Here is a 56,606-nt window from a genome sequence, read left to right on the forward strand (position 1 = left end):
TGGAAGTAGTCGGCGAGTCGCTCGGGCGTGAGCCGGACCGGGGTCTCCTCGGTCGGTTCGCCCAGGCCCAGTACCTCGGCGACGTCGCGGCCGCTGTCGAAGGTGGCGGCGAGGTCGGCGATGCCGTTGAGGGTGTGCCCCCGCTCCAGCAGGCCCGTGATGGTGCGCAGCCGGGCCAGATGGTGGTCGTCGTACCAGGCGATGCGGCCTTCGCGGCGGGGTGGCTGGATCAGGCCGCGCTCCCGGTAGAAGCGCAGGGTGCGCACGGTGATGCCGGCCTCCCCGGCCAGCTCCTCCATGCGGTACTCACGGTGCTCGCGTCCTTCAGCCACACCCGCACCCTATGTTGTACCGCCGGTAACTTTCCTCGGTCCGACCCCTACCCATCAGTACGAGGCTGCTCTACCCTCCCAACCATGCCAGTGATTGCTGGCAGAGTCGTGGCACGTACCGCGGGGAGGCGGCAGCATGGCCCAGCACGAGCACATACGAGTGGCGGTGATCGGATCCGGATTCGGGGGCCTCGGGGCCGCGGTCCGGCTCCGCCGCGAAGGCATCACCGACTTCCTGGTCCTCGAACGGGCCGGCGCCGTGGGCGGCACCTGGCGGGACAACAGCTACCCGGGTTGTGCCTGCGACGTACCGTCCCACCTGTACTCCTTCTCGTTCGCCCCCAACCCGGACTGGCCGCGCACCTTCTCCGGACAGCAGCACATACGGGCCTACCTGGAGCACGTGGCCGACACCTTCGGACTGCGCCCGCACATCAGGCTCGATCACGAAGTCACGGTCATGCGCTGGGACAACGACGAGCTGTACTGGGTGATCGAGACGGCGAACGGCTCCACGATCACCGCCGACGCGGTCGTGTCCGCCACCGGCCCCCTCTCCGACCCGAAGCTGCCGGACATCCCGGGGCTCGCCGACTTCCCCGGCAAGGTCTTCCACTCCGCCCGGTGGGACCACGACTACGACCTGAGCGGGAAGCGCGTCGCCGTGATCGGCACCGGCGCCTCCGCGATCCAGATCGTCCCCGAGATCCAGCCGAAGGCCGGCCGGCTCACCCTCTTCCAGCGGACCCCGCCCTGGGTGATGCCGCGCATGGACCGGGCCATCAGCGGTGCCGAGAAGCGGCTGCACCGCGCGCTCCCCTTCACGGCCACCGCGCGTCGCGGACTCCTGTGGGGCATAAGGGAGTTGCAGGTGAGCGCCTTCACCAAGCACCCCGACCAGCTCGGGCTCGTCGAGACGATAGCCAAGTCGAACATGGCCAGGGCCATCAAGGACCCCGCGCTGCGGGCCAAGCTGACCCCCTCGTACCGCATCGGCTGCAAGCGCATCCTGCTCTCCAACGCCTACTATCCGGCGCTCGCGCAGCCGAACGTGGACGTGGTCGCCTCCGGCCTGTCCGAGGTGCGGGGTTCCACCCTGGTCGGTTCGGACGGTACGGAGACCGAGGCCGACGTGATCATCCTCGGCACGGGCTTCCACGTGACGGACATGCCGATCGCCACCCGGGTCGTCGGCGCGGACGGCATCACCCTCGCCGAGTCCTGGAAGGGCGAGATGCAGGCGCTGCGGGGCGCTACCGCGGCCGGCTTCCCCAACTGGATGACGATCATCGGCCCCAACACGGGTCTCGGGAACTCCTCCATGATCCTCATGATCGAGTCCCAGCTGAACTACATGGCCGACTTCCTGCGCCAGCTGGACGTCCTGGGCGGGCGCGTCGCGCTCGACGCGCGGCCCTCCGCCGTCGGTGCCTGGAACCAGCGGGTCCAGGACCGGATGAAGCGGACCGTCTGGAACACCGGCGGCTGCACCAGCTGGTACCTCGACGCCAACGGGCGCAACACCACCGTCTGGCCGGGGACGACGGCCGAATTCCGGCGGGCCACACGCTCGGTCGACCTGGGTGAGTACGACGTCATCCGTCCCCCCGTCACCCGCTCGGCGGCACGGACCGTGGCCGGGGAGGCCGCACGATGAGCCGGCTGACGCGTCTCACGAACACCCCGCCCGTGCCCGCGCGTGAGCTGGACGTCGTCTCCGCCGACGGCTCGCGCATCCACGTCGAGCTGCACGGTCCCGAGGACGCGCCCGCCGTCGTCCTGGCCCACGGCTGGACCTGCAGCACCCGTTTCTGGGACGCCCAGGTGCGTGACCTGGCGGTGGACCACCGGGTCGTCGTCTACGACCAGCGGGGTCATGGGCGTACGCCCGAGGCCGGACCGGACGGCTACAGCACGCGTGCGCTGGCCGACGACCTCGAAGCGGTCCTGAAGGCCACGCTCGGGCCGGGGCGGAAGGCGGTGCTCGGCGGGCACTCCATGGGCGGGATGACGCTGATGGCCGCCGGGGGCCGCGACGCCGTGCGGGAGCACGGGGCGGCCGTACTGCTGTGCAGCACCGGCAGTTCACGGCTGACGGCCGAGTCGCTGGTCCTGCCGCTGCGGGCCGGAGCCTTCCGCACCCGGATGACCACGGCGGTCCTCGGCGCGCGGGCGCCCCTCGGGCCGGTCACCGCGATGTCGAAGGTGATCCTCAAGTACGCCACGATGGGGCGCGGTTCTGCCCCGGAACGGGTGGACGCCTGTGCCAGGATCGTCCATGCGTGTCCCCGCAGGGCACGTGTCGCCTGGGGGCACGTGCTCGCGGAGCTCGACCTCGAGGCGCGTCTGCCGGAGCTGCGGCTGCCGACCGCGGTGATCGCGGGCGCCGAGGACCGGCTGACGCCGCCCGTGCACGCGAGGGCCATAGAGGCGGCGTTGCCGGACAGCCTCGGGCTCACCGTGCTGGCGGGTACCGGCCACATGACGCCGGTCGAGGCACCCGAGGTGGTCACGGCGAAGCTCCGCGAGCTGGTGGCCCTGTACGTCACTGTGGAAGGTGCGGGAAGCGCGGCGGCAGCCGTGCGTGAGGAGGAGGTCGCATGAGCGGCAGGCGGAGTCTCGAAGGACAGGTCGTCGTCGTCACGGGCGCGGCGCGCGGGGTGGGCGAACTGCTGGCGCGGAAGCTCTCCGCGCGAGGCGCCACGCTGGCACTGGTCGGCCTGGAGCCGGACGAGCTGAAGAAGGTCTCGGAACGGCTGCACTCGGACAGCGACCACTGGTACGCCGACGTCACCGACCACGAGGCGATGAGCCGGGTCGCCGAGGAGGTCAAGGCACGCTTCGGCAAGATCGACGTCGTCGTCGCGAACGCGGGTGTCGCCACCGGCGGTCCGCTCGTGGACTCCGACCCGGTGGCGTGGCGGCGGGTCATCGAGGTGAACCTGATAGGTGGCGCGGTGACGGCACGGGCGTTCCTGCCGGTGCTGATGGAGAGCCGTGGCTACTTCCTCCAGATAGCGTCGCTGGCCGCGATCACCCCGGCGCCGATGATGAGCGCGTACTGCGCGTCCAAGTCGGGTGTGGAGGCGTTCGCGCACTGCCTGCGGGGCGAGGTCGGCCACCGGGGCGTGAAGGTCGGTGTCGGCTACCTGTCATGGACCGACACGGACATGGTGCGCGGCGCCGACGAGGACGACGTCATGCGGGAGTTGCGGCAGCGGCTGCCGTGGCCGGCGAACCGCACCTACCCCCTGGGCCCGGCGGTCGACCGGATCGTGGCCGGGATCGAACGGCGCTCCCCGCACGTGTACGCCCAGTGGTGGCTGCGGGGGATGCAGTCGGTCCGGGGGTACCTGCCCGCGGTGGTCGGGACCGTCGGGCAGCGGGAGATGAAGCGGTTCGGGTCCCGCCTCGAGGGGGTGGGCAAGGGGCTCGTGGGGGCCGGCGGCGAGGCGGACCAGAAGGCGCGAGTCCACCGCGGGTGATCGAAATGCGGTGAATGTCTGGGTGTGTAAGTCTGAGCGAGGCCCCACCGGGGCTGGCCCCACGCACCCACATAGGAGTGAACAGCATGGGTATCGCAGACCAGTTCAAGGACAAGGCGCAGGAGCTCGCCGACCAGGCCAAGCGGCAGAAGGCGGGCGGCAAGCGGGACGAGGCGCGTGAGCGTTCCTCCGACCGTCCGGGCCGCGCCTCGGACCAGGCGCGGGACCGTCGGCCCGGCGCGCGGGACCGGGCGCAGGACGCGGCGGACAGGACGCGTGAGCGTTCCGAGCGCTGACGGCCGACGCGTCTGACGTCTGCGGTCTGTTGGGGCGTACCCGGGGTGCCGGGTACGCCCCTCCCGCATGCGGGATGCGGGATGCGGCGTGCGGGGTACGCGGAGCGGGGTTTTCGGGGCTCTGCCCCGGACCCCGCTCCTCAAGCTCCCCCAGGCTTCGTCCGGGAGGACCTCCGAGGGGCTTGCGGTGGCCGAGCGCGGAGCCGTGGAGGGGGTGGGTGCTGCTGTGCCGGGGAGTGCCCCTGGGAGCTGCGGCCCCCGGCCGGAGGACGCCCCCTCGGCCGGGAGCGCCCCGGTGTCACCTCGGGGGGAGTGGAGGCCTGCGCAGGTTCGGGGCCGTGTCGTAGGCGGGGGGTGCGGCCGCCGGGTGGGCCGCCAGGAGGTCCAGAGCCACCCTGACAGCGTCGTCCAGCACCGCGTGGCGTCCCTCCGCCCAGTCCAGCGGGGTGCGCAGCGCCTCCAGGTCGGGCTCGACGCCGTGGTTCTCGACGGACCAGCCGTACGTGTCGAACCAGGCCGCGTTCATCGGCACCGTGATCACCGTGCCGTCCCCGAGCCGGTGCCGCCCCGTCATCCCGACCACGCCGCCCCAGGTGCGCTGGCCCACCACCGGACCCAGCTTCAGCAGCCGGAACGCGGCCGTGATCATGTCCCCGTCGGAGGACGTGGCCTCGTCGGCGAGGGCCACGACCGGCCCCCGGGGCGCGTTGGAGGCGTAACTGACCGCCTGGGCGTGGCGGGTGAGGTCCCAGCCGAGGATCGTGCGGGTGAGCTTCTCGACGACCAGCTCGCTGATGTGGCCGCCCGCGTTGCCCCGTACGTCCACGATCAGTGCGGGACGCGACACCTCCAGCCGCAGATCGCGGTTGAACTGGGCCCAGCCGGAGCCGCCCATGTCGGGGATGTGCAGGTAGCCGCACTTACCGTGGCTCAACTCCCTTACGACATCACGGCGTTTGGCCACCCAGTCCTGGTAGCGCAGTGGACGTTCGTCGACCAGCGGGACGATCGCGATGCGGCGGGACCGGCCGCCGCGCTCGCCCCCGGGAGGGCGGAACGTCAGCTCCACCGTGGTGCCGCCCGCCGCGGTCAGCAGCGGGTACGGCCCGGCCACCGGGTCGACGGGCCGGCCGTCGACGTGGGTGAGGACGGCCCCCTCCCGGATGCCCGTGCCGGCGAGCGGTGAACGGGCCTTGGAGTCGGAGGATTCGCCCGGCAGGATGCGCCGCACCGTCCATTCGCCGTCCCGGCACACGAGGTTGGCGCCCAGCATGCCGATCGCCCGCTGGTAGTGCGGAGGGCCCTCGTTGCGGCGGGCGGGGGAGACGTACGCGTGGGAGGTGCCCAGCTCACCGAGGACCTCGCGCAGGAGATCGGCGAACTCGTCGGGGGACGCGACCCGTTCGACGAGCGGACGGTACTGCTCCAGTACGCCGTCCCAGTCGATGCCGCACATGTCCGGTTCCCAGAAGTAGGAACGGATGATGCGCCCCGCCTCGCCGTACGCCTGGCGCCACTCGGCCGCCGGGTCGACGTCGTGCAGGATGCGGCGCAGGTCGAGGAAGACCGTCGTGTCGTTGTCGCCGGACTCGTTGGACGGTACGGCGCGCAGCTCGCCGTCGTCCATGACCACGAGCCGGGTCGCGTCCCCGCTGACCGCGAACCAGTCGAGGTGGCCGACCAGTTCGGTCCTGCGGGCCTTGGCGATGTTGAAGTGCTCCAGGGTGGGCCGGCCCGACATGTCCGCCGGATTCGCGAACGTCTCGCCCAGCGCCCCGGAGATCGGCCAGCGCAGCCAGACGAGGCCGCCGCCGCTGACCGGCTGGAGCGCCGAGTACTTCGACGCGGAGACCGGGAACGGGGTCACCCTGTTCTCCAGCCCTTCGAACTCCACCATGACCGTCGGCCCCTCGACCGGGCCTTCGGCGATGTCCACCGGGTCCAGGCCGCCCGCCGCGGGCCTGCCGTCCGGGAGGAGGGCGAAGGGCGAGGGTGTGGCGGAGGAGAGGGGGACCAGATAGGGGCGGCAGCCCAGCGGGAAGGAGAGGTCGCCGGTGTGGACGTCGTACACCGGGTCGAACCCGCGCCAGGAGAGGAAGGCGAGATAGCGGCCGTCGCCTGTGAAGACGGGGTTCTCGTCCTCGAAGCGGCCGTTGGTGACATCGACTGTCACCGGGGCGTCCGGGCCGGTGATCCGGGCCAGTTTGATCTGCCGCAGCGCCCGGCCTACGCCGGGGTGCGACCAGGTCAGCCAGTGGCCGTCCGGGGAGAAGGCCAGATCGCGCACCGGGCCGTTCACGGAGCGGATGAGTTCGGTGACCCCGGTTCCGGCTCCGGGCACCCCGGCCCCGGTGGTTCCGGCGCCGGCTCCCGTGCCCTCGGCTCCGGCCTCCGTGTCCGTCGCCGTGTCCAGCAGCAGCAGCCGGCCGTCGTTCGACGCGACGGCCAGCCGCTCGCCCTCCGGGTCCGAGGTGAGCTCCTGCACTCTCCCCAGCTGCCCGGCGGCCAGTCTGCGGGGCGGGCGCCCGCCGCTGGCCCGTGGCAGACAGGCGATCTCGATCGCGTCATCACCCTCCGCGTCCGTGACGTACGCGACCTGGCCGCTGCTGCCGAGCATCTCCGGCAGCCGGACCCGCACCCCCGGGGTGTCGGCGATCGTACGGGCGGGGCCGTCACGATGGGTGAGCCAGTACAGGCTGCCGCGCACGGAGACGGCGCTCGCCCGGCCCGTCTCGTCGACGGCCAGCGAGTCGACGTGGCTGGACGCCGGTACCTGGTACGTACGCCGGCCCGTCCGCGGTCCTCCGAGCCGCACCTCCAGCTTCCGGGGTGCCGCGTCCGGCGACTCCAGGTCCTCGACCACCCACAGATCACCGGCGCACTGGTAGACGACTCTGCTGCCGTCGCTGGAGGCGTGCCGGGCGTAGAACGCGTCGTGGTCCGTGTGGCGGCGCAGATCGCCGCCGTCCATCAGGCAGGAGTACAGATTGCCGACGCCCTCGTGGTCGGAGAGGAAGGCGATCCGGCGTCCTACGAACATCGGCGTGTCCAGGTGCCCGCCTATGTCCGGCAGCAGCCGCTCGCCGTGCAGCCACAGCCGGCCCGTGGCACCGCCCCGGTACCGCTTCCAGGCCGCCGGCTCGTGCGGCGGCTTCCCGGTGAGCAGCAGGGTGCGCCGGGTGCCGTCGATGTCGGCGACCGCGATGTCGGACACGGGCCCCCACGGGAGCTTGCCGCCGGGGCTGCCGTCGGTGGGAACGCTGTACGCCCAGGAGAAGTACGAGAACGGCTGGTTGTGCGAGGAGACGGCGAGGATCTGGGACGAGTCGCCGGGGTCGGGACTCCAGCCGCAGACCCGGGCGTCGGCCGAGCCCCAGTAGGTGAGCCTGCGGGCGGGCCCGCCGTCGACGGGGACGAGGTGGATCTCCGGATCGAGCGTGCGCCAGGTCGTGTAGGCGATACGGCTGCCGTCGGGCGAGAAGCGCGGATGACCGACCCTGGTCCGGTCGACGGTCAGCCGCCACGCCCGGCCGGGCCGCTGCCCCGCCGGGGCGAGAGGGGCGACCCAGAGGTCGTCCTCCGCCGCGAAGCAGAGCAAGTCCTCGTGGAGGTGCGGGAAACGGAGATACGCGACGTCGTCACTCACCCTTCAATGCTTTCCGCGTGAGGGGTCCGCGGCAACTTGTGGTGCGAAAACAAGGGGAACAGGGCTGCCCCGGCTTCCTGCCCCGGCCGTCGCGTCCTTCTTCGGGGCCTTCACGGTGCGCGTCACGGCGCGTACCGCACGGACACCGGAGCCTGCTTCTGAGCGGATGAGCGGATCGCGGCCCCGGGGGTTCCCGTCGTGTTCAGGCGCTGGTGGTGGCGGCGGGGGTCTGAGGGCGCTGCGCCGCCGCGCGGGCCCGTGCCAGGAAGCGGATGAGGGGAGCCTTGTCGAACTGGAGGACGGCCACGCCGTCCGGTGAGTGCAGTTCGATGATGAGCTGGGCCCGGCCGCACGGCCATATCCGCAGGTCGCCCCGGGCGGCGGGGGAACGCAGTCCGCGCTCCAGGAGGTCCAGGCCGAAGGTCCGGTCGACTCCGCCGGGGAGCCGTACGCGGACGGTCTGCGGCTCCCCGGGGTCGCAGCGCAGCTCGACGGGGACCAGCCGGGGGTCGGGCCCGTCGGTGATGAGCCGGGCGCGGGCGTGTTCTTGGATCGCGAGGGACATGGGCCGGCTCCTCCTGTGTGAAATCTCTTCCCCCAATGTCCCATATATTCCTATTTGGGCATGCTGGGGGAGGGACAGTTGTCAGCCCTGCGCTCTTGCGAGCTGTTTGCAGCAGGGCTCTATCATGGAGCGTTTTCCGACCCCGCCAGCAGTGACGCCCGAAGCGGAGCCTCTCCATGCACGTACCCGACGGATTCATCGACGCACCCGTCTCCGCTGTAGCGGGCGTCGTCGCCGCAGGCGCGGTCGCCGTCGGCCTCCGCGGCGCGCGGCGGGAACTGGACGAGCGGACGGCTCCGCTGGCCGGGCTCGTCGCCGCGTTCGTCTTCGCCGTGCAGATGCTGAACTTCCCCGTCGCCGCGGGTACCAGCGGCCATCTCCTGGGCGGGGCGCTGGCGGCGATCCTGGTCGGGCCCTTCACGGGTGTGCTCTGCATAGCGGTCGTCCTGCTGATGCAGGGCATCCTCTTCGCCGACGGCGGCCTCACCGCGCTCGGCGTGAACATCACGGTGATGGGGGTCGTCACCACCGTCGTCGCCCACATCCTCTTCCGCGGGCTGACCCGGGTGCTGCCCCGTACCCGCCGCTCCACGACCGCCGCCGCCTTCGTGGCCGCGCTGGTCTCCGTGCCGGCCGCGGCCGTCGCCTTCACCCTGATCTACGCGATCGGCGGTACCACCGACGTACCCGTCGGCAAGGTCCTCACCGCGATGGCCGGCGTCCACGTCCTGATCGGCATCGGGGAGGCGGCCATCACCGCGCTGACCGTCGGGTCCGTGATCGCGGTGCGCCCCGATCTGGTGCACGGCGCCCGTGGACTCGCCGCCCCGCTCAAGCTCCGCGTCGACGGTGAGCTGGTCGACGCCCCGGCCGCCCAGGCCCCCTCGTCCGCCCCCGCGGACGCCCGCTCGACCCGTAAGGTCTGGGTCACCGGCCTGGCCGCCGCGTTCGTCCTCGCGGGTGTCGTCTCCTTCTACGCCTCCGCGAACCCCGACGGCCTGGAGAAGGTCGCCGCCGACCAGGGCATCGACGAGAAGGCCCGGGAACACGACGCGGCCGGCTCCCCGCTCGCCGACTACGGCGTCAAGGACATCAGTGACGCCCGCCTCTCCGGAGGCATCGCCGGAGTGATCGGCGTCGCCGCCACCGTCGTCGTCGGCAGCGGTGTGTTCCGGGTCGTGCGCAGGCGCCGTACGCCACAGGCGCCCGCCTCCCGCACCACCGAGTCCGTCTGATGGGTGCCGGGCACGCCCACAGGCTCTACCGGCACGGGCACTCGCCCGTCCACGCCCTGCCCCCGCACTGCAAGCTCACCGCCGTCCTCTGCTTCGTCGTGGTCGTCGTCTCGACCCCCCGCGAGGCCGTGTGGGCCTTCGCGCTGTACGCGCTGCTGCTCGCCGCCGTCGCCGCGGCGGCCCGGATCCCGCCCGGGTTCCTGCTGAAGCGGCTGGCCGTCGAGGTGCCGTTCGTCGCGTTCGCGGTGCTCATGCCGTTCGTGGTGCCCGGTGAGCGGACCGAACTGCTCGGTGTCCCCGTCAGCGTCCCCGGTCTCTGGGGCGCCTGGAACGTCCTCGCGAAGGGCACCCTCGGCGTGGCCGCCTCGGTGATCCTCGCCTCGACCACCGAGCTGCGCGCGCTGCTGCTCGGCCTCCAGCGGCTCAAGCTGCCGCCGCTGCTCGTCCAGATCGCGGCCTTCATGATCCGCTACGGCGACGTGGTCACCGACGAGCTGCGCCGGATGTCCGTCGCCCGCCGCTCGCGCGGCTTCGAAGCAAGGGGCGTACGGCACTGGGGCGTCCTCGCCAGGACGGCGGGCGCCCTCTTCATCCGGTCCTACGAACGCGGCGAACGCGTCCACCTCGCGATGGTCAGCCGCGGCTACACCGGAACCATGCCGGTGATCGACGAGGTGACCGCCTCCCGCGCCCAGTGGGCGCACGCCGCGGCGCTCCCCGCCCTCGCCCTCGTCGTATGTCTGCTGGGATGGACCCTGTGAACCTGCCCACCGCCCCCGCGCCCTCCCTGGAGGTCAGCGGCCTCGCCTACGCCTACCCCGACGGCCACCAGGCCCTCTTCGGTGTCGACCTGACCGTGGCCCGGGGGGAACGCGTGGCGCTCCTCGGCCCCAACGGCGCGGGCAAGACCACCCTCGTCCTCCACCTCAACGGCATCCTCGAGGCGGGCGCCGGCACCGTCCGGGTCGCCGGGCTGCCCGTGGGGAAGCGGCACCTCGCCGAGATCCGCCGCCGCGTCGGCATCGTCTTCCAGGACCCCGACGACCAGCTCTTCATGCCGACCGTCCGCGAGGACGTCGCCTTCGGGCCCGCCACGGCGGGCCTGCGCGGCCCCGGGCTGGAGGAGCGGGTCATGACCGCGCTCCGGCGGGTCGGCATGGAGGAGTACGCGGAGCGGCCCCCGCACCACCTCTCCTTCGGCCAGCGCCGCCGGGTCGCCGTCGCCACCGTCCTCGCCATGGAGCCCGAGATCCTCGTCCTGGACGAGCCCTCCTCCAACCTGGACCCGGCCTCCCGCCGCGAACTCGCCGACATCCTGCGCTCCCTGGACGTCACCGTGCTGATGGTCACCCACGACCTGCCGTACGCGCTCGAGCTCTGCCCGCGCGCCGTCATCCTCAGCGAGGGTGTGATCGCCGCCGACGACCGCACGCAGGACCTGCTGTGCGACGGCGAACTCATGCGCAGGCACCGGCTGGAGCTGCCCTTCGGCTTCGATCCGCGTTCCGTGTCCGTTCCGCGTCCGTGAACAGATGGTGACCCGCCCCGCGTTCCACCTGCGGCGCGATGCACCATGGGGGGATGAGCGGGAGCGCGGGAGCAGGCGTGGACGTACGGGGCACGGTGACACCGGGATTCGAGGCGGTACGGGACGCCTTCGTCCGTAACTTCGAACAGCGCGGGGAGCGGGGAGCGGCCGTGGCCCTCTACCACCACGGCCGCAAGGTCGTGGACCTGTGGGCCGGCACGAGAGACGTCGACGGCACCGAGCCCTGGGCCGTGGACACCGTGCAGATCGTGCGTTCGGCCGGAAAGGGCATCGCCGCCGCCGTGCCGCTGCTGCTGCACCAGCGTGGGCAGGTGGACCTCGACGCCCCCGTCGGCACGTACTGGCCGGAGTTCAAGGCGAACGGCAAGGAGCGCGTCCTCGTACGCCACCTCCTCGCCCACCGCGGCGGGCTGGCCGCCCTCGACACGCCGCTGACGCCCGGGGAGGCCGCCGACGGGGTGTCGGGGCCGCAGGCCGTCGCCGTCCAGCGGCCCCAGTGGGAGCCCGGCGCCGACCACGGGTACCACGCGCAGACCTACAGCTGGCTCGTCGGCGAGCTGGTGCGCAGGGTCACCGGGCGGACCATCGGCCGCTGGGTCGCCGAGGAGATCGCCCGTCCGCTCGGCCTGGACTTCTGGTTCGGCCTCCCGGCCGACGAAGCGCACCGGATCGGGCGGATCGGCCCCGTCGAACCCCCGCCGGCCGAAGGCAGCGGCGCGCTCCGCACACGCCCCAAGCGCTCCGTCGTCGAGGCCTACGCCGACCCGTCCTCGCTCACCCGCCGGGCGTTCGGGGCGATCGACCCCTTCCCCGACGAGAACGCCCCCGCCTACCGCGCCGCGGAACTCCCCGCGTCCAACGGCATCGCCACCGCACGCGGGCTCGCCCGCTGTTACGCCGCGATGATCGGCGAGGTCGACGGCCATCGCCTGTTCGCCCCCGCCACCCTCACCCTGGCCCGCACCGAGGAGTCCACGGGGCCGGACCGCGTGCTGGTCGTCAGCACCCGTTTCGGCCTCGGTTACATGCTGCACGGCCCGGCCGCGCCGCTGCTCGGCCCCGGGTCGTTCGGGCACCCCGGACGCGGTGGTTCGCTGGGCTTCGCCGACCCCGAATCGGGCATCGCGCTCGGTTATGTGACGAACGGTCTGCAGAAGGGAGTCACCGCCGACCCCCGTGCCCAGGCCCTGGTCAGAGCAGTACGGTCGGCGCTATGACTCCTCCTCGCTTCCACGGGCACACCGCACTCCTCACCGGCGCGGGCCAGGGCATCGGGGCGGCCACCGCCCGCCGGCTCGCCTCCGAGGGCGCGGCCGTCCTGGTCACCGACCTGGACGCCGCCCGCGCCGAACGCACCGCCGCCGGTATCCGTGAGGCGGGCGGCACCGCCGAGGCCCTGGCCTGCGATGTGGGCGACCGGGCGGCGGTCGACGCGGCGGTGGCCCACGCGGTCGACGCCTTCGGCCGGCTCGACGTCCTGGTCAACAACGCCTACGCCAACCACGAGGACGCGCCCCTCTTCGAGGACGAGGAGGACGAACCCTGGGCCCACACCCTCGACATCACCCTGACCGGCCCCTACCGCTGCTCGCGCGCCGCGCTGCCGCACCTGGTGGCCTCAGGGCGAGGCGCGATCGTCAACATCGGCTCGGTCAACGGTGAACAGGACTTCGGCGGCCACGCCTACAGCGCCGCGAAGGCGGGCCTGGCCGGCCTGACCCGCACACTCGCCGGGCACGCGGGACCACGCGGTGTCCGCGTCAACCTCGTGGCACCCGGCACGATCCGTACGGACGCGTGGGCGGGCCGCGACACCGCACTGGAGCGGGCGAGCGCCCTCTACCCGCTCGGCCGGATCGGCGAACCGGACGACATCGCGTCCGCCGTCGCCTTCCTCGCCTCCCGGGACGCGGCCTGGGTCACCGGCACCACCCTGCGGGTGGACGGCGGTCTCCTGGCCGTCAACAGGGGGTTCCCCGCGGCGATGGCGGGGGACCCGGAGGCCTGATGAGGCCCTGCCGGGCCTCCCCGGCACAGTGACGCGCCGATCCGGAGGCGACACCGGTGAGGAAGCGGGGCCGTGCCCCGGGCGGACGGCCGCATCCGCTCAGCTCGTGCGGGGCATCGGCCCGATGCCGGCCGTGACCGGCCCGGCCGCCGCGGTCCGAGGAGCCCCGAAGCGCTCCTCGAGGGACAGCGCCCCCATCGCGGCGTCCACGAGGACCGACGACCCGCGGAGCGCGGCGACCGGAGCGAGCGGGGCCTTCGTCCGTGCCCTTCGTCCGCAGGAGCAGCACACATGACGACCCAGCTGTCCGACGCCGAACTCGCCGCACAGCCGGCTGCCCCCGGACCGGAGCGGCCTACGAGGCCCTCATCGCGTCCCCCCGCGCCAGCAGGCCGAACCGGGCTTCGTCCAGACCGAGTTCCGGCTGCCGCGCAACCTGTCGGAGAACGGCCTCCCGCCCGACGGGAAGGGGATGGCCCTCCCGGAGCTGCGGCGGGCGATGGGCTCCTGCCTGAGGCCCGGGGACGGCCTGAGGGCCGAGGCGGACGCCCCGCTGGAGCGTGGCCGGCTCACCCAGGACGACGAGGGGCGGCTGTGGACCACCGAGGCGGGAAAGAGGCCCGTACCGGCCTCAGGGAGCACGCCCCGGCGGATCCGTGCCCGCATCCACCGGGGCGTGGACGACGCCGACTACGTCACCGCCCTGAAGGTGCTCCGGCGGAGGATCCGCAGCACCGGCGGCCCCACGGCCTGGCCGTACGCCGCTACACCCAGGTGTCCAGCCACATCCGGTCGCGCCAGGAGGTGTCCGGGATCGACGTGCCCGTGTACAGGGGCCAGAAGTAGACGAAGTTCCAGATGATCAGCAGCACCAGGACACCCGCCGCGACCGCGCCCAGCGTGCGTCTGCGCTCGTCCGTGGGGCCGGCCTCGTCCGGCCCCGGGTGGTGTCCGGTGCCGGACGCCGGGCCCAGGAGGGCGCCGGTCATCATCGTGACCGCGAGGCACAGGAAGGGCACGAACACGACCGCGTAGAAGAGGAAGATCGTCCGCTCCTGGTAGAAGAACCAGGGCACCCAGCCCGCCGCCACCCCGCACGCGATCGCGCCCGCCCGCCAGTCGCGGCGGAAGGCCCAGCGCCACAGCACGTAGACCAGCGCCACGCACGCCGTCCACCACAGCAGCGGGGTGCCGAGTGCCAGCACCTCGCGGGCGCACTTGCCGGTTCCGGAGGTGAGGCAGCCCGTCTTCTCCTCGTAGAAGTACGAGACCGGGCGGCCCAGCACGATCCAGCTCCACGGATTGGACTCGTAGGTGTGGCCGGAGGTCAGGCCGACGTGGAACTCGTAGACCTGGTACTCGTAGTGCCACAGGCTGCGCAGCCAGTCCGGCAGCCAGGTCCAGCTGCCGCCCTTGCCCTCGGTGGCCGCCCAGTCGCGGTAGTACCCCTTGTCCGTGACGATCCAGCCGGTCCACGAGACGACGTACGTGCCGATCGCCACCGGCACCGTGGAGACGAACGCGGGCAGCAGGTCCCTGAGGACCACGGCCCGGTACGGCTGCACGGCGCCCGCCGTGCGCCTCGCGCCGACGTCCCAGAGCACCGCCATCACACCGAAGGCGGCCAGGATGTAGAGCCCGTTCCACTTCGTGGCGAAGGCCAGGCCGAGCATCAGGCCGGCCGTGATCCGCCACGGGCGAAGGCCGAGGCGGAGCGTCTCGGCGATGTGGGCGTCCGGACGCAGGAGTCCTTCCTCGTCCACCGGGAGGGCGGCGGCCAGCTTGCGGCGGGACCGGTCGCGGTCGATGAGGAGGCAGCCGAAGGCCGCGAGCACGAAGAACATCAGCACCAGGTCGAGCAGCGCGGTGCGGCTCATCACGAAGTGCAGCCCGTCGACGGTCAGCAGGGTGCCGGCCAGGCAGCCCAGGAACGTGGAGCGGAACAGCCGGCGGCCGATGCGGCACAGCATCAGGACCGAGAGGGTGCCGAGCACCGCCACCATGAAGCGCCAGCCGAACGGGGTGAACCCGAAGAGCTGTTCCCCGAACCCGATGATCCACTTGCCGACCGGCGGGTGGACGACGTAGCCCGGGTCCACCGGGATGTCCACCGAGGAGGGGGCCTTCAGGATCAGTTTGTCGACATCCTTGGGCCACGAACCCTCGTACCCCTGGTTGACCAGGGCCCAGGCGTCCTTGGCGTAGTACGTCTCGTCGAATATCACCGCCTTCGGGTTGCCCAGGTTCCAGAACCGCAGCACCCCGGCGACCAGGGCGACCAGCAGCGGCCCGCCCCAGGCGGACCAGCGCACCAGGTGGCCGGCGAGGACCGGGGGCACGGCGAGCACGTTCCAGAACTGGCGGCCGGGGCGGGCGTAGGGCGGGACCAGGCGCTCGCGCAGCCCCGTCTCCGGCCGTGGGCGATGGCCGAAGCGGCGCAGCCGCTGCTGCCAGGAAGGCGGCTGGTCGCCGGCGTCGGTGCCCTGCTGGGCCTCGGGCGCAGTACTCGTCACCGCGCCATCGTAGGGAACGCTTCTGTGCGAGTGGTGCCGCCCGTGCTGGGAGGATGGGCGATGTGACTGGAACGACTGGAACGCTCGTACTCGCAGGGACCCCCATCGGCGACGTGGCGGACGCCCCGCCACGGCTCGCCGCCGAGCTGGAGACGGCCGACGTCGTGGCCGCCGAGGACACCCGGCGGCTGCGCCGCCTCACCCAGGCGCTGGGCATCCACACGACGGGGCGTGTCGTGTCCTACTTCGAGGGCAACGAGTCGGCGCGTACGCCCGAGCTGGTCGAGGCGCTGGCCGGTGGCGCGCGTGTCCTGCTCGTCACCGACGCCGGGATGCCGTCCGTCTCCGACCCCGGCTACCGGCTCGTCGCCGCCGCCGTGGAGCAGGACATCAAGGTCACCGCCGTACCGGGCCCGTCGGCGGTGCTGACGGCGCTCGCACTGTCCGCCCTGCCCGTGGACCGCTTCTGCTTCGAGGGTTTCCTGCCGCGCAAGGCGGGCGAACGGCTCGGGAAGCTGCGTGAGGTCGCCGACGAGCGCCGCACGATGGTCTTCTTCGAGGCCCCGCACCGGCTGGACGACACCCTGGCCGCGATGGCAGAGGTGTTCGGGGCCGGCCGCAGGGCCGCCGTGTGCCGCGAACTGACCAAGACGTACGAGGAAGTGAAGCGGGGCCCGCTGGGCGACCTGGCCCTCTGGGCGGCCGAGGGCGTGCGCGGTGAGATCACCGTCGTGGTCGAGGGCGCCACGGACTCCGGGAACGAAGGACCGGACGACACCGAACTGGTACGCAGGGTGCAGGTGCGCGAGGAGGCGGGGGAGCGGCGCAAGGAGGCCATCGCGGCGGTCGCCGCCGAGGCGGGGCTGCCCAAACGCCAGGTGTTCGATGCGGTGGTCGCGGCGAAGAACGCGGCTCGGACCGGCCAGGAGCAGGGCGGGGGACTAGCCTGAAATGTGAAGCCCGAGCCGCGTACCGGGTGCGTCGGCCACGGACCGGCCACAGGCGTTCCCACACCCGGCAGGCCCGGTGCGCCGCCGCCTGTGGAGGCGCCCACCCGAGGGTGGGACGCACCGTCCGGAGTGCTCGTCCGGAGTGCTTGTCCGTCGGACAAGAGGAGCAGGCATGAGTGACATCGCAGCAACCACCGTGCACGAGGCGTACGCCTTCGCCTGCATGAGATGCGGGCACGGCTGGGAACAGGCCTACGCCATAGAGCACCACACCGACGGCTCGGGCAACGCGTACGTGGTGTACAAGGCGGACGGGGAACACGTGCCCTCGCCGCTGTCCACCCCCACCTGCACGAACTGCGGCGGCCACGTGGTCCGCATCATGCGCGCGGGCCGGGTCTCCACCGTCCAGCAGCTGCTCAGGTCCCAGGAGGGCCGCCGCTCCGTGAGGGCCGCCGCGGACGACGCCCCCGACGAGACGGCTGTGGTCACCGCCGTTCCGGCGGCCCCCGGCCCCGTGTCACGTCACCGGCAGCTGTCGGATCTGCTGCACCCCTTCCACCGGCGCTGAGAGAGGACACGCGGCCTCGTAGAGTCGTCGGTATGAGCCGTACCGACGCCCCGCCGCTGCCCGACCCCCTCCGGGTTCCGGTAGCCGATTCGCACACCCATCTGGACATGCAGGACGGAACGGTCGAGGAAGGCCTCGCCCGGGCCGCCGCCGTCAACGTGACCGCCGTCGTCCAGGTGGGCTGTGACGTGAAGGGTTCGCACTGGGCCGCCGAGACCGCCGCCGCGCACCCGTCCGTGCACGCCTCCGTCGCCCTGCACCCCAACGAGGCCCCGCGCATCGTGCACGGGGACCCCGAGGGCTCGGCCCGGCAGGGGGTCAGGGAGCCGGGCGGGAGAGCCGCGCTGGACGAGGCGCTCGCCGAGATCGACGCCCTGGCGGCCCTCGACCACGTACGAGGTGTCGGGGAGACCGGGCTCGACCACTTCCGTACGGGTCCCGAGGGCATGGCCGCCCAGGAGGAGTCCTTCCGCGCGCACATCGAGATCGCCAAGCGGCACGGCAAGGCCCTGGTCATCCACGACCGGGAGGCCCACGCGGACGTCCTGCGCATCCTCGCGGACGCCGGGGCGCCGGAGCGGACCGTCTTCCACTGCTACTCCGGGGACGCCGACATGGCCCGGATCTGTGCGGCGGCAGGCTACTTCATGTCCTTCGCGGGCAACGTCACCTTCAAGAACGCGCAGCCGCTGCGCGACGCGCTGGCCGTCGCCCCCGCCGAGCTCGTGCTCGTCGAGACGGACGCCCCCTTCCTCACCCCCGCTCCCTATCGCGGACGGCCCAACGCCCCCTACCTGATTCCGGTCACGCTCCGTGCCATGGCCGAGGTGAGGGGCACCGACGAGGACACCCTGGCCGCCGCCGTCTACGACAACACCGCGCGGGCGTTCGACTTCTGAGACCTCTGAGGCTCTGAGACCTCTGGGAGCCCGGACGGGACCTCCGGGACCTCCGCGGCCTCGGGGGCCCGCGAAGCACCCGGGCCGGCACGTCGGGCAGTCGTACGACGAGGCCGTCGTCCTGCGGGAGGCACACGGCTGCGGTCCCGGGCCGGGCGGCGGCTCCCGGGCCCCGCGGCGGCCGTAGGCTTAACGGGTGAGCACCACAGAGCCCGACGCCCTCCTGGGCCCCGCAGACATCCGCGAGCTGGCCGCAGCGCTGGGCGTACGCCCCACCAAGCAGCGCGGTCAGAACTTCGTCATCGACGCCAACACGGTCCGCAGGATCGTACGGACCGCCGAGGTGCGGCCCGACGACGTGGTGGTGGAGGTCGGGCCCGGCCTCGGCTCGCTGACCCTGGCCCTGCTGGAGGCGGCCGACCGGGTCGTCGCCGTGGAGATCGACGACGTGCTCGCGGGCGCCCTGCCGGCCACGGTCGCCGCACGGCTCCCGGAGCGCGCCGACCGCTTCGCACTGGTCCACTCCGACGCGATGCTGGTCACGGAGCTGCCCGGCCCGGCGCCGACCGCGCTCGTCGCCAACCTGCCGTACAACGTCGCCGTCCCGGTCCTGCTCACCATGCTGGAGCGCTTCCCCACCATCGAGCGGACGCTCGTGATGGTGCAGGCCGAGGTCGCCGACCGGCTGGCCGCCAGGCCCGGCAACAAGGTCTACGGCGTGCCGTCGGTCAAGGCCAACTGGTACGCCGACGTCAAGCGCGCCGGGTCGATCGGCCGTACGGTCTTCTGGCCCGCGCCCAACGTCGACTCCGGTCTGGTGTCCCTGGTCCGGCGTACGGAACCGATCCGTACGACCGCGAGCCGTACCGAGGTCTTCGCCGTCGTGGACGCCGCCTTCGCCCAGCGCCGCAAGACACTGCGCGCCGCCCTGGCGGGCTGGGCCGGCTCCGCACCGGCCGCCGAGGCCGCCCTGACCGCCGCCGGGATCTCGCCACAGGCGCGGGGCGAGGCGCTTACCGTCGAGGAGTTCGCCGCCATCGCCGAGAACAAGCCGGAGCCGTCCGCATGACCCACAGCGTCACCGTCCGCGTACCCGCAAAGGTCAACGTGCAGCTCGCGGTGGGTGCCCCCCGCCCCGACGGCTTCCACGACCTGGCCAACGTCTTCCTCGCCGTCGGCCTGTACGACGAGGTCACCGTCACCCCCGCCGAGGCGCTGCGCGTCACCTGTTCCGGACCGGACGCCGGCCGGGTCCCGCTGGACGCCACCAACCTGGCCGCCAGGGCGGCCATCGCCCTGGCGGCCCGGCACGGCATCGCCCCCGATGTGCACATCCACATCGCCAAGGACATCCCCGTCGCCGGCGGAATGGCGGGCGGCAGCGCCGACGGAGCCGCCGCCCTGCTGGCCTGCGACACCCTCTGGGCCACCGGGGCGAGCCGGGAGGAGCTCCTGGAGATCTGCGCCGAACTGGGCAGCGACGTGCCGTTCAGCCTGGTCGGCGGGGCGGCACTCGGGACCGGCCGCGGTGAGCAGCTGACCGCCGTCGAGACCGGCGGCACCTTCCACTGGGTCTTCGCCGTCGCCGACGGCGGACTCTCCACCCCCGCGGTGTACGGCGAGTTCGACCGGCTCACCGCCGGCACCGACGTTCCCGAGCCGGCCGCCTCCCCCACGCTCCTGGCCGCCCTGCGCGAGGGGGACGTCACCGCCCTCGCGGACGCCCTCGGCAACGACCTCCAGGCCGCCGCCCTCTCCCTGCGCCCCTCGCTGGCCGGCACCCTCGCGGCGGGCACCGCCGCCGGCGCCCTGGCCGCGCTGGTCTCGGGGTCCGGGCCGACCACGGCGTTCCTGACCGCCGACGAGGAGTCGGCGCGGAAGGTGGCCGACGCCCTGCTGGCCTCGGGCACCTGCCGCGAAGCCCGGATGGCGGTGTCCCCGGCGGCGGGCGCCACCGTCGTCCGGCAGGGGTACTCAGACGCGAACTGAGTACGGTCGCGCTGCCGCCCTTCCGGGGCCCGGCGCGACCGTAGGCGCATGGGATCACCTGTTCGTGAACTGGCCGGGGCCACACCTGTCACCCGGGACCGTTACGTCGATCTGCTGCGCGTCGTCTCGCTCGGCACGGTCGTCCTCGGCCACTGGCTGATGGCCGCCGTCACCGCCGGCGGGGTCGGCAACCTCCTCGCCGTCGTGCCGCGGCTCCAGCTGCTCACCTGGGTCCTCCAGATCATGCCGGTCTTCTTCTTCGTCGGCGGTTTCTCCCACGCGCTGTCCTACCGTTCCCTGGCCCGCAGGAGGCCCGAGGGCTTCACGGGCTCCGTGTACCCGTCCTTCCTGCGCGCCCGGCTGCAACGGCTGCTGAGGCCGACCATGGTCTTCGTCCTGGTCTGGGGCGTCGCCGCGCTCCTCGTCCAGCTCCTCGGCGGCGGGGGCGGACTGACCGGTGTGACGCTGCGGCTGGTGACCCAGCCCCTCTGGTTCGTCGGGGTCTATCTGGCGATGGTCGCGTTCACCCCGGCCCTGCTGAAACTGCACGACCGCTACGGCTGGGGCGCGTTCGCCGTGCTCGCGGGAGCCGCCGCCTCGGTGGACCTCCTGCGTTTCGCGGCAGGCGTCCCGTACGTCGAGTTCCTCAACTTCGCGTTCGTCTGGCTCGCGGTGCACCAGCTCGGCTTCCTGCGCGCCGACGGCCGCATCCGCCGCCCCGGGGTCCTCGCCGCCGCCGGCCTCACCGCCGCCGTCGCGCTGGTGGCCTTCGGCCCGTATCCGCTCTCCATGGTCGGCATGCCGGGGGAGGAGATCAGCAACATGGCGCCCCCCACGCTCGCCCTGCTCGGCCACGGTCTGTGGCTGGCCGGGGCAGCCGAGCTGCTGAGGGCCCCCGGAGCCCGGCTGGCCGCCCGGCCCCGCGTCTGGCGCGCGGTCGTGGCCGCCAACGGCGTCGCGATGACCGCGTTCCTGTGGCACCTCACCGCGATGCTGGGCGTGTACGGGGCGATGCTCGCCCTCCGCCTGCCCCTGCCCGGGCCGGCCACCGGCGCCTGGTGGGCGCAGGTCCCGCTGCGGATCGCGGCCGCGGCCGCGGTGACCGCGGCCCTGGTCGCGGCCTTCCGTACGTTCGAGCGCCCCGTCCGCGCCGCCCCCGGCAGGGGCACGAGCGGCGCGGGGGCCGTATCGGCGATCGGGGTGACCCTCGCCCTGCTGGGCGTCCTGGGCCTGTCCATGGTCGGGTACGCGGGGCTGCTCGAAGGGCACACCGCGCTGCTGATCACCGTCCACGTGAGCGCGCCCGCCGCAGTGGCGGCGGCGCTCGGCGGCTGGCTGCTGGTCGAGCGCGCCGGGCGGTGACCGGGTGCCGGCGCCCGCGGAGAACAGGCCGGTGACCGTAGGGGCGGCGGCACGAGGTGATACGTCCCCGTTCCTGCCCGTACCGCCACCGGGCGGGGCCCGACAGCCGGCCGGCGCCACCGTCGCCACGACCGCCGGAACCAGGGCCCACCCGGCGTCACGTGTCATGAGGTCCCCGCTCCGGAGATGTTCCGAACCGCTCCGACCTGGGGTTACGTCCCATGATCGATCGCCGCACGCCGGCGCGCCCCGCGCGGCGACTACTCTGGGACGTCGAGCGGTCCCCGACGCAGGGGCCCCCTAGGCAGGAGTGAAATGGCCGTCAATCTGGTCAATGTCGAGCAGGTCAGCAAGGTGTACGGCACCCGTGCCCTGCTCGACGGTGTATCCCTCGGGGTGTCCGAGGGCGACCGGATCGGCGTCGTCGGCCGCAACGGCGACGGCAAGACGACGCTCATCCGGATGCTCGCCAAACTGGAGGAGGCGGACACCGGCCGGGTCACCCACAACGGGGGACTGCGCCTCGGTGTCCTCACCCAGCACGACTCGCTGGACCCGGAGGCCACCATCCGGCACGAGGTGATCGGCGACCTCGCCGACCACGAGTGGGCGGGCAGTGCCAAGATCCGCGACGTGCTGACCGGGCTCTTCGGCGGTCTCGCGCTGCCCGGCTTCGAGCACGGCCTGGACACCGTCATCGCCCCGCTCTCCGGCGGTGAGCGGCGCCGGATCGCGCTGGCGAAGCTGCTCATCGCCGAGCAGGACCTGATCGTGCTCGACGAGCCCACCAACCACCTCGACGTGGAGGGCATCTCCTGGCTGGCCGGGCATCTGCGGGCCCGGCGCTCCGCACTCGTCTGCGTCACCCACGACCGGTGGTTCCTGGACCAGGTCTGCACCCGCATGTGGGACGTCCAGCGGGGCACCGTCCACGAGTACGAGGGCGGCTACAGCGACTACGTCTTCGCGCGGGCCGAGCGGGAGCGGATCGCGGCCACCGAGGAGTCCAAGCGGCAGAACCTGATGCGCAAGGAGCTGGCCTGGCTGCGGCGCGGCGCCCCCGCCCGTACGTCCAAGCCGCGCTACCGCATCGAGGCCGCCAACGAGCTGATCGCCGACGTGCCGCCCCCGCGCGACACCAGCGAGCTGATGAAGTTCGCCAACGCCCGGCTCGGCAAGACCGTCTTCGACCTGGAGGACGTGACCGTCCAGGCCGGCCCCAAGACCCTGCTGACCCACCTCACCTGGCAGCTCGGACCGGGCGACCGCATCGGTCTGGTCGGCGTCAACGGCGCGGGCAAGACCTCGCTGCTGCGGGCACTCGCCGAGGCGTCCCGCAGCCAGGGTGACGTGCAGCCTGCCGCCGGAAAGGTCGTCGTCGGAAAGACGGTCAAGCTCGCCTACCTCTCCCAGGAGGTCGCGGAGCTCGCCCCGGACCTCCGGGTGCTCGAAGCCGTGCAGCAGGTGCGCGACCGGGTCGACCTCGGCAAGGGCCGTGAGATGACGGCCGGCCAGCTCTGCGAGCAGTTCGGCTTCGCCAAGGAGAAGCAGTGGACGCCGGTCGGCGACCTGTCCGGTGGCGAGCGGCGGCGGCTGCAGATCCTGCGTCTGCTGATGGACGAGCCCAACGTCCTCTTCCTCGACGAGCCCACCAACGACCTCGACATCGAGACCCTGACCCAGCTGGAGGACCTCCTCGACGGCTGGCCCGGATCGATGATCGTGATCTCGCACGACCGGTTCTTCATCGAGCGGACCACCGACAAGGTGATGGCGCTCCTCGGCGACCGGGCGCTGAGGATGCTGCCGCGCGGCATCGACGAGTACATCGAGCGCAGGCAGCGCATGGAGGAGACGGCCACGCCCGCTTCCGCCGCGGGGTCCTCCGCACCGAAGGCGGCGCCGGCCGAGACCGTCTCGCCGCAGGCGGCGCGCGCCGCGAAGAAGGAGCTCCAGAAGGTGGAGCGCCAGCTCGACAAGATGTCGACCAGGGAGACGTCCCTGCACGCGCAGATCGCGGACAACGCCACCGACTTCGAGAAGGTCGCCGAGCTCGACGCCGAGCTGCGGGAACTCGTCGCGGAGCGGGACGTGCTGGAGATGCGCTGGCTGGAGCTGGCCGAGGACGCCTGAGGGGCGATCAGGTCCGGTCTTCGGGCCGTGCCCGGGCGGGTGGTAGAAAGTAGGCCCGCCCGGGCCGGCGTGCCCGGGCGGAGCCATGACCGCACGAGGGGGACCCGCCGATGACCCAGCCTTCCGGCCCGCAACCGCAGGAAGGCTTCGGGGCGCCGTACGATCCGCCCCCGGGAGTTCCCCAGCCACCGCCCGGATACGGATACGGATACCCGTTCCGGCCGGGCCCGTACGCCCAGCAGCCGGGTTACGGCTACCCGCCGCCGCACACGGTCCCGGCGCCGCCACCGGGCGGGCCCGGCGGCCGCCGCACCAGGGGCAGGGCCGGTGTGATCGTCGGCACCGTGCTCACGGTGCTGCTCCTGGCCGGCGGCGGGGTCTGGCTGGCCACCGGCGACGACGGGGGAGGGAAGAAGCCCGTCGCCGGGCCGAGCGGTGGCACCGGAGGGCCGAGTACCTCGCCGACGCCGGGCAAGGACGACGAGGAGAGCGTCGCCGGACCCACCGCCGCCGAGCTCAACGCGGGCCGCGAGGCCGGCGAGGCGAAAGTGGCGTGGCTGGCGGAGAACGGGGTCGACCTCCCCGAGTACGGGGAGGAGACGCACGGCCCCTGGTTCGCCGGGGACGTCGTCGCCAAGGGCATGTACCGCAAGGTGACCGGCTACGCGGTGGCCGACGGGACGGAGGAGTGGAGCCTGCGGCTGCCCACGGACCTCTGCGCCTCACCCACCGCCCCCACGGCCGACGGCAAGGTCGTCGTCGCCCTCGAGGACAACGTCTCGGAGTCGGAGGCCTCCTGCTCCGTCCTGCAGATGATCGACCTGCGTACGGGCAGGGCCGGCTGGAAGAAGACGGTCGACCGCTCCGCCCTGCAGGACGGTCTCTCGCACGTCGCCATGTCGATCGCCGGCGACACGGTGACCTTCGGGCGCGACACCGCCTCGAACGCCTTCCGGGTCAGTGACGGCAAGGAACTGTTCGGCAAGCGGGAGGAAGGCGTCTGCCAGCCCTTCGCGTTCACCGGTGGCGCCCGCATGCTCGCGGCCGTCAGCTGCCAGGCCGAGCCCGACGATCCCGTCCGCCAGCAGGTCCAGGAGGTCGACCCGGCCACGGGGGCACCGAAGTGGACCTACGTGGTGGAGCCGGGCTGGTCGGTGACGCACGTCTTCACCGTCAGCCCGCCCGTCCTCTCCATCGCGAAGGACGACGAGTGGGCCGTCCTGGTCCTCGACGAGAACGGCACCCACCGCTCCCGGATGGTGGGCGGTGACGAGGACTACGGCTTCCGGTGCGGTGAGGATTCCGTGCAGGAGGGCGGCAACCTGGACGGCTGTGCGGGGGTCGCGGCGGACACGAGCAGGTTCTACTTCTCGACGCAGCCCGACTCCACGGCGGAGGTGAAGACCAACAAGGTCGTCGCCTTCGACCTGGCCACCGGCAGACCGGTGTGGAAGACGCCCTCGCCGGGCGGGCGTTTCATGATGCCGCTGCGCCTGGAGGGCGGGAAGGTGCTGGTGCACGTGCAGGCCGCCTACCGCAGGAGTGGTGAGATCGGTGCGCTGGACCCCTCGACCGGGGCGTACACGACCCTGCTGAAGCATCCGGAATCGGCGGCCGGTACCGAGAACTCCCTCTTCCTGCCGAAGGCCGCCTACCGCGACGGGCGTTCCTTCCTCCTCCCGCAGCGGATCAGTGAGGACGAGGACGAGGCGGAGAAGGCGGCGACCGGCGTGCTGGTCTTCGGTGAATGAAAGGGGTGACTGCGAGGTTCCTGTGAAAGCTGCCCGGCTCGCGCGCAGTTGACGGAGCATCGGGAGCGAGTGCCCCCGCCCGGCCACGACAGGTGCGTAACGACGGCATCACGACCGGGTTCTCCCTTGGGAACAGGGGTGGACCGAACCGGTGCCCGGTGTGGTGCGGGTGGTACAAAGAAGCCCCGCTCGACTGTCGTAACGCTGCGGAAGCCATGCCCGATTCGCTCCTTTCCGGGGGGAACTCAGAGAACTCTGCACCTGATCCTCTGAGCCCAGCGGAATCGCGGGGGAGACCGGACCGGGCACCGGACCGCACGAAGGGGGACGTGCTGATGACCCAGCCGCCCAGCCAGCAACCGCCGCAGGGGGGCTTCGGGGCTCCGCAGGAACCGCAGGGCACTCCCCGGCCTCCCCAGCCGCAGGCACCACCGGCTGCTCCGCCGCAGATGCCGCCCACGCCTCCGCAGGCACCGCCCCAGGGGGCGCCGCAGCCGGGTTACGGCTACCCGCAGACCCCCGGCGCACAGCCCGGATACGGCTACCCCCAGGCGCCCGGCCAGCCGGCCCCCGGCCCCTACGGCGCCCCGTACGGCCAGCAGCCCGGCCCTTACGGCGCCCCGTCCGGCCCGTACGGCCAGCAGCCCGGATACGGCTACCCGCAGCAGCAGTACCCCGGCGCGCCCACGCCCGGCGGTTCCGGCGGCGGCCCCTTCAAGGGCAAGCCCGCCGTCGTCATCGGCGCGGCGCTCGCCGTGCTCCTCGTCGTCGGCGGCGGCATCTTCCTCGCCACGAGCGGTGGCGACGAGGAGAAGAAGCCCGTCGCCAGGCCCAGCAGCGGCGTCGCGGACCCGAGCGCCTCGCCCGGCGTGGACCAGGGCGACGGCGAGGGCAACGGGCGTGAGGCGAACGACGACCTGAACGCCGGACGCAAGGAGGGCGAGGCCAAGGTCCTCTGGACGACGAAGAACGGCATCGACCTCCCGCGCAACGGCGCGGACGTCTACGGGCCCTGGATCGTCGGGGACACGCTCGTCAAGGGCATGTACCGCTCCCTCACCGGTTACTCGGTGGCCGACGGCAAGCAGAAGTGGGACCTCCCCCTGCCCGCCGACATGTGTGCGGCACCCGGGACGGCCACGGCCGACGGCAAGATCGTCATCGGCGTGATGAACGGGACCACGGACAAGGCGGACTGCGCCGATCTGCAGATGGTCGACCTCAACACCGGCAAGGCCGGCTGGAAGAAGTCGGTCAAGAAGAACGGCGCCTGGGACATGCTGTCCGACATCGGTCTGGCGATCAGCGGTGACACCGTGACCGTCGGCCGTACCGGCAACTCCAACGCCTACCGGGTCAGTGACGGAACCGAGCTGTTCGGCAAGCCGTCCGGCGACTGCCAGCCGTTCGCCTTCGCCGGCGGCACCAAGCTGATCGCCGCGTCCGGCTGCCGCACCGACGACGCGGACAACCCGCAGCACCAGATCCAGGAGGTCGACCCGGCCACCGGGAAAGCCAAGTGGACGTATCAGCCCAAGCGCGGCTGGCAGGTCGACAAGGTGTACTCGGTGAGCCCCCTCGTCGTCTCGCTGACCCAGCGCGAGGAGAAGAAGTGGGGCATCCTCGCGCTCAAGGAGAACGGAACACTCCGTTCCCAGCTGGTCAGTGACAGCGAGGACGAACTGGCCGTCGACTGCGGACACGACTTCGCGATCTTCGGTCAGCAGCTCGAAGGCTGCAGCGGCCTCGCCGCCGACGCCAACACCTTCTACATGATGACCGAGGACGACACCAGCGGGACAGGCCGCACCAACAAGGTCATCGCGTTCGACCTGAACACCGGCAAGGCCAAGTGGAAGTCCGCGGCCCCCGCCGGGCGCACCATGAAGCCGCTCCGCATGGAAGGCGGCGACGTGCTCGTCTACCTGGAGCCCTCGTACGACAAGGGCGGTGCGATCGCGACGATCGCACCCGCCGGAGGTGCGCCCAAGGTGCTGCTCCAGCACCCGGACTCGACCACACGGATCGAGAACTTCTACTCCTCCAAGGCCCTCTACGCGGGTGGCCGTTCCTTCGTCGTCAGCGACCGCGTCAGCGCCGGCAGCGACGAGGAGGAGAAAGAGCAGACGACCATGATGGCCTTCGGCAAGTAACGGCCGACGACGGCCACCGCAGCCCCTCCCCTCCCCAGACTTCGCAGAGGTACGTACGCCATGCCCCAGCCGCCCCAGCCGCCCCAGCCGCCCAACGAACCGCCTCAGGGCGGATTCGGCGCCCCGCAGGACCCCCCGCCCGGCGGGTTCGGCGCGCCCACCCCGCCGCCCTCCGACCCGTTCGGCAAGCAGCCCCCGGCCGCGCCGCCCACCCCGCCCGCGGGTGGCTACGGCTCTCCGCAGCCGCCCCCACCCGGGCAGCCGCCGCAGAACCCCGCGTACGGTTACCCGCAGGCGCCGCCCCCCGGCCAGCCGCCGGCCCAGCCCGGTTACGGTTACCCGCAGGCGCCGCCCCCCGGCCAGCCGCCGGCCCAGCCCGGTTACGGCTTCCCGCAGGCGCCGCCCCCCGGCCAGCCCGGCATGCCTCCGCAGCACGGGTACGGCTACCCGACCGCACCGATGCAGCCGCAGTACGTCGCACCCCAGCCCGGCGGCGGCAAGAAGTTCAGCACCCAGATGCAGATCATCGTCGCCGCGGCCGTCGCCGTGGTGCTGATCGTCGGCGGCGGATTCATCTACGCCTCCAGTGGCAGTGACGACGGCAAGCAGGACGAGGCGGCCTCGGCCGGGACCGACGGCGGCGAGGGCAAGGGCGGCAAGGGTGACGGTCTGGCCGGCGGCACCGAGAAGGCCCCGGCCGACACCAAGTCCAAGGTCGGTTTCCAGCTTCCCCACCCGAAGGTCACCGACACCACGGTCGTCGACGGTTCCTGGGTCACGGACAAGGCGTACGTGAAGACCGGCGTGTACGAGATCGCCGGTTACGACCTCGCCAAGGGCACCAAGCTCTGGTCGATCCCGCTGACCGGCCAGGTCTGCGCCGCGTCACGGCACATGAGCAAGGACTACAAGACGGCCATCGCCTTCCAGGAGGGCAAGCCGACCGCCGAGGACAAGTACCCCTCGTGCACCCAGATCGGTGGACTCGACCTGGCCACCGGCAAGCTCATGTGGAGCAAGTCCGTCACCTCCACGGCCAGCGGTGACCGGGCCGTGAGGTTCGGCGAGGTCACCCTCAGCGGTACCACGGTCGCCGCGGGCGGGACCAACGGCGGCGCCGCCTTCAACCTCGCGAACGGCGCCGAGCTCTGGAAGCCGAAGGCCGACACCAACAACTGCTACGACATGGGCTACGGCGGCGGTGAAGCGCTCGCCGTGGTCCGCAAGTGCGGCAGCTACGACGATCCGCAGCTGACCGTCCAGGCGCTGAACCCGACCACGGGCGCACCGCTCTCCTCGTACAACATGCCGGCCGGCGTCGAGTACGCGAGCATCGTCTCCACCAAGCCGCTCGTCGTCGCGGCCGACGTCGGCGACACTGCCGGCGACGGCAGCAGCATCTCGGACTTCTTCTCCATCGACGCGGCCACCGGCAAGCTCATCGTCCGGATCTCGGCCGACGCGGACAAGTACGCAGGCGACTGCGGTGCCACCGAGGTCGAGAAGTGCAGTTCCCTGGCCGTCGGCAACAACAGGATCTACCTGCCGACCGAGGAGCACGAGGGCGGCGGCGAGTACGGCGACACCAACGAGATCGTCGCCTTCGACCTGACCACCGGCAAGCTCGTCGGGGGCAAGGCGGACGCGGGTGACCGCTACACCCTGACCCCGCTGCGCATGGACGGTTCCAACGTCATCGCGTACAAGAAGCCGCCGTACGACAAGGGCGGCCAGATCGTCTCCATCAACGGCTCGACCTTCGAGGAGACCGTGCTGATGGTCAACCCGGACGACGAGGCGGTCCGTGACGCGGAGACCAGTTTCTCCACCGACTACGCCGAAATCATCTACGAGAAGGGCCGGCTGTTCATCTCCGAGCAGATGGTCAGTGAGCCCAGCAAGTCCGGTTCGCTGGACGACAAGCAGTACCTCGTCGTCTCCTTCAGCACCGTCTGACCCGCCCGGCCCGTTCGCGGGCCGGCCCTGACGGCCCTGCCGGTTGATCATCCGACCGGCAGGGCCGGTCGTTTTCCGGCGGGTAAGTAGCCCTGAATGACGCAGAATTCGACATTCTGGGGGGCTTCTGCCCAGGAGAGGGCGCGCTGCGTCGAACAAGCGTGTAACTTGCCGGGTCAGAGGGGCCGGGGGGCCTGTTCGGGGTTACACAGCGGTACCGCGCTGTACATATGGGGGCTTTTCCGATGGGCGTGCGGCTCATGGTGGTCGATGACCACCGTCTGCTGGCCGAGGCACTCGCCTCGGCACTGAAACTGCGCGGGCACCGGGTGCTCGCGGCAGCCGCGCCGACCTCAGGGGCCGCGGAGCTGGTCGTCAGCAGAGCACCGGAGGTCTGCCTGTTCGGCACGGCGGCGCCCGCCGCACCCGGCGCGTTCGACCCGATCGTGCGGATCGGACGCGAGCGCCCGCAGGTGGCCGTGGTGGTGCTCGGCCCGGTCCCGAGCCCGCGCGGGATCGCCGCGGCGTTCGCCGCGGGAGCGGCCGGCTACGTCCGCCACGACGAACGCATCGAGGGCGTCGAACGTGCCATGATCAAGGCCCGGGCGGGTGAGGTCGCGGTCGCCCCCCAACTGCTGCGCGGCGCCTTCGCCGAACTGCTGCACCCGGCGGCCCAGCCGGACGACGAGGGGCAGCGGCTGCTGCGGATGCTGACCCCGCGTGAGGTCGAGGTGCTGATGCGGGTGGCCGAGGGTGAGGACACCCGGCTGATCGCGGCCGGCATGGGGATCGCGCCGAGCACCGCGCGCACGCATGTGCAGCGGGTGCTGATGAAGCTCGGCGTCGGCTCCCGGCTGGAGGCCGCCGCACTCGCGGCCCGTACCGGGCTGCTCGACCGGGTGGCGGGGGGAACGCCGCGGGGACCGGACGGCCTCGCGTGAACGCGTGATCGCCCGGCCCCCGCGGGGAGCGGATCAGCTCTCCGGCGTTCCGGGGGCCTCCTCCGGCGCCTGGGCGGGGCGCAGCTTCATCCAGATCAGGAAGAAGAGCCCGAGTGCCAGCATGGCGAGGCCGGTCCAGAGGTTGATGTGGACGCCTTCGGCCTTCTTCAGATCGGCGTCGGACGGGTTGACACCGGCGATGGTGACGATCACTCCGTAGACCACGAAGAGACCGCCGATGATCCGCCGGATGTCGAAGAGCCGGGCCGCGGTCGCGGACTTGCGCTCCAGCTCGGAGACTTCCTTGTGCAGGTCGGACATGGTGAGTGCCTCCGATCAGAACGAGTAGGGCAGGTAGCAGAGGGTGGCGAGGACGATCGCGCCCCAGCCGAGCAGGGCGGGCTTGCGGTACCAGGCGCTGTCGCCCTCGTCCGGCACCTCGTCGGCGTCCGGGGACTCCGTCCCGTAGACCAGACCGGCCAGTTCGGCCTCCGGCTTGGGTGCGGTGAAGAGGGTGACGGCGACCATGACGACCGCACCGGCGACGAATCCGACGATGGCGGAGACGAAGTTGGCGCCCTGGTCGGAGGGTATGTCGATGACGCCCTGCTTGTAGATGACGAAGTAGTTCACCATCGCGGCCGTGGTGCCCGCGACGAGGCCCCAGACACCGGACTTCATCGAGGCGCGCTTCCAGAACATGCCGATGATGAAGACGACGAACATCGGGACGTTGAAGAACGAGAACAGCGTCTGCAGGTACGTCATGATGTTGGAGAAGCTCGCCGCGATGAACGCGGTGCCGATCGAGGCCAGCACACCCACCGCGGTGATCACCCGGCCGAAGCGCAGGTAGTACGCGTCGGGCTGGTCCTTCTTCACGTAGCGCTGCCAGATGTCCGTGGTGAACACCGTGTTGAACGAGGACACGTTGGCGGCCATGCCGGCCATGAACGCGGCCAGCAGGCCGGTCACCGCGATGCCGAGCACACCGTTGGGCAGGAGCTCCTGCATCAGCAGCGGGATGGCGTCGTTGTACGTGAGGTCCGAGTCGGGGGTCCCGATCTTCGGCACGACGACTGCGGCGACCAGGCCCGGGATCATCACCGCGAAGACGATGAAGATCTTCGGGAAGGCGGCGATGAGCGGGGTGCGCTTCGCCGCGGAGAGGTTCTTCGCGGACAGGGCGCGCTGCACCTCGGCGAAGTTGGTGGTCCAGTAACCGAAGGAGAGCACGAAGCCGAGACCGAGGATGATCGTCAGCCAGTTGGCGCCGAGCGGGTTGGCGTCACCGATGCCCGTACCGCCCCAGGCGGACATGAAGTCCGTGCCGTGCTGCTTCTCCAGCGATCCGCTCAGCCCGTCCCAGCCGCCGACGCGCTTGAGGCCCAGCAGGGTCAGCGGGATCAGTGCGGCGAGGATGACGAAGAACTGCAGCACCTCGTTGTAGATCGCCGAGGAGAGGCCGCCGATGGTGATGTAGACGAGGACGAAGAGCCCCGCGACGACGATCGCGACCCACTGGGGCCAGCCCAGCAGCGCCTCCACGACGATCGAGAGGGCGTAGAGGTTCACGCCCGCGATCAGGATCGCCGCGAACGCGAAGAGCACGGAACTCAGCAGGTGCGCCGACTTGTCGAAGCGCTGGAGCAGGAACTCCGGGACGGAGCGGACCTTCGACCGGTAGTAGAAGGGCATCATCACCAGGCCGAGGAAGACCATGGCGGGGATGGCGCCGATCCAGTACCAGTGGACGACCGCGACGCCGTACTGCGCGCCGGTCGCCGCCATGCCGAGGATCTCGGTGGCCCCGAGGTTCGCCGCGACGAAGGCCAGGCCGGTCACCCAGGCGGGCAGTGACCGTCCGGACAGGAAGAAGTCGAGGCTCGTCTTCACGCTGGCCCGGGCGGCGAAGCCGATGCCGAGCACCACGACGAAGTAGATCGCCAGGATTGTGTAATCGAGCCCGTTCGTGGGGAGCCGGAGCCCTTCGGCCAGATAGTGCATGGGGGGTACTCGCTTCGTTGCGCGAACTGAACCCGACGGAACCTACGCCTATGTGTTCAGAAAATGAACAGGTCGAATGGCGTTCTTTGTTTGATCGTGATCGGACGGGTTGAAATGTCCCGATCTGGTGGGCGATTTGCCTGGCGTTGCCGCAGGGGCTGTCGGCATTGACGCCTCTGTTGAATTGTGATTAGTTATGTGCGGTTCTGTTTAGAGGGCGTTGCATGGAGGAGCCTGGTGAAGAAGACGGTTACGACCCTCGCCGACGGCCGTGAGCTGATCTACTACGACTCCGCGGACGACACCGTCCGCGACGCCGCCGACCTGCGGCCGCTCGATGCCGTCTCGACGTCCTCGGAGATCCGCCACGACCTCCTGCTCGGCGACTCGGTGGCCATCGCCTCGCACCGGCAGGGGCGTACGTACCACCCGCCGGCCGACGAGTGCCCCCTGTGCCCCTCGCGGGAGGGCAGGCTCAGCGAGATCCCGGACACCCACTACGACGTCGCCGTCTTCGAGAACCGCTTCCCCTCCCTCGCCGGCGACTCCGGCCGTTGCGAGGTCGTCTGCTTCACCTCCGACCACGACGTGTCCTTCGCCGGCCTCACCGAGGACCAGGCCGCCCTGGTCCTGGAGGCCTGGACCGACCGCACCGCCGACCTCGCCGAGCTCCCGCAGGTCGCCCAGGTGTTCTGCTTCGAGAACCGGGGCGCCGAGATCGGCGTCACCCTCGGCCACCCGCACGGGCAGATCTACGGCTACCCCTTCGTCACCCCGCGCACCGTGCAGATGCTCCGTTCCGTGGAGTCCCACCGCGCGGAGACCGGCCGCAACCTCTTCGACGACGTCGTCGCCCGCGAACTGGCCGACGGTGACCGTGTCGTCCTGGAGGGCGAGCACTGGGTCGCCTTCGTGCCGTACGCCGCGCACTGGCCCTACGAGGTCCACCTCCACCCGCGCCGGCGCGTTCCCGACCTGCGGGAGCTCGACGAGGGTGCCCGCACGGAGTTCCCACAGGTCTATCTGGAACTCTTGAGGCGATTCGACCGGATCTTCGGCCCCGGCGAGCCGCCCACCCCGTACATCTCCGCATGGCACCAGGCCCCCTTCAGGGCCCACGGCCGTGAGGAGTTCGGGCTGCACCTCGAGCTGTTCACCATCAGGCGGACCACCGGCAAGCTGAAGTACCTCGCGGGCTCCGAGTCCGGCATGGGCGTGTTCATCAACGACGTGCCGCCGGAGACCGCGGCCCAGCGACTGCGAGAGGTAGCGAGCGAGTGAGCAACACCGGCAAGAAGTACCTGGTGACGGGCGGTGCGGGATACGTCGGCAGTGTCGTCGCCGCACACCTGCTGGAGGCCGGTCACGCCGTGACCGTCCTCGACGACCTGTCGACCGGCTTCCGCGAGGGCGTCCCCGGGGGCGCCGGCTTCATCGAGGGGCGCATCCAGGACGCCGCGAAGTGGCTGGACGCCAGCTACGACGGGGTGCTGCACTTCGCGGCCTTCTCCCAGGTCGGCGAGTCCGTCGTCGACCCCGAGAAGTACTGGGTCAACAACGTCGGCGGCACCACCGCCCTCCTCGCCGCCATGCGCGACGCCGGGGTGCGCACGCTCGTGTTCTCCTCCACCGCGGCGACCTACGGGGAACCCGTCTCCACCCCCATCACCGAGTCGGACCCCACCGCGCCCACCAACCCGTACGGCGCCTCCAAGCTCGCCGTCGACCACATGATCACCGGTGAGGCCGCCGCACACGGCCTGGCAGCGGTCTCCCTGCGCTACTTCAACGTCGCCGGGGCCTACGGCAGCCACGGCGAACGCCACGACCCCGAGTCCCACCTCATCCCGCTCGTCCTCCAGGTCGCCCTCGGACAGCGCGAGTCGATCTCCGTCTACGGCGACGACTACCCGACCCCGGACGGCACCTGCGTACGCGACTACATCCACGTCGCCGACCTCGCAGAGGCCCACCTGCTGGCCCTGGAGGCGGCCACCGCGGGCGAACACCTCATCTGCAACCTCGGCAACGGCAACGGCTTCTCCGTGCGCGAGGTCATCGAGACCGTCCGCCAGGTCACCGGCCACCCCGTCCCCGAGACCGCCGCGCCCCGGCGCGGCGGTGACCCGGCCGTCCTCGTCGCCTCCGCCGCCACCGCCAGGGAGCGGCTCGGCTGGCAGCCGTCGCGTGCCGACCTGACCGCCATCGTCGCCGACGCGTGGACGTTCGCCCGCCGAGAGGAGCCCACCGCCCCATGACCGACACCACCGCGCCGGCCGCCTCGTCCACCGAGCTGGCCGCCTCCTTCACCGCGCTCTACGGGACCGCCCCCGAAGGGATCTGGGCAGCACCCGGACGAGTGAACCTGATCGGTGAGTACACCGACTTCAACGACGGCTTCGTCATGCCGCTCGCCCTCCCGCACACCGCCCGCGCGGCCGTCGCCCGCCGCACCGACGGACAGCTGCGCCTGCACTCCACCGACGTGCCGGGCGGCGTGGTCTCCCTGCGCGTCGACGAACTGGCCCCCCACTCCGGCCACGGCTGGGCCGCCTACCCGGCCGGAGTCGTCTGGGCGCTCCGCGAAGCCGGCCACCCCGTCACCGGCGCGGACATCCAGCTCACCTCCACCGTCCCCGTCGGCGCCGGCCTCTCCTCCTCGGCAGCCCTGGAAGTCGTCACCGCGCTCGCCCTGAACGACCTCTTCCAGCTCGGCCTGAGCACCCCGGAGATCGCCAGGACCGGCCAGCGGGCCGAGAACGCGTTCGTCGGCGTGCCCTGCGGCGTCATGGACCAGATGGCTTCGGCGTGCTGCACCGAGGGCCACGCGCTGTACCTCGACACCCGCGACCTCACCCAGCGCCAGGTCCCCTTCGACCTGGCCGCGCACGGGCTGCGGCTGCTCGTCGTCGACACCCGGGTCAAGCACGCCCTGGGCGACGGCGCGTACGCGGAGCGCCGGGCCGGCTGCGAGGCGGGAGCCCGGGCGCTCGGCCTCCCCACCCTCCGCGACCTCCCGTACGAGGATCTGGCCACCGCACTGGATACCCTCGCGGCGGCCGGCGAGGACGAGTCGGTCGTGCGCTACGTCCGCCACGTGGTGAGCGACAACCGCCGGGTGGAACAGGTCATCGCGCTGCTCGACGCGGGTGACGTGCGCGCGGCGGGCCCGGTCCTCAACGAGGGCCACACCTCGCTCCGCGACGATCTGCGGGTCTCGTGCCCGGAACTGGACCTCGTGGTCTCGGCGGCGAACGCGGCCGGTGCGCTCGGGGCCAGGATGACCGGGGGCGGCTTCGGCGGCTCGGCGATCGTGCTGGTGGAGGAGGCGATGGCGGACACCGTCGCCAAGGCCGTCTCGGAGGCCTTCACCTCTGCCGGTCACGCCGCCCCGGGAATCTTCCCCGCCGTGCCCTCGGCGGGGGGCCGGCGGATCGCTCCAACTGCTTGACCAGGATGTACTCCGCGACACCGGGCGGGTAGTCCGCGACCTCGCCGACCACCTCGTACCCCTGCTTCCGGTAGAAGTCCGGGGCCTGGAAACCCCAGGTCTCCAGCCGGGAGCGGGTACAGGCCCGGTCGTCGCGGGCGAGGCGTTCCGCCTCGGCCAGCAGCCGCGAACCGAGACCGAGGCCGCGGTGACGGGTGTCGACCCAGAGCAGGTCCACGTGGAGCCAGTAGGCCCAGGTCCGCCCGCTCAGCCCGCCGGCCAGCGCTCCCCGGCCGTCCAGGAGCCAGACCTCCAGCGGCGCTTCGTGCCCGGCGGAGGTCGAGTGCAGGGCGCGCAGCTCCGGTGATCCGTCCCAATTGTCATCGTTCAGCCGTCGGCCCAGCAGAATACGACGTTCCTTGTCCACTCCGGTCTCAAGACGGAACATGAACAACACCCTAAACACCTTGGGCGGTCAGTTATGCGAATCGCCCTCCGTCGCCCGTCGCCCGCCGTACGCTGATTCCCAGCACCGGTGGGGGCCGGTGTCGTTTCAGGGGACGAGACAGTCGGATGCGACGCCCGGGGCGGGTGGTGGCCGGCACGCGGCGGCGGCCGTGCGCCTGCGATTCACCTGAGGGTTCCGGGCGTCGTGTCCGCCGCGGCCCGTCCTCGTCGGGGCCCGTCAGGTACGGGGCACCCCAGGAGCTCACACAGCGTGGGGGTGTCTGTGGCTCGTATCCGGGTTCTGGTGGTCGACGACCACCGCATCTTTGCCGAGTCCCTCGCCGCGGCGCTCGCGGCCGAACCGGACGTCGACGTGTCCGCGGCGGGCAGCGGTCCCGCGGCGCTGCGCTGTCTGGAGCGTGCGACCGCCGAGGGGCGCCGCTACGACGTGATGCTCGTCGACGCCGAGCTGGGCGTACTCGCCGCGGGCGGTGCCCGCCCCGCTCCCGCGCCGCGCGGCGCACCGGAGGCCGCGGGCGGCGGCCGTGGCCCGGTGGACGGCCTCTCCCTGGTGGCCGAGGTGCGTGCGAGCCAGCCGCACATCCGGACGGTGGTGCTCGCCGAGAGGGACGACCCGCGCCGGGCCGCGACGGCGCTGCAGGCCGGAGCCTCGGGCTGGGTCGCCAAGGACTGTTCGCTGCAACGCCTGCTGACGGTCGTACGGGGCGTGCTGCGCGACGAGACGCATCTGCCGGCCGCCCTGCTGACCGGAGTCCTGCGGGAGCTGACGGCGGCCCGTAAGCACCGGACCGAGAGCGAGCAGCTCGTCGAGTCGCTGACGCCGCGCGAGCGCGAGGTGCTGCGCTGCATGGTGGCGGGCCTGGGCCGCAAAGCGGTCGCGGAGCGGCTCTTCCTGTCCCCGCACACGGTGCGCACCCACATGCAGAACGTGCTGGGGAAGCTGGGGGTGCACTCGACCCTGGCGGCCGTGGCGCTGGCCCGGCGGGCCGGGGTGGGCCCTGCCGTGCTAACCGGGGACGTTGTCGAACGGGGCGGTCAGCCGGCGTAGCAGCCCGGCCAGTTCGGAGCGCTGCTGACGGGAGAGCTCCCCCAGGATGGCCCGCTCCTGGGCGAGCAGCCCGGCCAGCGACTGGTCGGCCTTGTCGCGGCCCAGGGCGGTCAGCCGGACCAGGACGCCGCGGCGGTCACTCGGGTCGGGCAGCCGTTCCACCAGATTCTTCTTGGTCAGCCGGTCGATACGGTTCGTCATCGTGCCCGAGGTGACCAGTGTCTGGGTGAGGAGCTGGCCGGGGGAGAGCTGGTACGGGGCGCCGGCCCGGCGCAGCGACGTCAGGACGTCGAACTCCCAGGGCTCCAGCTGGTGCTCGGCGAAGGCGATCCTGCGGGCCCGGTCCAGGTGCCGGGCCAGGCGGGAGACGCGGCTCAGGACCTCGAGTGGTTCCACGTCGAGGTCAGGGCGCTCGCGGCGCCATGCAGCGACCAGCCGGTCGACCTCGTCCTCCATGTCGATCAGTGTAGAGGGTCCCTCGACATGAAGTCTCTTGAATTCGAGTGTCTTGACATCAAGAGACTTTGCCGGTGATCCTGCCCTCATGACAGCACCCATCTGGGATCCGGGGCAGTACCTCCGTCATGCGGACCACCGCACCCGCCCCTTCCACGACCTCCTGGCCCGGATCGGCCCCCTGCCGCACGGACCCGCGCCCCGGATCGCCGACCTCGGCTGCGGCGCGGGCAACGTCACCGCCCTCCTCGCGGAACGCTGGCCCGGCGCCCGCATCACCGGCTACGACAGCTCCCCGCAGATGCTCGAACGCGCCCGGACCCACGCCGGACCCCGCCTCGATTTCGCCGAGGCCGACGCCGGCACCTGGGTGCCCGCCGAGACGTACGACCTCATCGTCTCCAACGCCCTGCTGCAATGGGTCCCCGGCCACGCCGCCCGCTTTCCCCACTGGCTGGACGCCCTCACCCCCGGCGGGACGCTCGCCTTCCAGGTCCCCGGCAACTTCGACGCCCCCAGCCACACCCTCATGCGCGAACTGGCCGGGTCCCCCCGCTGGCACGACCGCCTCGGCGGCCTCTTGCGCCACGGCGACGCCGTGCACACCCCCGTCGGCTACCTGGAACACCTCACCGCACCCGGCCGCACCGTGGACGTCTGGGAGACCACCTACCTGCACCTGCTCCAGGGCGAGGACCCCGTCCTCGACTGGGTCAAGGGCACCGGTCTGCGTCCTCTCCTCGACGCCCTCGCCGACGCCCCCGGCGCCGGTGACGCCTTCCTCGCCGAATACCGCGACCTGCTGCGCACCGCCTACCCGGCCGGTCCGCACGGCACGGTCTTCCCGTTCCGCCGGATCTTCGCGGTGGTCCGCACCGCCGGATGAGCGCCCCGGCCGGACGTCACAGCGCGTCCAGGGCCTCCGGCGAGATGTCCAGGCCGAGGGGGAACGGAACCCCTGTCTTCAGCCGGTCGTGACGGATGCCCGTAAGGGCGTACGTCTTGTTCACGGGATCCAGCTCGTAGACCCGCACCACCGGATGCCGGTCACTCCCGGCCATCTCGACCAGCCAGAAGTCCGGGATGCCGGCCGCGGCGTACTTCTGCGGCTTGGCGTCGCGGGCCTCGGAGCCGGGGGAGACCACCTCGACGGCGAGGAGTACGTCCGCCGCCTCGAAGCGGGTGGGCTCGCGTCCGGTGACCGCTTCCGCCCGGACGACACAGATCATCGGGTTCCGGGGCGTCGCGCCGGTCGAGGACCACCGTCATCTCGCGGCGCGCCTTCAGGTACGGCGGCGCGCCGTGCCGGAGTCCGGTCACCAGAAGGTCGATCATCGTGCTGTGGAAATCACGCTGCGGACTCACGAAAACCAGGCTTCCGTCGAGCAGTTCCGTGTGCGGCGGGAGACCGGGCCGCGTGAACAGGTCGTCCACGGTGTATCCGTCCTGCGGCGGCACCGGCCGGCGGCTGCTGCGCCCGGTGATCGGCTCGGCGGTCATGGTTCCTCCCATGGACGGGACTCCGGTCCTGCACCACCACAGAGAGGGCCCGCTTCACGGCTTCGTCATCACAACGGGTGATCACACGCCCACCGAGGCGGATCAGCTCTTCCGGTGGCCTATCAGCCGCGGCTTCGACTCCAGGTTCTCCAGCCCGTGCCACGCCAGGTTCACCAGATGGGCCGCGACCTCGGCCTTCTTCGGCTTCCGCACGTCCAGCCACCACTGCCCGGTCAGCGCCACCATCCCGACCAGGGCCTGCGCGTACAGCGGGGCCAGCTTCGGGTCGAAGCCCCGGGCCTTGAACTCCAGCCCCAGAATGTCCTCGACCTGCGTCGCGATGTCGCTGATCAGCGACGCGAAGGTGCCCGTGGACTGCGCGACCGGGGAGTCCCGGACCAGGATCCGGAACCCGTCCGTGTACGTGTCGATGTAGTCGAGCAGCGCGAACGCCGCCTGCTCCAGCAGCTCACGGGGATGGCCCGCCGTGAGCGCCCCCGTCACCAGGTCCAGCAGCTGGCGCATCTCGCGGTCGACCACGACGGCGTACAGGCCCTCCTTGCCGCCGAAGTGCTCGTAGACCACCGGCTTGGAGACCCCGGCGCGCGCCGCGATCTCCTCCACCGAGGTGCCTTCAAAGCCCTTGTCGGCGAACAGGGCGCGCCCGATGTCCAGGAGCTGCTCGCGGCGCTCCTTGCCCGTCATCCGCACCCGCCGGGCCCGTCGGGTGGGGGCAGGCACGTTCTTCTCGCCGCTTGTGCTTCCATCGGTCGCCACGCCGTCAATCATGCAGGGTCGGCGGCCGGGCGCTTGCGCCGGGCGGCGATACGGGAGGCGTCCGGCCACCGGACGTCGTGTGCCCAGCCCAGCTGTTCGAACCAGCGGATCAGCCGGGCGCTGGAGTCGATCTGCCCCCTCATCACCCCGTGGCGTGCGCTCGTCGGGTCCGCGTGGTGCAGGTTGTGCCAGGACTCGCCGCACGAGAGCACCGCCAGCCACCACACGTTCCCGGACCTGTCGCGGGACTTGAAGGGCCGCTTGCCGACGGCGTGACAGATCGAGTTGATCGACCACGTCACGTGGTGCAGCAGCGCGACACGGACCAGCGAACCCCAGAAGAAGGCCGTGAACGCACCCCACCACGACATCGTGACCAGGCCGCCGACCAGCGGCGGGATCGCCAGCGAAAGAATCGTGAAGCTGAGGAAGTGACGCGAGATCGCACGCATCGCCGGGTCCCTGACCAGGTCCGGGGCGTACTTCTGCTGCGGCGTCTGCTCCTCGTTGAACATCCAGCCGATGTGGGCCCACCACAGACCCTTCAGCAGCGCCGGGAGATCCTCGCCGAACCGCCACGGCGAATGCGGGTCGCCCTCGGCGTCGGAGAACCGGTGGTGCTTGCGGTGGTCGGCCACCCAGCGCACCAGCGGGCCCTCCACCGCCATCGAACCCGCGACGGCCAGGGCGATGCGGAGCGGGCGCTTCGCCTTGAACGAGCCGTGCGTGAAGTAGCGGTGGAAGCCGATCGTCACGCCGTGGCAGCCCCAGTAGTACATGACGACCAGCAGACCGAGGTCGAGCCAGCTGACACCGCGGCCCCAGGCCAGCGGTACCGCCGCGACCAGGGCCGCGAACGGCACCACGATGAACAGCAGCAGCGCGATCTGCTCGACCGAACGTTTCTTGTCACCGCCGAGCGTGGCGGAGGGGGGTACAGGGTCGCCTGCCGCCGGCAGGCCGTCGTCGATCACATCGGGGCTGGTGGGCATTGGGGGTCCCCCGTGAGGTGAGGAAATATGACGGTATGAACGGGCTACGGTTCCGTAACCTACGGCATCGTAAGTATGGCAGCGAAACACGACACGGCACGAGAACACCGCCGCGAGGCCCCTCGCGCGGAGGGGGCCTCACCCCCCGTCTACCCCGGATTCCGCCCACCCCGCAGGGCAACGAGCACACCGCAGGCCGGGACACCTATCCTGGGTGCGTCGGACAGCGCGGTCCGCACTCTGCACATCCGGGGTGACCCGTCAGCACCGCGAGCGCCCCGGCCCCCCTGACAGACGTGCTCAACCACTGCAAGGAGCCGCACACTGTGAGCAGTGCCGACCAGACCCCTGCCGCCAGCACCGAACTGCGGGCCGACATCCGCCGCCTCGGCGACCTTCTGGGCGAGACCCTCGTACGGCAGGAGGGCCAGGACCTCCTCGACCTCGTCGAGCGCGTCCGCGCCCTGACCCGCACCGACGGCGAGGCGGCAGCCGAGCTCCTCGGCGACACGGACCTGGAGACCGCCGCACAGCTCGTGCGTGCCTTCTCCACCTACTTCCACCTCGCCAACGTCACCGAGCAGGTCCACCGCGCCCACGAGATGCGCGACCGCCGGTCCGCCGAAGGCGGGCTCCTCGCCCGCACCGCCGACCGCCTCAAGGACGCCGACCCCGAACACCTGCGCGAGACGGTCAAGAACCTCAACGTACGGCCCGTCTTCACCGCACACCCCACCGAGGCCGCACGGCGCTCCGTGCTGAACAAGCTCCGCCGCATCGCCGAGCTCCTCGACACCCCCGTCATCGAGGCCGACCGCCGGCGCCACGACCTGAGGCTCGCCGAGAACATCGACCTCATCTGGCAGACCGACGAGCTCCGTGTCGTACGCCCCGAGCCCGCCGACGAAGCCCGCAACGCCATCTACTACCTCGACGAACTGCACGCCGACGCCGTCGGCGACGTCCTCGAGGACCTCGCCGCCGAGCTGGAACGCGTCGGCGTCGAACTCCCCGCCGGCACCCGCCCCCTCACCTTCGGCACCTGGATCGGCGGCGACCGCGACGGCAACCCCAACGTGACGCCCGCCGTCACCTGGGACGTGCTCATCCTCCAGCACGAGCACGGCATCACCGACGCCCTCGAACTCGTCGACTACCTCCGCGGACTCCTCTCCAACTCCATCCGCTACACCGGAGCCACCGACGAGCTCCTCACCTCCCTCCAGGCCGACCTGGAACGACTCCCCGAGATCAGTCCCCGCTACAAGCGGCTGAACGCCGAGGAGCCCTACCGGCTCAAGGCCACCTGCATCCGCCAGAAGCTCGTCAACACCCGCGAGCGCCTCGCCGCCGGCACACCCCACCGCCCCGGCTGCGACTACCTCGGCACCGCCGAACTCATCGCCGACCTCGTGCTCATCCAGACCTCCCTGCGCGAACACCGCGGCGGACTCTTCGCCGACGGCCGCATGGACCGCACCATCCGCACGCTGTCCGCCTTCGGCCTGCAGCTCGCCACCATGGACGTCCGCGAACACGCCGACGCCCACCACCACGCCCTCGGCCAGCTCTTCGACCGCCTCGGCGAGGAGTCCTGGCGCTACGCCGACATGCCCCGCGACTACCGGCAGAAGCTCCTCGCCAAGGAACTCCGCTCCCGCCGCCCCCTCGCGCCCACCCCGGCACCGCTCGACGCCGACGGTGAGAAGACCCTCGGCGTCTTCCACACCATCAGGCAGGCCTTCGAACGCTTCGGCCCCGAAGTCATCGAGTCCTACATCATCTCGATGTGCCAGGGCGCCGACGACGTCTTCGCCGCCGCCGTCCTCGCCCGCGAAGCCGGACTCATCGACCTCCATGGCGGCTGGGCCAAGATCGGTATCGTCCCGCTCCTGGAGACCACCGACGAGCTCCGCGCCGCCGACGTCATCCTCGACGAGATGCTCGCCGACCCCTCCTACCGCCGTCTCGTCTCGCTCCGGGGCGACGTCCAGGAGGTCATGCTCGGCTACTCCGACTCCTCCAAGTTCGGCGGCATCACCACCTCCCAGTGGGAGATCCACCGCGCCCAGCGCCGGCTCCGCGACGTCGCCCACCGCTACGGCGTACGCCTGCGTCTCTTCCACGGCCGCGGCGGCACCGTCGGCCGCGGTGGCGGCCCCTCCCACGACGCGATCCTCGCCCAGCCCTGGGGCACACTCGAGGGCGAGATCAAGGTGACCGAGCAGGGCGAGGTCATCTCCGACAAGTACCTCATCCCGGCACTGGCACGCGAGAATCTGGAGCTGACCGTCGCGGCCACCCTCCAGGCCTCCGCCCTGCACACCGCGCCCCGCCAGTCCGACGAGGCGCTCGCCCGCTGGGACGCGGCCATGGACACCGTCTCCGACGCCGCCCACGCCGCCTACCGCAAGCTCGTCGAAGACCCCGACCTGCCCGCGTACTTCCTCGCCTCCACCCCGGTGGACCAGCTCGCCGACCTGCACCTGGGCTCGCGGCCCTCCCGCCGCCCCGGCTCGGGCGTCTCGCTCGACGGCCTGCGCGCCATCCCGTGGGTCTTCGGCTGGACCCAGTCACGGCAGATCGTGCCCGGCTGGTTCGGCGTCGGCTCCGGCCTCAAGGCCCTCCGCGAAGCCGGCCTCGGCAACGTCCTCGAAGAAATGCACGACCAGTGGCACTTCTTCAAGAACTTCCTCTCCAACGTCGAGATGACCCTGGCCAAGACCGACCTGCGCATCGCCCGGCACTACGTCGACACCCTCGTCCCCGACGAGCTCAAGCACGTCTTCGACGTCATCCAGGCCGAACACGAACTCACCGTCAGGGAAGTCCTCAAGGTCACCGGCAGCAAGGAACTCCTCGGCACCAGCCCGGTGCTCCAGCAGACCTTCGCCATCCGCGACGCCTACCTGGACCCCATCTCCTACCTCCAGGTGTCCCTGCTCGCCCGCCAGCGCCAGGCGGCCGAACGCGGCGAGGAAGCCGACCCGCTCCTCGCCCGCGCCCTGCTGCTCACCGTCAACGGCGTGGCGGCGGGCCTCCGTAACACCGGCTGACCCGCACACGGCAGGACCGAACGGGTGCGGCCCCGTCAGAGGGCGACGAACGTCGCCGTCAGCAGGGCCGCACCCGCGATCCCCGCCCCCCACGCGGTCCGCGTCAGCCGCATGCCGCCACCGATCACCGGGGCCGCGAGCACCAGCGCGCCACCCAGCGGCACCCAGGCATGCAGAAAGCCCGCAGTCCCGGTACGCACGACATCCCCGGACCCGGGTTTCACCACGACGGGGAGACGATCCCCCTCCTCCACCGCGACGGACCGCTCGATCGTCACCACCGGACGCCCCTGCGCATCCGCGTCCGGCACGAACGACCCCGTACACGCGTCCTCACCACACGCCGTCACCACCATCGTCCCGTGCTCACGGCCCTTGGCCAGGACGACGTGGTGCGCGCCGGCCCACGACGACCACACACCCGCGGCCAGCAACAACAGGACGACACAGCCCGCGGCGAACGTACGGCCATGAGCCACCAGCCGGTGGGAGGAACTCCGCTTCATGGGGGCCGATCCTTGGGCAGAGTCCTGCCAACGGTCAACCTACGGCCGGAAAACACCCGAGGAGCGGCACGAATGTCAGGAGTTGTACGTGGACTGAGCCCGCTCCAGCCCCTCCGCCAGCAAGGACTCCACCGCGTCCGCCGACCGGTCCACCAGGTACGCGAGCTCCTTGCGCTCCGCGGACGAGAAGTCCTTCAGCACGAAGTCGGCGACCTGCATCCGCCCCGGCGGCCGGCCGATACCGAAGCGCACCCGGTGGTAGTCCGGCCCCATCGCCTTCGTCATCGACTTCAGCCCGTTGTGCCCGTTGTCGCCGCCGCCCAGCTTCAGCCGCAGCATGCCGAAATCGATGTCCAACTCGTCGTGGACGGCCACGACGTGGTCCGTGGGAACCTTGTAGAAATCACGCAGTGCCGTCACCGGGCCGCCCGAGAGATTCATGTACGACATCGGTTTCGCCAGCACCACACGACGGCTCGACGGCCCCGGCGGACCGATCCGCCCCTCCAGGACCTGCGCCTGCGCCTTCTGCGCCCGCTTGAACTTCCCACCGATCCGCTCCGCCAGCAGATCGGCCACCATGAAACCCACGTTGTGCCGGTTCGCCGCGTACTCGGGCCCGGGATTGCCGAGGCCCACGATCAGCCAGGGGTCGGTGACGTCGGACATCTGCGCTCGGTCTCCTCGCGTACGGACCAGTGATGACAGGGAAACGGGGCGGCGGCTCCCCGGAAGGGAACCACCACCCCGTCAGTCAAGCAGGTGGGGCGAGGCTCAGGCCTCGGCACCTTCGCCCTCGGCGCCCTCGGCCGACTCCTCGGCCTGCGCCGAGACGACCTGGAGCACCACGGCGTCCTCGTCGCCCGCCAGCACCGAGCCCTTGGGAAGCGGAACGTCCTTCGCGAGGATCGAGTCGCCGGCGTCCAGGCCCGCGATCGACACGGTCACGGACTCGGGGATGTGCGTGGCCTCGGCCTCGACGAGCAGCGTGTTCTGCACGTACTCGAGCAGGTTGGCACCCGGCGCCAGGTCACCCTCGACGTGCACCGCGATCTCGACGTTGACCTTCTCGCCGCGCTTCACGGTCAGCAGGTCGACGTGCTCGATGTGGCCCTTGAGGGCGTTGCGCTGCACGGCCTTCGGGATCACCAGGGCGTCCTTGCCGTCGATCTCCAGACCGATCAGGACGTTGGCCGTGCGCAGAGCCAGAAGCAGGTCGTGGCCCGGCAGGTTGATGTGAACCGGCTCAGCACCGTGGCCGTAGACGACCCCGGGAACCAGGTTGGCGCGACGGGTACGACGGGCAGCGCCCTTGCCGAACTCCGTACGGACCGTTGCGTCGAGCTTGATCTCAGCCATGCTGCACTCCTCGTAAGGTGACGAAAAACCGATGGTCACCCGGCCCACGACAGGCCTGCTACGAAGAGCGCGTCGATAACGGACCACCGGCCCCATGCCTGCGCATGAGAAACGGCCTCCCTCGCCGAGCAACTTCACAAGTCTACCCGGCGGAGAGGCCGCACCCAAAGTCGATCACCCGAAGGCGGTCACTCCTGCTCCTCGAAGAGGCTCGTCACCGAACCGTCCTCGAACACCTCACGCACCGCACGCGCGATCGTCGGCGCGATCGACAGCACCGTGATCTTGTCGATCTCCAGCTCACCCGGCGTCGGCAGCGTGTCCGTGAACACGAACTCGCTCACCTTCGAGTTCTTCAGGCGATCCGCGGCCGGACCCGACAGCACACCGTGCGTGGCCGTCACTATGACGTCCTCGGCACCATGGGCGAACAGGGCGTCCGCAGCGGCACAGATCGTGCCACCCGTGTCGATCATGTCGTCGACCAGCACACACACCCGGCCCTCGACGTTGCCCACGACCTCGTGGACGCTGACCTGATTCGGCACGTCCTTGTCGCGGCGCTTGTGCACGATCGCCAGCGGCGCGTCCAGCCGGTCGCACCAGCGGTCGGCCACACGCACCCGGCCGGCGTCCGGAGAGACGACCGTCAGCTTCGAGCGGTCCACCTTGGCGCCCACGTAGTCCGCCAGGATCGGCAGCGCGAACAGGTGGTCCACCGGACCGTCGAAGAAGCCCTGGATCTGGTCCGTGTGCAGATCCACGGTCAGAATGCGGTCCGCGCCCGCCGTCTTCATCAGGTCCGCGACCATGCGCGCCGAGATCGGCTCACGGCCCCGGTGCTTCTTGTCCTGGCGGGCGTAACCGTAGAACGGCACGATCACCGTGATCGACCGTGCCGACGCGCGCTTCAGCGCGTCCAGCATGATCAGCTGCTCCATGATCCACTTGTTGATCGGAGCCGTGTGGCTCTGGATCAGGAAGCAGTCGGCGCCACGGGCGGACTCCTGGAAACGCACGTAGATCTCACCGTTGGCGAAATCGAAGGCCTTCGTCGGCACGAGGCCGACACCCAGCTGATGTGCGACCTCCTCGGCCAGCTCGGGGTGGGCGCGGCCGGAGAAGAGCATCAGTTTCTTCTCGCCGGTCGTCTTGATCCCGGTCACAGCACAGTCTCCTCAGACGTGTATCTGGCGCCGCGCGCATGTGTCCCGATGTGCGACGAGCCAGCCGAAATGGGTGAGCACGTATCACGGTACGCCGAGTCCGGCGCGCCTGTTTCCGGTCAGCTTTCGTGGCCGGGCTCCTGAGCGGCGGCCTGAGCCGCCTGCGCGGCCGCGCTCCCGGGACGCTTCCGGGCGACCCAGCCCTCGATATTCCGCTGCTGGCCCCGGGCGACGGCCAGCGAACCCGCCGGCACGTCCTTCGTGATGACCGAACCGGCCGCCGTGTAGACACCGTCCCCGACCGTGACAGGCGCCACAAACATATTGTCCGACCCGGTCCGGCAGTGAGACCCGATCGTGGTGTGGTGCTTGGCCACCCCGTCGTAGTTCACGAACACGCTCGCCGCACCGATGTTGGTGTGATCGCCGATCGTCGCGTCCCCGACATAGCTCAGGTGCGGCACCTTCGTGCCCTCACCGATCGTCGCGTTCTTCATCTCGACGTACGTACCCGCCTTGGACTTCGCACCCAGCCGTGTACCCGGCCGCAGGTACGCGAACGGCCCCACCGACGCGCCGGGGCCCACCTCGGCGCTGTCCGAGACCGTGTTGTCCACCCGCGCGCCCGCGTGCACGACGGTGTCCTTCAGCCGGGAGTTCGGGCCGACCTCCGCGTCCTCCGCGAGATGCGTCGACCCCAGCAGCTGGGTCCCCGGGTGCACGATCGCGTCACGCTCGTACGTCACCGACGCGTCGATCAGCGTCGACGCGGGGTCCATGACCGTCACGCCCGCCAGCATGGCGCGCTCCAGCAGCCGCTCGTTGAGCAGCCGCCTGGCCTCCGCCAGCTGGAGCCGGTTGTTGATGCCCAGGATCTCCCGGTGGTCGCCCGCCACCGAAGCGCCCACGCGGTGCCCGGCCTCGCGCAGGATCGACAGCACATCGGTGAGGTACTCCTCGCCCTGGCTGTTGTCCGTACGCACCTTCCCGAGCGCCTCGCCCAGGAGCCGTCCGTCGAAGGCGAAGACACCGGAGTTGATCTCACGGATCGCGCGCTGCGCGTCCGTGGCGTCCTTGTGCTCGACGATCTCGGTGACGGCGCCGGTGGCCGCGTCGCGGACGATCCGGCCGTAACCGGTGGAGTCCGGGACCTCGGCGGTCAGCACGGTGACGGCGTTCGAGTCGGCGACGTGCGTGGCGGCGAGTGCGGAGAGCGTCCCGCCCGAGAGCAGCGGGGTGTCGCCGCAGACGACGATCACGGTGCCGTCGACGGTGCCGCCGAGCTCCTCCAGGCCCACCCGGACCGCATGGCCGGTGCCGTTCTGCTCGGCCTGGTAGGCGGTGCGTACGGGAGTGTCTCCGGCGGAGAGGTGCGCGGTGACCTGCTCGCCGGCGTGGCCGACGACCACGACGAGGTGCTGGGGGTCGAGCTCACGGGCGGCGGCGACGACATGTCCGACGAGCGAGCGCCCGGAGATCTCGTGCAGGACCTTGGGGGTCTTCGACTTCATGCGGGTGCCCTCACCCGCTGCGAGGACGACGACGGCTGCCGGGGGGGTGGCGCTCACGGATGTGCCCTTCGGCTTCGGGTGGTGGACACCCGCAGGATACCGGGGGCGTTTATGCCCGAAACGAGCGCGGGCCCCGACCGGTGAGGTCGGGGCCCGCGCGCACGGCTCCCGGGGAAGGAATCGAACCCTCATTCAATGGACCAAAACCATTTGTCCTGCCATTAGACGACCCGGGAGGGTCTGTGGCGTCATGTCCGATTTTCTTGATCGACGCATTTCGCAGCCCCTACTATGCCGCACCACCAGCCCTCGATGCGACGGTACAGGTCCGCACTTTTCAGAACCCGGACCGCAGGACACCCCTGGTAACCCTTTCCTGTGTTCTTGCGATTCGTCTTCGGGGGTGTCTTCCGAGCGAAGTCTTCCCGAACGCCGAGGCGGCGGCGCCTGTGAGATCGGCCCAGTAGCGCTCCGCAACTGCGGCATCGGCGGTCTCGTGGATGAGCGCGTGGAAACGAAGGTGTTCCGGCGGTACGCCCAAGAGGTGCAGCCATGCGAGATGGACCGTGATCATGTCTGGGTCGCTGTTGACGAAGGCGGCCCCTCCTGAGATCGGTGAGGCTTCGACCTGGATCCCTCCGACCGGTAGAGGCCACGCCCACCAGGAAGAGTTCACGTGGGCTCAGCGAACCGATCTCACCCTCTGCCGCCTTCTTCGTACGTACCCGTTCGGCGTCGCGCCGCTGAAGAGTTGCTTCCCAGCCGCGGCGCGCGATCTCGGAGGCCTGTTCGGTGGTGCGCTTGCGTTCGGGCTTCGGCGGGTCCCGTACCCACAGCGAGATCGAACCTTTCGGGCACCCCGGCTCCATCTGGATCTGGTCGTAGGTCATGCCGCGGAGCCGCAGCTCTCGTGCCTTCGCGCGCAGGCCGTCCATCGCGCGAGGACGGCTCGTCCACTCCGGCGCCGGCCCGCCGTCCAGTAGCCGGTTCAGGACGTCGTTGTTGTCGACGCGCAGTCGGTCGCGGATCTGGCGCCGGCTCAAACCCTCCCGCCGCAGCGCGACCGCCTGCTCGCGTAGCCCCTCGAAGTCCGCGTACTCGCCCGTGGCGTGCGTCATACGAACAGCTTCATCCGGAATGCGGATATTCGGGTCGAAAGCGTGGTCGATTCACCGGATCATGCGGTCTATCCCTGTTTGCGGTACGACCGGTTGTTTTCCGTGCTGACGGAGTCCCCGGAAATCGGGATGCGCCCGCCCGTAGGCTGGATGCCATGACCGCAACGGGGGCAGACCGGGAGGCGGCGGGTCCGACCACCCGCGGCTACTGGTGGTGGGGGCGGCGGCGCGGTGCCGCCCTGGACGTGGGGCTGGCGCTGGTCTCGGCGCTGGAGTGTGCGCTGGAGGGGGTGGCGTTCGCCGGGGAGACCGGGCTGCCGGTGCCGCTCGGGGTGCTCTTCGGGCTGCTGGCGGGGTCGGTGCTGGTGCTGCGCAGGCGCTGGCCGATCGCCGTGGTGCTGGTGTCGATCGCGACGACGCCGGCCGAGATGGGCTTCCTGATGGAGATCGTCGGGCTGTACACCCTGGCGGCCTCGGAGGTGCCGCGCAGGATCACGGTCGCGCTGACGGGGATGACGTTCGTCGGCACGTTCATCGTGTCGTACGTGCGGCTGCGGCAGAGCGTGAGTGATTACGGGGAGGCCGTCTGGTACGTCCCCGGGGTGTCCCTCTTCATGTCGCTGGGGCTGACGGCACCCCCGGTGCTCCTCGGCCTCTACGTCGGGGCCAGGCGCAGGCTGATGGAGAGCCTGCGTGAGCGCGCGGATTCGCTGGAGCGGGAGCTGTCGCTGCTGGCGGACCGGGCGGAGGAGCGGGCCGAGTGGGCGCGGACGGAGGAGCGGACCCGGATCGCGCGGGAGATGCACGACGTGGTGGCGCACCGGGTGAGCCTGATGGTGGTGCATGCGGCGGCGCTGCAGGCGGTGGCGCCGAAGGACGCGGCGAAGGCGGTGCGGAACGCGGCGCTGGTGGGGGACATGGGCCGGCAGGCGCTGACGGAGCTGCGGGAGATGCTCGGGGTGCTGCGGAGCGGGGACGCTCCGGTGGTTTCGCAGGCGGGGCGGGTGCCGCTCGCCTCGGTGGGGCGGGCGGCGGCTGCGGCTGCGGCGGTGGAGGACGGGCCGCGGTTGCGTGAGGTGGAGGCGCTGGTGGCGCAGTCCCGTGAGGCGGGGATGACGGTGGAGTTGTCCGTGGAGGGGGAGTTGCGTCCGTATGCGCCGGAGGTGGAGCAGACGGCGTACCGGGTGGTGCAGGAGGCGTTGACGAACGTGCACAAGCATGCGGCGGGTGCGAGGACGTGGGTGCGGCTGGCGCATCGGGAGGCGGAGGTCGCGATGCAGGTGGAGAACGGCCCGACGGACGGTGCGACGGCGGACGCGGGGCTGCCGAGCGGTGGTAACGGCCTGGTGGGGATGCGGGAGCGGGTGCTGGGTCTGGGGGGCGTGTTCGTGTCGGGACCGACGGATGCGGGGGGTTTCCGGGTGTCGGCGGTCCTGCCGGACGGCGGGGCGGCGTGAGGGTGCCCGGGGCGGGGGTGCTCAGCCGGGCGTGAGGCGGGCGGGCTGTGTTCCGGTGATGAGGGTTTCGAGGGCGCGGTCGATGTCGGAGCCGAGGTACCAGTCGCCGGTGTGGTCGATGGAGTAGACGCGGCCTTCGTTGTCGATGGCGAGGACGGCTTGCCCGTCGCCTTCTTCGCCGAGAGGGGCGACTTCGGTGGCGAGAGCGCGGCCGAGGTCGCCGAGTGTGCGCGCGAGGTGGAGTCCGCGGAGCGGGTCGATGTGCGTGGTGGTGGTGGCGATCTGCCGGCCGGGCGCGGAGGGGCTGAGGTGGAGTCCGCCGAATTCGGCCCAGGCTTCGACCGCTGCGGGGAAGACGGCGTGCCGGTGTCCGGCGGGGGAGGCGTGGGAGCGCAGGGCGTCGGCCCACTCCTCGGCCTGGCGGATGTTCCAGCGGCCGGGGTGCCATCCGGCGTCGCGGAGTACGGCGTCGACGGCGACGGGGAAGCGGGTGGTGGAGGTGCGGCTCTGCTGGCCGGGTACGTCGGTCCGGTCGTGCATGGTGGTGTGTTCAGCCCTTCTCGGCGGTGGTCGCCGCGCCTGTGGTGAGGTCGACGGGACGTACGCCGAAGTGGGCGAGCATCTCGGTGCAGGAGCGGCAGGGGGGTGCGTAGCTGCCGTGGAGGGGGTCGCCGTCCTCGCGGATGCGGCGGGCGGTGAGGCGGGCGTGCTTGAGGGCGCGGCGGGCTTCACCGTTGGTGAGGGGTTTGCGCTGGGCGCGTTTGGAGCGGCTCCGGTCGGCCGCGGTGAGCTGTCGTGACAGGAGTATGGCTTCGGGGCAGCGCCCGGTGAAGCGTTCGCGCTGGTTGCTGGTGAGGGTGTCGAGGAAGTCCTGCACGAGGGGGTGGAGGACGGGTGGCTGATCGCCTTTGCCCGCGGTGCAGGTGAGTGTCTCTCCGCGTACGGACAGGGCTGCGGCCACCGCGGGCAGGATGCCGTCGCGGCGGTGGTGGAGGTGTGGTGGCTGGTTGGGTTCGGTGGTGCTCCAGCTGAGTCGCGGGTCTCCGGGTGTGACTGTTTGTGCTGTGTGCATGGTGCTCGTGTCCCTCCCTGCAATCCCCCGAGTTGCGGGGGACAGCCTGCCAAATATGCAGGGTGGTGGGGAAGCGGGGTGGGTGAAACGCGCTTACGTGTCGCGGCCGGGCGGCCGGGTCGTCGTGCGTCCGTCACGCGTCGGTGACGCTCGGTGAGGGGGAGCGTGGGGGCGGGGGGCCTTGTTGCGTCACCGCATAGGCTGTGCGGAACACCAGACGCAGCAGGGGGCAACCGCCATGACGACAGGTCGGCTCGGGCAGCAAGCCGCGCCACCGAACGCGGCCTACGCCGGGCAGGTCGTGCATTTCCCGGATCCTGTCCGGGCGTCCCGTCACCCCAGGGGTGTGCGTGTGGACGGGGACGGTTATCCGGTGTTCTCGCCGTACGCGCGCGCGGCCGCGGAGATCGCGGATCCTCCTCCGGGGTTCGGTGTGGATGAGTTGCGGCTGACGGACTACGTGTCGGCGAACGCGGCACTGGCGGCGAGCGGGCATGAGCTGTGGGACACGATTCCGGCGGTGGCCACCCCGCACGGCTGGACGTGGCATCACGTGGCGGGTGGCCGGCGGATGGAACTGGTGCCGGTCGAGGTGAAGGCGCTGTTGCGTCATCACGGGGGCCTGACGACGGCTCCGGTGGATCAGAACCGTCGTGGTACGCGGCCGCTCCAGGAGGTCCGGCCTGCTCATTTCCGGTTGCCGAAGGGCTCTGTGGCGGTCGGTGAGCAGCAGGTCCTGGGTGTCGAGGAGGATCTGGGCTACCGGCTTCCGGGCGCGTACCGGTCGTTCCTGAAGGCGGCCGGTGGTTCGGCTCCGGTGGGTGCGGCGTTGGACGCGGAGCTGGGCCTGCTGGTGGACCAGCCGTTCTTCACGGTGCGTGAGGAAGCGGCTGTGAATGATCTGGTGTACGTCAACAAGTGTCTGCGGGACCACTTCACGAAGGACTTCCTGGGCGTGGGCTTCGTCCAGGGCGGCATCCTGGCGGTGAAGGTGCGCGGTGACGGTGTGGGGTCGGTGTGGTTCTGCGCGTACGACGATGCGCGGGATCAGGACGGCTGGGGTGTGCAGGAACGGGTGGACCGGCTTCTGCTCCCGTGCGGTGAGGACTTCGATGCTTTCCTTCAGCGTCTCGCGGGTAATCCGCCGGAGCTGGAGACGGTGGCGAACCTGATGGTGGACGGTGGCTTCGCTCGGGCCGTCCCGGTGGAGGGGTGAGCGCGGTGGTGACGTTCGCGCAGGCGCAGGAGCGGGCGGATGAGTGGGTCAACGGTGACGTGCCCCCGTATCAGCACCGTGAGGTCCGGGTTCGTGAGTTCGAGCTGGGTTTTGTGGTGTGGGCGGAGGACAGGGCGGAGGGTCCTGTTTCCGACGGGGGCCGTCAGCGGCTGGTGATCGCCCGGGACAGTGGTGAGGCCACGTTGTGGCCGGGGCTGCCGGTGGGAGAGGTGATCCGGCGGTACGAGGAGGAGTACGGGGCGTCGGCGGAGGCGCGAAGTGCGCCGGAACCGCCGCAGCGCATTGACCTGAATCAGACGTCGTTCCTGCTGACTCCGCCGGAGTGGCTTCAGGAGGCGGCGGACAAGCTGGGGATCCCGGACCGGCGTGCGGAGACGGAGGCGTCACCCGCGGATGCCGTGCCGTCGTCCTCTTCCGATTCCGATCCGGCACCCGCGCCGTCGTCCTCGTCCGCTTCTGTCTCTTCTCCTTCCGTGCCGGTGCCGGGCGGTGCTGATTCGGGGGCGGCGTGGCCGGTTGCCGGCGGGCAGCGGGATCACGAGCCGACGGCGAACGACGGGGTGCCGGCCGGTGGCACTCCCTGGGCCGGTACGGACACGAACGCGGGTGCGGACGAGGGCGGGGTGCCGCTGCCGGCGACGGTGTTCGCGCCGCCGCTCTCGGGCTCCGACGATGACGAGGATCCGCCGCCGGTCGTTGCGGCGGAGGCGCCCACGGCGTTGATGGCGGGTGGCAGTCAGCTGCCGCGGACCGCGGTCGTTCCGGAGCTCGACCCGCAGGCGCCGCCGCCGGGGGTTCCGGCTCCTGCGGCTCAGGGGCCCGGTGCGGGGGACATCGCGGACGCGACGACGGGCAAGGCCGTGGCGCCGCCGGGAGGGGCGCGGAGGCCGGGTGCGACGCCTCCCCCGCCGCCCGGTGCGCCGGGGGCGACTCCGCCGCCTTCGGGGCCGGGTCTGCCGGGTGCGCCGGCGGGCGGTTATGTGCCGACGCAGCTCGTCTCGCAGCTCGGTCCTCCGGACGCGCCGACTTCGGGTGCGACGCCGCCCCCGGGTGTGCCGCAGCCGCCTGCCCCTCCCGGTCCGCCCGGCCCTCCTCCGGGTGCGACGCCGCCTCCGGGCGGCGGAGTGCACCATGCCGCGACGATGTTCGCCGAGGCGGGCACCGGCGGCCCGAACGCGCCGCGTCCTCCGGGCCGGCCCGGGCCCCCTGCTCCCCCCGGTCCTCCTGGTGCTCCGGGTGCGACGCCGCCCCCGGGTGTGCCGCAGCCGCCTGCCCCTCCCGGTCCGCCCGGCCCTCCTCCGGGTGCGACGCCGCCTCCGGGCGGCGGGGTGCACCATGCCGCGACGATGCTGGCGGGGCCGGGGAAGGTCGGCCCGGGCGCGCCGCAGCCGCCCGGCCCTCCCGGTCCGCCCGGTCCGCCCGGCCCTCCTTCCGGGACGCCTGGCCGTGGCCCGCACACTCCGCCGCCCCCCGGGGCGTACGGCTATCCGCAGCAGCCTCCGGGGCCACCGACGGTGGGCCCGGGGTATCAGGCCGTGCTGCGGTTCCGTGCGGCCGACGGCAGTGAGCAGCAGCTGATCCGGCGTTCGGCTCCGGGTACCCCGCACCCGGAGTGGCAGATGCTGCATGAGCTGCGTGCGATGAACGTGCCGCCGCAGCAGGTGATCGAACTGCATACGGAGCTGGAGTCGTGTGAGCTTCCGGGCGGTTACTGTGCGCGGATGATCCAGGAGACCTGGCCGCAGGTCCGGATCACGAGTGTGGCGCCGTACGGCACGGACCATGCGAGCCGGCAGCAGGGCATGCGGCATCTGCTGACGCACCAGGGTGAGCTGCACCAGGTGGCCGACGGTCCGGCGCGGCCCGCTCCGGTGCGGGCGCCGTTGCCGCAGATGCCGCCTGCGCCGGCGGTGCCTCCGGAGGCGCTGGCGGAGGAGCTGCACGGGGCCTTCGGTCCTGGTCTGCTGCGCTTCGACCAGCGGGCGGTGTCTCGTCAGGGTGTGCCGGAGGTGGTGGCGCGGACGCTGGTGTGGGCGGGGCTGCCCGCTGATTTCGGGCCGTTCTTCTGGGCGCAGCCGGGCCATCCGGTGGTGCCGACGCTGGCGGAGCTCGCGGTACAGCGCCAGGTGCAGCCGGCGCCGGACGCGGGTTCCTATCTGGTGATGGGTTCGGACTTCGGCCGGGCGATCTGTGTGCAGTACGGGACGGCGAACATCGTGGCCGTACCGGTGGAGGCGGGTCCGGGGGGTCAGCCGGTGCCTCCGCAGTTCGTGAACACGGGGCTGCCGGAGTTCGTGCGGTCGATGGCGTTGCTGGGCCGGATGTGGCGGCTGCGGTTCGGGTTGAATCCGGAGCAGGCGGGCCGTTGGACGGTGGACTTCCAGGCGCAGCTGGTGGCGATCGATCCGGCGGCGCTGGCGTCGCCGGAGGGCTGGTGGTCGGTTCTGCTGGAGCAGATGTGGGACGGGCTGTTGTGATCCGGTCCGGCCGGGCCTGATGCGGTGTGTACGAGAGGCGTTCGTTCCCTGGTGGGGGCGGGCGCCTTTTGTGCGGGGTGCTGTGACGCGGGTCGCTTCCGTCCTGAATTCAACTGATCGATTCCGACTTCCGGGCCAATTACCGCATCCTTGACGTATTGATCGGTGGCCGGGGCGTCGGAGAGTGGGAAGAGGGCTTCAGGAATGAGTGGTGGACCGGTGTCCGCGTACGGTTTTGTCGGTGTACGGGGGCGTGGTTACCGCCCTGAGCAGGTGGATCGCATGGTGGCCGCGCTGTCCGCGGAGCGGGACGGGGCCGAGGAGAGGCTTGCCCGGCTGACGGTGCGGGCGGAGGAGCTGGCGGCGGAGGCGGCGCGGCTGGGTGAGGTGGTGGCTTCGCTCGCGCCGCAGACGTATCAGTCGCTGGGTGAGCGGGCGCAGCAGATCCTGGCTCTGGCGGAGGAGGAGGCGGAGGCGGCGCGGGGTGCGGCGCTGGAGGAGGCGCAGGCGCTGCGGGACGCGGCGGATGCTGCGGGCCGGGAGGTCCGTGAGGCGGCGCGTGTGCGGGCGGGGGCTGTGCGGGCTGCGGCGGACGCCCGTGCGGAGGAGGTGCTGGCTGCCGCGCGGGAGGCTGC

General features: G+C 71.4%; 46 protein-coding genes, 1 tRNA gene and 4 pseudogenes (2 of these 51 running past the window's edge). 30 read left to right on the plus strand and 21 right to left on the minus strand.

The features are described from left to right. On the minus strand, positions 1 to 299 hold the 5' end (the start) of the coding sequence (locus tag ACF1FZ_RS12925; protein WP_391773547.1) for a MerR family transcriptional regulator. 343 nt of this gene lie to the left of the window's left edge; 299 of the gene's 642 nt are visible here — the first part of the coding sequence; its start codon is at positions 297 to 299; the stop codon falls past the left edge of the window. A 169-nt stretch (positions 300 to 468) separates the two neighbouring features. Here ACF1FZ_RS12925 and ACF1FZ_RS12930 point away from each other — a divergent pair, with 169 nt between their 5' ends. The 4 genes from ACF1FZ_RS12930 to ACF1FZ_RS12945 all read left to right on the plus strand — a co-directional run bounded on the left by ACF1FZ_RS12930 (position 469) and on the right by ACF1FZ_RS12945 (position 4,113). Then, on the plus strand, positions 469 to 1,989 hold the full coding sequence (locus ACF1FZ_RS12930) for a flavin-containing monooxygenase (RefSeq protein ID WP_391773415.1): 1,521 nt from the start codon (positions 469 to 471) through the stop codon (positions 1,987 to 1,989). Further along, a complete protein-coding gene (locus ACF1FZ_RS12935; protein ID WP_391773416.1) occupies positions 1,986 to 2,936 on the plus strand; it encodes an alpha/beta fold hydrolase in 951 nt (316 codons plus the stop codon). The genes ACF1FZ_RS12930 and ACF1FZ_RS12935 overlap by 4 nt, the downstream gene beginning before the upstream one ends. After that, the gene (locus tag ACF1FZ_RS12940; RefSeq protein WP_391773417.1) at positions 2,933 to 3,817 is read left to right on the plus strand and encodes an SDR family oxidoreductase; all 885 of its coding nucleotides are present in this window, start codon (positions 2,933 to 2,935) and stop codon (positions 3,815 to 3,817) included. Before ACF1FZ_RS12935 ends, ACF1FZ_RS12940 begins: the two co-directional genes overlap by 4 nt. 86 nt (positions 3,818 to 3,903) lie before the next feature. After that, positions 3,904 to 4,113, plus strand: a complete 210-nt coding sequence (locus tag ACF1FZ_RS12945; protein WP_391773418.1) for a hypothetical protein — start codon at positions 3,904 to 3,906, stop codon at positions 4,111 to 4,113. Positions 4,114 to 4,411: 298 nt separating this feature from the next. Here the strand turns inward: ACF1FZ_RS12945 and ACF1FZ_RS12950 are convergent, their stop codons facing one another. Further along, on the minus strand, positions 4,412 to 7,759 hold the full coding sequence (locus tag ACF1FZ_RS12950) for a S41 family peptidase (protein ID WP_391773419.1): 3,348 nt from the start codon (positions 7,757 to 7,759) through the stop codon (positions 4,412 to 4,414). A 202-nt stretch (positions 7,760 to 7,961) separates the two neighbouring features. Next, on the minus strand, positions 7,962 to 8,324 hold the full coding sequence (locus ACF1FZ_RS12955; protein ID WP_391773420.1) for an SsgA family sporulation/cell division regulator: 363 nt from the start codon (positions 8,322 to 8,324) through the stop codon (positions 7,962 to 7,964). A 176-nt stretch (positions 8,325 to 8,500) separates the two neighbouring features. Between ACF1FZ_RS12955 and ACF1FZ_RS12960 the strand changes: the two genes are divergently transcribed. From ACF1FZ_RS12960 to ACF1FZ_RS12980, 5 genes are all read left to right on the plus strand, one after another. Continuing rightward, positions 8,501 to 9,559: an energy-coupling factor ABC transporter permease gene (locus tag ACF1FZ_RS12960; RefSeq protein ID WP_391773421.1), complete on the plus strand. Its 1,059-nt coding sequence runs from the start codon at positions 8,501 to 8,503 to the stop codon at positions 9,557 to 9,559. Beyond that, positions 9,559 to 10,320: a cobalt ECF transporter T component CbiQ gene (gene cbiQ, locus ACF1FZ_RS12965; protein ID WP_391773422.1), complete on the plus strand. Its 762-nt coding sequence runs from the start codon at positions 9,559 to 9,561 to the stop codon at positions 10,318 to 10,320. The genes ACF1FZ_RS12960 and cbiQ overlap by 1 nt, the downstream gene beginning before the upstream one ends. Beyond that, entirely contained in the window at positions 10,308 to 11,087 is a 780-nt protein-coding gene (locus ACF1FZ_RS12970; protein WP_391773423.1) for an energy-coupling factor ABC transporter ATP-binding protein, read from the plus strand. Before cbiQ ends, ACF1FZ_RS12970 begins: the two co-directional genes overlap by 13 nt. Before the next feature lie 77 nt (positions 11,088 to 11,164). Then, positions 11,165 to 12,325, plus strand: a complete 1,161-nt coding sequence (locus ACF1FZ_RS12975; RefSeq protein WP_391773548.1) for a serine hydrolase domain-containing protein — start codon at positions 11,165 to 11,167, stop codon at positions 12,323 to 12,325. Next, positions 12,322 to 13,116, plus strand: a complete 795-nt coding sequence (locus ACF1FZ_RS12980) for an SDR family NAD(P)-dependent oxidoreductase (protein WP_391773424.1) — start codon at positions 12,322 to 12,324, stop codon at positions 13,114 to 13,116. Before ACF1FZ_RS12975 ends, ACF1FZ_RS12980 begins: the two co-directional genes overlap by 4 nt. A 99-nt stretch (positions 13,117 to 13,215) precedes the next feature. Here ACF1FZ_RS12980 and ACF1FZ_RS12985 read toward each other — a convergent pair. Beyond that, a pseudogene (locus ACF1FZ_RS12985) lies at positions 13,216 to 13,383 on the minus strand (EamA family transporter); the annotation flags it as partial. A gap of 497 nt (positions 13,384 to 13,880) precedes the next feature. Further along, on the minus strand, positions 13,881 to 15,629 hold the full coding sequence (locus tag ACF1FZ_RS12990) for a dolichyl-phosphate-mannose--protein mannosyltransferase (protein WP_391773425.1): 1,749 nt from the start codon (positions 15,627 to 15,629) through the stop codon (positions 13,881 to 13,883). 53 nt (positions 15,630 to 15,682) lie between these two features. On the opposite strand from ACF1FZ_RS12990, the gene rsmI reads away from it, so the two are divergent. From rsmI to ACF1FZ_RS13045, 11 genes are all read left to right on the plus strand, one after another. After that, positions 15,683 to 16,579 carry a 16S rRNA (cytidine(1402)-2'-O)-methyltransferase gene (gene rsmI / locus ACF1FZ_RS12995; protein ID WP_391773426.1) on the plus strand — a complete coding sequence of 299 codons (897 nt, stop codon included), beginning with the start codon at positions 15,683 to 15,685 and terminating at the stop codon, positions 16,577 to 16,579. A 172-nt stretch (positions 16,580 to 16,751) separates the two neighbouring features. Beyond that, positions 16,752 to 17,150: a hypothetical protein gene (locus tag ACF1FZ_RS13000; RefSeq protein ID WP_391773427.1), complete on the plus strand. Its 399-nt coding sequence runs from the start codon at positions 16,752 to 16,754 to the stop codon at positions 17,148 to 17,150. A gap of 32 nt (positions 17,151 to 17,182) precedes the next feature. Further along, on the plus strand, positions 17,183 to 18,049 hold the full coding sequence (locus ACF1FZ_RS13005; RefSeq protein ID WP_391773428.1) for a TatD family hydrolase: 867 nt from the start codon (positions 17,183 to 17,185) through the stop codon (positions 18,047 to 18,049). Positions 18,050 to 18,245: 196 nt separating this feature from the next. Beyond that, positions 18,246 to 19,118 carry a 16S rRNA (adenine(1518)-N(6)/adenine(1519)-N(6))-dimethyltransferase RsmA gene (gene rsmA / locus ACF1FZ_RS13010; RefSeq protein WP_104786588.1) on the plus strand — a complete coding sequence of 291 codons (873 nt, stop codon included), beginning with the start codon at positions 18,246 to 18,248 and terminating at the stop codon, positions 19,116 to 19,118. Further along, a complete protein-coding gene (locus ACF1FZ_RS13015; protein ID WP_391773429.1) occupies positions 19,115 to 20,038 on the plus strand; it encodes a 4-(cytidine 5'-diphospho)-2-C-methyl-D-erythritol kinase in 924 nt (307 codons plus the stop codon). The genes rsmA and ACF1FZ_RS13015 overlap by 4 nt, the downstream gene beginning before the upstream one ends. Before the next feature lie 48 nt (positions 20,039 to 20,086). Next, positions 20,087 to 21,400, plus strand: coding sequence for an acyltransferase (locus ACF1FZ_RS13020; RefSeq protein WP_391773430.1), 1,314 nt, complete (start codon positions 20,087 to 20,089; stop codon positions 21,398 to 21,400). A gap of 315 nt (positions 21,401 to 21,715) precedes the next feature. After that, positions 21,716 to 23,533: an ABC-F family ATP-binding cassette domain-containing protein gene (locus tag ACF1FZ_RS13025; RefSeq protein WP_391773431.1), complete on the plus strand. Its 1,818-nt coding sequence runs from the start codon at positions 21,716 to 21,718 to the stop codon at positions 23,531 to 23,533. Positions 23,534 to 23,643: 110 nt separating this feature from the next. Next, complete coding sequence (locus ACF1FZ_RS13030; protein ID WP_391773432.1) at positions 23,644 to 25,284, plus strand: PQQ-binding-like beta-propeller repeat protein; 1,641 nt, start codon at positions 23,644 to 23,646, stop codon at positions 25,282 to 25,284. Between the two features lie 335 nt (positions 25,285 to 25,619). After that, a complete protein-coding gene (locus ACF1FZ_RS13035) occupies positions 25,620 to 27,437 on the plus strand; it encodes a PQQ-binding-like beta-propeller repeat protein (RefSeq protein WP_391773433.1) in 1,818 nt (605 codons plus the stop codon). A 60-nt stretch (positions 27,438 to 27,497) separates the two neighbouring features. After that, positions 27,498 to 29,393, plus strand: coding sequence for a PQQ-binding-like beta-propeller repeat protein (locus ACF1FZ_RS13040; protein ID WP_391773434.1), 1,896 nt, complete (start codon positions 27,498 to 27,500; stop codon positions 29,391 to 29,393). 245 nt (positions 29,394 to 29,638) lie between these two features. Next, positions 29,639 to 30,334: a response regulator transcription factor gene (locus ACF1FZ_RS13045; protein WP_391773435.1), complete on the plus strand. Its 696-nt coding sequence runs from the start codon at positions 29,639 to 29,641 to the stop codon at positions 30,332 to 30,334. Between the two features lie 33 nt (positions 30,335 to 30,367). Here the strand turns inward: ACF1FZ_RS13045 and ACF1FZ_RS13050 are convergent, their stop codons facing one another. Continuing rightward, positions 30,368 to 30,655 carry a hypothetical protein gene (locus ACF1FZ_RS13050; protein WP_391773436.1) on the minus strand — a complete coding sequence of 96 codons (288 nt, stop codon included), beginning with the start codon at positions 30,653 to 30,655 and terminating at the stop codon, positions 30,368 to 30,370. Positions 30,656 to 30,670: 15 nt separating this feature from the next. Beyond that, a complete protein-coding gene (locus ACF1FZ_RS13055) occupies positions 30,671 to 32,341 on the minus strand; it encodes a sodium:solute symporter family protein (RefSeq protein ID WP_391773437.1) in 1,671 nt (556 codons plus the stop codon). A 237-nt stretch (positions 32,342 to 32,578) separates the two neighbouring features. On the opposite strand from ACF1FZ_RS13055, the gene galT reads away from it, so the two are divergent. From galT to galK, 3 genes are read left to right on the plus strand one after another with little or no spacing between them, the layout of a single operon-like run. Beyond that, positions 32,579 to 33,622 (plus strand): galactose-1-phosphate uridylyltransferase, encoded by a 1,044-nt coding sequence (galT, locus tag ACF1FZ_RS13060; RefSeq protein WP_391773438.1) that lies wholly within the window; start codon positions 32,579 to 32,581, stop codon positions 33,620 to 33,622. Beyond that, positions 33,619 to 34,599 (plus strand): UDP-glucose 4-epimerase GalE, encoded by a 981-nt coding sequence (gene galE / locus ACF1FZ_RS13065; RefSeq protein WP_391773439.1) that lies wholly within the window; start codon positions 33,619 to 33,621, stop codon positions 34,597 to 34,599. The genes galT and galE overlap by 4 nt, the downstream gene beginning before the upstream one ends. Further along, the gene (galK, locus tag ACF1FZ_RS13070; protein WP_391773440.1) at positions 34,596 to 35,792 is read left to right on the plus strand and encodes a galactokinase; all 1,197 of its coding nucleotides are present in this window, start codon (positions 34,596 to 34,598) and stop codon (positions 35,790 to 35,792) included. Before galE ends, galK begins: the two co-directional genes overlap by 4 nt. Here the strand turns inward: galK and ACF1FZ_RS13075 are convergent. After that, positions 35,782 to 36,219, minus strand: a pseudogene (locus ACF1FZ_RS13075) (GNAT family N-acetyltransferase); the annotation flags it as partial. The gene galK and the pseudogene ACF1FZ_RS13075 overlap by 11 nt on opposite strands. 270 nt (positions 36,220 to 36,489) lie before the next feature. On the opposite strand from ACF1FZ_RS13075, the gene ACF1FZ_RS13080 reads away from it, so the two are divergent. Next, positions 36,490 to 37,287, plus strand: coding sequence for a LuxR C-terminal-related transcriptional regulator (locus tag ACF1FZ_RS13080; protein ID WP_391773441.1), 798 nt, complete (start codon positions 36,490 to 36,492; stop codon positions 37,285 to 37,287). Here ACF1FZ_RS13080 and ACF1FZ_RS13085 read toward each other — a convergent pair. Then, positions 37,246 to 37,743, minus strand: coding sequence for a MarR family winged helix-turn-helix transcriptional regulator (locus ACF1FZ_RS13085; RefSeq protein WP_391773442.1), 498 nt, complete (start codon positions 37,741 to 37,743; stop codon positions 37,246 to 37,248). The two genes, ACF1FZ_RS13080 and ACF1FZ_RS13085, sit on opposite strands and share 42 nt — an antisense overlap. An 88-nt stretch (positions 37,744 to 37,831) precedes the next feature. On the opposite strand from ACF1FZ_RS13085, the gene ACF1FZ_RS13090 reads away from it, so the two are divergent. After that, positions 37,832 to 38,629: a trans-aconitate 2-methyltransferase gene (locus ACF1FZ_RS13090; protein WP_391773443.1), complete on the plus strand. Its 798-nt coding sequence runs from the start codon at positions 37,832 to 37,834 to the stop codon at positions 38,627 to 38,629. Positions 38,630 to 38,645: 16 nt separating this feature from the next. Here the strand turns inward: ACF1FZ_RS13090 and ACF1FZ_RS13095 are convergent. The 3 genes and pseudogenes from ACF1FZ_RS13095 to ACF1FZ_RS13105 form a co-directional block, all read right to left on the minus strand. After that, positions 38,646 to 39,243, minus strand: a pseudogene (locus ACF1FZ_RS13095) (Uma2 family endonuclease). 102 nt (positions 39,244 to 39,345) lie between these two features. Next, entirely contained in the window at positions 39,346 to 40,032 is a 687-nt protein-coding gene (locus ACF1FZ_RS13100) for a TetR family transcriptional regulator (RefSeq protein WP_391773444.1), read from the minus strand. Further along, positions 40,029 to 41,012 carry an acyl-CoA desaturase gene (locus ACF1FZ_RS13105; protein WP_391773445.1) on the minus strand — a complete coding sequence of 328 codons (984 nt, stop codon included), beginning with the start codon at positions 41,010 to 41,012 and terminating at the stop codon, positions 40,029 to 40,031. The genes ACF1FZ_RS13100 and ACF1FZ_RS13105 overlap by 4 nt, the downstream gene beginning before the upstream one ends. A gap of 326 nt (positions 41,013 to 41,338) precedes the next feature. Between ACF1FZ_RS13105 and ppc the strand changes: the two genes are divergently transcribed. Beyond that, positions 41,339 to 44,068 (plus strand): phosphoenolpyruvate carboxylase, encoded by a 2,730-nt coding sequence (ppc, locus tag ACF1FZ_RS13110; protein ID WP_391773446.1) that lies wholly within the window; start codon positions 41,339 to 41,341, stop codon positions 44,066 to 44,068. Positions 44,069 to 44,103: 35 nt separating this feature from the next. Here the strand turns inward: ppc and ACF1FZ_RS13115 are convergent, their stop codons facing one another. The 7 genes and pseudogenes from ACF1FZ_RS13115 to ACF1FZ_RS13145 form a co-directional block, all read right to left on the minus strand. Next, the gene (locus ACF1FZ_RS13115; RefSeq protein WP_391773447.1) at positions 44,104 to 44,574 is read right to left on the minus strand and encodes a hypothetical protein; all 471 of its coding nucleotides are present in this window, start codon (positions 44,572 to 44,574) and stop codon (positions 44,104 to 44,106) included. Positions 44,575 to 44,649: 75 nt separating this feature from the next. After that, positions 44,650 to 45,243, minus strand: a complete 594-nt coding sequence (gene pth, locus ACF1FZ_RS13120; RefSeq protein WP_391773448.1) for an aminoacyl-tRNA hydrolase — start codon at positions 45,241 to 45,243, stop codon at positions 44,650 to 44,652. A gap of 105 nt (positions 45,244 to 45,348) precedes the next feature. Further along, on the minus strand, positions 45,349 to 45,933 hold the full coding sequence (locus tag ACF1FZ_RS13125; RefSeq protein ID WP_391773449.1) for a 50S ribosomal protein L25/general stress protein Ctc: 585 nt from the start codon (positions 45,931 to 45,933) through the stop codon (positions 45,349 to 45,351). 188 nt (positions 45,934 to 46,121) lie between these two features. Beyond that, a complete protein-coding gene (locus tag ACF1FZ_RS13130) occupies positions 46,122 to 47,099 on the minus strand; it encodes a ribose-phosphate diphosphokinase (RefSeq protein WP_391773450.1) in 978 nt (325 codons plus the stop codon). Positions 47,100 to 47,218: 119 nt separating this feature from the next. After that, complete coding sequence (gene glmU, locus ACF1FZ_RS13135) at positions 47,219 to 48,667, minus strand: bifunctional UDP-N-acetylglucosamine diphosphorylase/glucosamine-1-phosphate N-acetyltransferase GlmU (protein WP_391773451.1); 1,449 nt, start codon at positions 48,665 to 48,667, stop codon at positions 47,219 to 47,221. Positions 48,668 to 48,775: 108 nt separating this feature from the next. Next, a tRNA-Gln gene (locus tag ACF1FZ_RS13140) sits at positions 48,776 to 48,846 on the minus strand. 12 nt (positions 48,847 to 48,858) lie between these two features. Further along, positions 48,859 to 49,728: pseudogene (locus ACF1FZ_RS13145) on the minus strand (hypothetical protein). Positions 49,729 to 49,883: 155 nt separating this feature from the next. On the opposite strand from ACF1FZ_RS13145, the gene ACF1FZ_RS13150 reads away from it, so the two are divergent. Further along, entirely contained in the window at positions 49,884 to 51,185 is a 1,302-nt protein-coding gene (locus tag ACF1FZ_RS13150) for a sensor histidine kinase (protein WP_391773452.1), read from the plus strand. A 21-nt stretch (positions 51,186 to 51,206) separates the two neighbouring features. Here the strand turns inward: ACF1FZ_RS13150 and ACF1FZ_RS13155 are convergent, their stop codons facing one another. Continuing rightward, entirely contained in the window at positions 51,207 to 51,725 is a 519-nt protein-coding gene (locus tag ACF1FZ_RS13155; RefSeq protein ID WP_391773453.1) for an SUKH-3 domain-containing protein, read from the minus strand. A 10-nt stretch (positions 51,726 to 51,735) separates the two neighbouring features. Then, positions 51,736 to 52,257: a YwqJ-related putative deaminase gene (locus tag ACF1FZ_RS13160; RefSeq protein ID WP_391773454.1), complete on the minus strand. Its 522-nt coding sequence runs from the start codon at positions 52,255 to 52,257 to the stop codon at positions 51,736 to 51,738. Positions 52,258 to 52,495: 238 nt separating this feature from the next. Between ACF1FZ_RS13160 and ACF1FZ_RS13165 the strand changes: the two genes are divergently transcribed. The 3 genes from ACF1FZ_RS13165 to ACF1FZ_RS13175 all read left to right on the plus strand — a co-directional run. After that, positions 52,496 to 53,473 (plus strand): SMI1/KNR4 family protein, encoded by a 978-nt coding sequence (locus tag ACF1FZ_RS13165; protein WP_391773455.1) that lies wholly within the window; start codon positions 52,496 to 52,498, stop codon positions 53,471 to 53,473. 5 nt (positions 53,474 to 53,478) lie between these two features. Beyond that, on the plus strand, positions 53,479 to 55,971 hold the full coding sequence (locus tag ACF1FZ_RS13170) for an SUKH-4 family immunity protein (protein WP_391773456.1): 2,493 nt from the start codon (positions 53,479 to 53,481) through the stop codon (positions 55,969 to 55,971). 204 nt (positions 55,972 to 56,175) lie between these two features. Then, on the plus strand, positions 56,176 to 56,606 hold the 5' end (the start) of the coding sequence (locus ACF1FZ_RS13175; protein WP_391773457.1) for a cellulose-binding protein. It continues 466 nt past the right edge of the window; the window shows 431 of its 897 coding nt (coding positions 1-431); its start codon is at positions 56,176 to 56,178; its stop codon lies off the right edge, out of view.

Origin of the sequence: Streptomyces sp. NPDC014623 (genome assembly GCF_043088245.1) — a bacterium.
Classification (GTDB): domain Bacteria; phylum Actinomycetota; class Actinomycetes; order Streptomycetales; family Streptomycetaceae; genus Streptomyces.

Excerpts from the sequence above, each read along its gene's own strand:
- ACF1FZ_RS12930 (WP_391773415.1), top strand. The coding sequence starts at position 469 with ATGGCCCAGCACGAGCACATACGAGTGGCGGTGATCGGATCCGGATTC.
- ACF1FZ_RS12970 (WP_391773423.1), top strand. The coding sequence starts at position 10,308 with ATGGACCCTGTGAACCTGCCCACCGCCCCCGCGCCCTCCCTGGAGGTC.
- ACF1FZ_RS13055 (WP_391773437.1), bottom strand. The coding sequence starts at position 32,341 with ATGCACTATCTGGCCGAAGGGCTCCGGCTCCCCACGAACGGGCTCGAT.
- ACF1FZ_RS13000 (WP_391773427.1), top strand. The coding sequence starts at position 16,752 with ATGAGTGACATCGCAGCAACCACCGTGCACGAGGCGTACGCCTTCGCC.
- cbiQ (WP_391773422.1), top strand. The coding sequence starts at position 9,559 with ATGGGTGCCGGGCACGCCCACAGGCTCTACCGGCACGGGCACTCGCCC.
- ACF1FZ_RS13040 (WP_391773434.1), top strand. The coding sequence starts at position 27,498 with ATGCCCCAGCCGCCCCAGCCGCCCCAGCCGCCCAACGAACCGCCTCAG.
- ACF1FZ_RS13005 (WP_391773428.1), top strand. The coding sequence starts at position 17,183 with ATGAGCCGTACCGACGCCCCGCCGCTGCCCGACCCCCTCCGGGTTCCG.
- ACF1FZ_RS12955 (WP_391773420.1), bottom strand. The coding sequence starts at position 8,324 with ATGTCCCTCGCGATCCAAGAACACGCCCGCGCCCGGCTCATCACCGAC.
- ACF1FZ_RS13150 (WP_391773452.1), top strand. The coding sequence starts at position 49,884 with ATGACCGCAACGGGGGCAGACCGGGAGGCGGCGGGTCCGACCACCCGC.
- ACF1FZ_RS13085 (WP_391773442.1), bottom strand. The coding sequence starts at position 37,743 with ATGGAGGACGAGGTCGACCGGCTGGTCGCTGCATGGCGCCGCGAGCGC.
- ACF1FZ_RS13115 (WP_391773447.1), bottom strand. The coding sequence starts at position 44,574 with ATGAAGCGGAGTTCCTCCCACCGGCTGGTGGCTCATGGCCGTACGTTC.
- ACF1FZ_RS12945 (WP_391773418.1), top strand. The coding sequence starts at position 3,904 with ATGGGTATCGCAGACCAGTTCAAGGACAAGGCGCAGGAGCTCGCCGAC.
- ACF1FZ_RS13020 (WP_391773430.1), top strand. The coding sequence starts at position 20,087 with ATGGGATCACCTGTTCGTGAACTGGCCGGGGCCACACCTGTCACCCGG.
- rsmI (WP_391773426.1), top strand. The coding sequence starts at position 15,683 with ATGGGCGATGTGACTGGAACGACTGGAACGCTCGTACTCGCAGGGACC.
- ACF1FZ_RS13090 (WP_391773443.1), top strand. The coding sequence starts at position 37,832 with ATGACAGCACCCATCTGGGATCCGGGGCAGTACCTCCGTCATGCGGAC.
- ACF1FZ_RS13050 (WP_391773436.1), bottom strand. The coding sequence starts at position 30,655 with ATGTCCGACCTGCACAAGGAAGTCTCCGAGCTGGAGCGCAAGTCCGCG.
- pth (WP_391773448.1), bottom strand. The coding sequence starts at position 45,243 with ATGTCCGACGTCACCGACCCCTGGCTGATCGTGGGCCTCGGCAATCCC.
- ACF1FZ_RS12940 (WP_391773417.1), top strand. The coding sequence starts at position 2,933 with ATGAGCGGCAGGCGGAGTCTCGAAGGACAGGTCGTCGTCGTCACGGGC.
- ACF1FZ_RS13125 (WP_391773449.1), bottom strand. The coding sequence starts at position 45,933 with ATGGCTGAGATCAAGCTCGACGCAACGGTCCGTACGGAGTTCGGCAAG.
- ACF1FZ_RS13160 (WP_391773454.1), bottom strand. The coding sequence starts at position 52,257 with ATGCACACAGCACAAACAGTCACACCCGGAGACCCGCGACTCAGCTGG.
- ACF1FZ_RS13045 (WP_391773435.1), top strand. The coding sequence starts at position 29,639 with ATGGGCGTGCGGCTCATGGTGGTCGATGACCACCGTCTGCTGGCCGAG.
- ACF1FZ_RS13155 (WP_391773453.1), bottom strand. The coding sequence starts at position 51,725 with ATGCACGACCGGACCGACGTACCCGGCCAGCAGAGCCGCACCTCCACC.
- galK (WP_391773440.1), top strand. The coding sequence starts at position 34,596 with ATGACCGACACCACCGCGCCGGCCGCCTCGTCCACCGAGCTGGCCGCC.
- ACF1FZ_RS13165 (WP_391773455.1), top strand. The coding sequence starts at position 52,496 with ATGACGACAGGTCGGCTCGGGCAGCAAGCCGCGCCACCGAACGCGGCC.
- ACF1FZ_RS13025 (WP_391773431.1), top strand. The coding sequence starts at position 21,716 with ATGGCCGTCAATCTGGTCAATGTCGAGCAGGTCAGCAAGGTGTACGGC.
- ACF1FZ_RS12935 (WP_391773416.1), top strand. The coding sequence starts at position 1,986 with ATGAGCCGGCTGACGCGTCTCACGAACACCCCGCCCGTGCCCGCGCGT.
- ACF1FZ_RS13015 (WP_391773429.1), top strand. The coding sequence starts at position 19,115 with ATGACCCACAGCGTCACCGTCCGCGTACCCGCAAAGGTCAACGTGCAG.
- ACF1FZ_RS13030 (WP_391773432.1), top strand. The coding sequence starts at position 23,644 with ATGACCCAGCCTTCCGGCCCGCAACCGCAGGAAGGCTTCGGGGCGCCG.
- ACF1FZ_RS12980 (WP_391773424.1), top strand. The coding sequence starts at position 12,322 with ATGACTCCTCCTCGCTTCCACGGGCACACCGCACTCCTCACCGGCGCG.
- ACF1FZ_RS13105 (WP_391773445.1), bottom strand. The coding sequence starts at position 41,012 with ATGCCCACCAGCCCCGATGTGATCGACGACGGCCTGCCGGCGGCAGGC.
- ACF1FZ_RS13100 (WP_391773444.1), bottom strand. The coding sequence starts at position 40,032 with ATGATTGACGGCGTGGCGACCGATGGAAGCACAAGCGGCGAGAAGAAC.
- ACF1FZ_RS12960 (WP_391773421.1), top strand. The coding sequence starts at position 8,501 with ATGCACGTACCCGACGGATTCATCGACGCACCCGTCTCCGCTGTAGCG.
- ACF1FZ_RS13035 (WP_391773433.1), top strand. The coding sequence starts at position 25,620 with ATGACCCAGCCGCCCAGCCAGCAACCGCCGCAGGGGGGCTTCGGGGCT.